Consider the following 54,303-nt stretch of genomic DNA (forward strand, 5'->3'; position numbering starts at 1 on the left):
ACTCATTATATCAATACGGCCTCTGGCCCAAATAACCCGTGGTGAAATATTTTGACGAATATCTGAAAAGTGAAAATGGCAACCGGGAAAAGGACGGGTTTTATTTTAAGTGTGCCGATGACGTCTGACAGGGGAATTAAATTTGACGGTCTTTGATTTAAAAAAAGGTAGAAGGAGGTCACCTGGACACCTCCTTCTCCGGCGCTCAGTTTGAGAATACGTTAACGCTGTAGCGTCTACCGAGCACCTCGGCAGTGGTATCCACAATTTTCTGAATATCATCGGTAATCGCGGGTTTACTGAATGCGACAGTATGCAGTTCGCCAGCTTGTTCCGCCGTCGCGCCATCATGAAAGCGGCTGGCATCGTACAGCTGGACCCGGAGCGTCCGGGTGTGATCAACATGGGGCAATGTTCTTCTCCTGTTCAGCCAGTCGCCATAAGCGTTAATAATCACTTTCTTCCGGTTGCGGCTGAGTGACAAACTGGTACTTTACTCCATTAGGGACACCAACGGCTTTTGCTACGGATTCACACAGCAGCGACAGGTCATTCAGCGTCATCGGATATTCGATGTCGACTGAATATAGGGCCCCGGCATTCTCGGCGTCTTCGATGTTTTTAAACTGGGCGCTGAAAATGGCGACGGTAGAAATTTCAATGTTGTGCATGAGTCAGTCCTTATGAAAAAAAAGCCACCGAAAGGTGGCTGAGTAAAAGTTACTGCGCCTGGCTGGCCTTGTCCGCATTTTTGGTGTAACCAACTCGGGCAATGACGACGGCAATTGCAAGGAGAGCAGCGAGACCGCCGTAGAATACAGATCGGGAAACATCGGCGAACATATCGCTCAAGTTATCAACGCCGAGGAGAAATACACAGATAATGACGATAAAGCGAACTGGTTTGCTATAAAACAATTTCATCAGTAGCTATCCTTCTGGGGTGAAATGACAACAGCATTACACCACATCAGATACCGTTTTTTTTTCGCTAACGGGCCTATTTTGACCAGAAAAAAATAGCGCCTCAGGGTTGGCAATGGCGAGGTTCTTTTCGAGGTACCTGTGGTCATCCCGTCCTGATATCAGAGAGAAAAACGGTTCCAATTGAAAAATTTAGTCGCGTTCGATGGACCTCAGGAGATCACTCCCAGTGGCGCTCAGCTTGACCTGATAATAACTTCCCGGTAAAGGCCGCTGGGACGGATTGGCCAGCTCAACCAACCCAAGCCGAAAGAGGACCGGGGTGCTACGGCATCGCACATCATCCGATGCCCCCCTATACATCCGGCATTCCCGGGCCCGACGAAATTCACCGCAGATCTCATACTGCGTTCCGCTTGCCAGACGATGCAACACATAGATTTGGGCCTGTGTAAGCGGGGAAATAGGTCGCTTTGTGTCAGCCATAATACTCCTTTTAAGGTGGGTCTGTTCGGCTGGCTGAAAGATCAGGGACAGACCATGTTAGACCGATACAGCCTGTGACTCGTTTATCCATTCACCAGCGTTATTTTTGTAGGGGATACTTTGAGACTAAAAGCCTTAAGTTTCTTTTCGATTGCGAGTTCAAACCACTCAAGCGGTACTGTAACTGTACTATCATCTCCTCCCATAATCTGATCAGACTCATAATTCCAATCTTCATCAAGCGACGGATTCATTCCACGGGCATAGATAGCTGTATCTCGGGAGACAGGACTTCCATCCAGAGAAGCATTGGTAATCAGACAGACGCCATGGCCTTTTACCAGAGTAATCTGAGGGGTCAGACGGGTCTGAACCATATGCTTTGGCGATGGCCAGAAAACTTCCCCTGCCAGGCAAGCTTCTTTTTCCGTCTTACCAGCTTCGTTAAGAGGCACCCCCCCCGGATAATTTGTTGGCTCAAAAAGCTGATCAACGGTTGCAAGGAATTGATCCGCTGACTGGATTTCTTTAAGCAGTTTTTTTACCCCTGAAATCTCGAATGTTAATCTGCTCATCTGATTATTCTCCGCAATCCGGCGCTAGCATCAAATGCTTGGTTGCCAAGAGCAGCTCTTTGACGTCAGCAGGAGAAACCTCCCCATTGCCTTCGACAGCGTCCTGTAAACGCTGACGCGTCGCCTGAATCGTATCAGACGACAGAGATGCAAGTTTGCTCAATACCGCGTTAGCTTTTTCCACTGCGGGATACAGGGCTTCTGAGGTGGTATTGTCTACATCATTATCGAAGACCAGCTCAGACTCCATATTAATATTGTCTTCAAGCCAGCTAGAAAGAATATCAAGAAAAGACATGACTTTATTAATCTGCATTTTTTTGCCCTCGGTTGGTGTAAACCCAATATAACAAACCGACTCTCCCGGCTAATAACCCAAAGAGCAAAAAAAAAAAATAGATAAATTAGATAGGACAGAATTTAGTTTAAAAAGGTGTAAAGACAGACCCGCTATAAATAAACTCAGCACTGAAGGAAAAAACCTTCCATATCGGAAGGCTTATGGTGCATCAGGTAAAAAATACTGCTGCTTCTGGAACGCGACGAACGTCGCGAAAACAGCTATCAACACTGCCATGAAGTAAACCAGGTATGAGCCGGATTGCCAGATATTTACGCCGAAAAAAGAAAGTAACTTTCCGTCCGGGATAATAGAAAAAGCCAGGTTCCATAATCCGGTCAGTACAACCTGAGCGATAATCATTTTTCCCAGCGCACCCAGTTCCTGAGTTGCATACATTGCAGCCATTACAAATGTCAGAACTACCACAAGGAGAGCAGACAAAGCCACAACCGAAATGCTCAGTCCGACGGACGTAAATATAATGGCTTCTTTAAAAGCCAGACCTGTAAACCCCCAGATCAGAATGACTAAAATGAAAAACAACAGGATAAATTTCATTAAAATTGCGTCCCTCTTTCAGTGGTAGAATCTGGCTACGATGTCAAAGGCCAGCCTACCACTCGCAGAATGTATAACATGAGGTTAAATACAAATCCGTTCACAGGCCCGTTTCAGTGTTTCTTTGGTATGACATTGTGTGGCCTGATTTAACTGTGTCCGGATATGCTGCTCATCATGGCCGTCAGCAACAAAGAGTTTGATTTTACTTTCAAGACGGCTCATTGCTTCGTACAATTTTGCTTCTTTATTGTTCTTCATGAAGCGAAGAACGTAATCCGCAATAATATGCACAGGCGGTGTTTTTATTTCACGGGAGCGATTGCTGGTCATGATTCTTTCCAATTTTTTGTATTGAAAATACCGTTATACGGTGCCACCACATTTAAGCCAACCTTTTCCGGTTGTATAAGAAATGCGACCGTCCTTAATTAGCGATTGCAAACGGCGGTCAAGAATCCGCAATGGTTGCGGATTGCTTTCCCTAGCGGCAATCCTGTGACACTCTGCTTTGATTTCTCCGGCAAATAATGTCGCGAACGGCTTAGGAACCGGGGTTAGAACTTCGATGAGTGCCTTGTCCAGCGCCAGATATTCATCCATGTTTATGTCCTTACACATAATAAACTAACTATGATTTAACTAATTATACCGAATCGGGGTACGAACCGAATAACCTACAGGTTGGAAAATCAACTTCCCCGGTATATCCATTGAGAGTCTGTCAGCCTGTGCAACGACATCAGGCTGATCGCCACTCACCCGCTAATAACAATGGCCTGCTCCGGTTGTGGCTGGCGATCCCCCCGCAGTGCCTCAGACTCCCTGAGACGGGCTGATGGCATCGTCATTGCCTTAAACCCCTCTTCCCGCGTACGCACCAGCATCCCCCACGAATAGGTTTCACAGACATCGTTCTCTAAATTGGGTTCGGTCGACAGCAGGGACTCCATCTTCGGTTCGATGTGTACCGGCGCAATGTTTTTATAGACAGGGTGAACACGATACTCTTCAGACGCCTGTGCCCGGTAGCTCCCTTGCGCCAGCAGCACGTCATGGGAAACCAGGTCATATTCCGTATCTTCGACAAAGGTCTTCAGGGTGTGCGTTATTTTGCCGTATCCTTCAATATTCCAGACGGAGACCATCGTAAACTCTTCTAACGCTCGGGGAATTTTGACCAGAAATCCATTCAATGCCTTGCGACCCTTCAGCATACCCACCAGGTATTGCTTGTTCGGATAAGGGCGCATCGCAACCAGGTCATTTCCTGTCAGGTGAAGCGACAGTTCCGTGACGCTCACGGAATCCAGCGTGCAGAGATTTCCCATCGGATGCAGGATTTTAGGTACCAGGTGTAAAAACATCGTCATTATCCTCGTTTATTATGGTTTCAATTATTTCGGTGTCGCTTGATACATTTCGAACCAGAAGACAATCGGCTTCTCCGTGACTTCAATTAATCCAAATCGCTCTGCGGTCCTGAAGTTGACGCTGTATGCCCTGGCGCGTTCTACCTGGCGGCTTATTTCTTTCCGCATTCCTTCAACACTCAATGCACCTTTAAAGAGATTGCAGGGGGCGCAAGCCGGAAAAAGATTTTCGATTGCATGCAGTTCAGGATGCATGACCTTACCGGTACTTCGAGCCTGGTGTGTCACTCGACTTCCAGCGGGGGCTCTGACCATTTCAAAATCCCGCCTCACCGGTTCAACATGATCGGCATGCCAGCCTTTTTCCGGCAGAGTACAGCCGCAATAGGCACACCGACCACCAAATTTCAAACGCAGTTCGGCTCGTTGCTCTTTGGATATTTTATTTTTGGGCTTTGAAAATCGCCCATCATCAGATTTAACCTTCGGGAGGAGTTCTGAAAAATTGGGTAATTCGATTACTGAGCCTTTGTTATTTAGAACTTTCACCGGACCTCCCAACCATATTAAGACGGTTTTTTATTAAATTTCCTGAATTAGTTTTCGGATTTTAATCAGGTGTGGTCGGCTTAATTTACATAGCTGTTCGGTCGCGGCATCCAGAGTGGGGAATACATGGGCCTCATTAATATCCACTGTCCAGTATTTCGCCTTCCCTTCCCCCAGATCAGATTCAAAATAATTTCGCTTTACTCCGACCTGCTTTGGTCTTCCATTTATCCTGATAATCTCGTGCCGCTCATCGAAGATAAAACCATCACCGACTAACGTCAGAAGAACAAAAGGACCTTCGGGTTTTTCCGTACCCAGCGAACTCACCTCATTATTCATGCGACTTCCCCAGCAATGCGCTCAAAATTGATTACCCACACCCACGGGTTGGCCTGCCAACTGTCTTCTCCATAGGTGTCTTTCCAAAGGCTGCGGAAGCCAAGAAAATGCTTATCGCCAATAACACAACATTCGGTTGGGGCTCCTTCAGCTTTCGCATCCTCTTCGCTGATGCTGTTTAACCGCTCTACTCGCAAATCGGTGATTTCCAGTACTATACGGCTGGCCCAGCGAGGCATATGGATAGAAGGTGTCCACGCACCTTCGAACTTCATATTTTCTGTACGGGGCTTCCAGTCGGCCTCATCAGGGATCGACCACAGCCCATAATCCCCCGAACGCTGTTCACAGCTCGCACGGTAAATGCGGGCTGCTTCAGATCTGTCCATCACAATGTTGTCATTCCAGTCCACCGCGCACGCATCTTCATTCCCGAGCAAGGAAAACGCTTCACGTACAGTAATACGGTCGCCAACTACACCGTACGGACAGGCGCGAAGCGCCGAATTTGGCTGAGTTCCTGTTGGAAGCCACCAGTCATGCGTATGCCCACGATGTCGCGGTGTTTGCGCAGGCCTTACCGACCATTCAGGTGAACTGTACTGAGGCTCTATAATCCGCCGCGTCTGTGTTTTCTGGTTTGCCAGAATTGCCCTGACCATTTCATCTTTAAAAAGCATTCCACGTGTCTTCACTGTGGTTTCTCCTTTCACACATGGTTCACACATTGAGAAGCCTATCCATCTTTATTCGCCCATCCCTGGAAACGACAGTCGTTACACGGTCGCGGGACTCTACATCCCTTCCTGAAAACGTGGTGTACACACCCCGAATTAATCTTCATCCGCTTCCACTACCGGCTCGGTCGTAATTTCATATTTCACGCAACCAGGTGCATCCAACGCTTTCGCGACAGACTCACACAGCAATGACAAATCATTCAGGGTCATCGGATATTCAACTTCCAGGCTGTAAAGTGCATTGGCGCTGGAGGCAGTGGCCTTGTCAGCGTGGCAGGCATTAAAAATGAAAACGGTATTTTTTTCTTGAATAGTCATAGTGCAATCCTCTGGATAATTAGCCCTGTTTTCAGGACGGTTTTCGATTAAAATTATCTATTCTTTTTTATTACTTACTGAAATCTGTTGAACAGGTTCTGACTGATCATTTTCTCCGACCGGTGTTTTGTCGACAAATGACCATTCTTGTTTGGGTTCTTTATATAAAGCACTAGCCTCAGTATTCATCCATGATTCAAAAGCAACATAAGTCATGCCTTCCTCACTAACGCGGGCCTTAAAAACCTCCCAAGCTTGCAGATCAAGCGGCTGGTACTCTTTCAGCGACTGGTCAAGCCATCCCTTCCAGATTTCCTTACGATGTTTAAAATGAGGTATAGCCAGGTATGCATAACTACCCGCAACACAAATTAAATACAGGAAGCCGCTCCATAGAGAGGAATTGAAAAAAATCTGACTAGGGAAAATACATGCCACTATGGCAATAATTAATAGCAGGTGTTCCTTACCAGTGGGCTTATTAAATTCCCAGTTGATTGAAATGCCCCTTATCTTCCTTAAGTTCCTTTTTTTATCCTCTTTATCGGTCATATATCAGTCCCTAATAGTTTTAAAATGGATGTTGTTAGTCTGATGAAAAAAGTTACTTTTCAAACCCGCACCGTAACGGACTTCACCCCTGCGAGCATTACACCACACACATTTCATCTATTTTTCCGTTAACGGGGCTATTTTCACGCTTTTTTAGGTCTGTCTGATTGTGCTAATTGCCTCACGCCAGCAGGCGGACCAGACGATTCAGCAGAGGCCTTAACAGTGCCGCAGTACTCTCCCGGCAATCATCCACATGCCGGAATCCCGTCTTTTTCGAAGACTGGGGACCGGACAGCATCCTCAGCGCCCAAATAACCTCCCGTAAGGTTTCGTCGTACTCCTGGGAAATACACCTGGCTAACGTCGTCAGAAAGCGTTTTCTGACAGCCCGGTAATACAACCGTTCCTCCGGTTGCATTGATTGAGGCTTAATCCGCAGGTTACAGAGAGTCAGTACAGCGTCGAGCAGACCGGCTTTCAGTTCGTCACCCGTCCGGGCCAGATGTTGCTGGCGTTCGTTCTCCAGTTGCGTCGTGATCCATGCCCCAAGAGGCGTTCGGTTGTGGGTGTGCAGCGCCACACAGGCCGCAACACAGCACCAGAAGCGCAGTTTCTGCCGCTGCCCCCGCAGTTTACGGGCAACGAGCAGGCGGTAATCGCAGTCGGTCAGGATCTTGAAACGGTGGCTGACGAGCAGGGACGGCAGCGGCGTCTGGTCGTTAATGCCAAGACGTGAAAAGGCCTGCCCGCGTTGAGCGAGGCGGTGGTACACCGCACCTTTCCCCCGGGAAATTCGGACGGCGCCGTATCTAAGCAGGTACTGTGCCGCCGCCACGGGGGTAAACTCACCGTCAGACACACGCTGGCGTAATCCGTCATATTCATGCCAGATAATCCAGGACGCAGTGTCTTCATCGACCGTCAGCTCATCCTCTTCTTCGAATGCAACGATGTTCAGGCTTTCCCCGCTGCTCAGCAGGCTGCGGGAAGCACGGTCATCCTCCCGACCGTCAAAATAGGCCATTTCGGCAGACGGATCAGACAGCCCGTCAAATGACGTCCCGATACGGCCTTCCGGCAACTTCATCCAGCGTGGTGCTGGCATCGGCGTGCGGGGTACGGGTTGCATAGCTGGCTCATCGTCGAGCAGATCCAGTGCCCCCCCTTCCCACACCTGGCGGTAAAGTTCGATGGCGCGAAATGGTCGCGGGTTAAAGCAATGCAGTGACCAGAGAAAGTCGATATGCAGCACGTTGGCTTCCTGCACCAGTCGAAACTGCGGCTCCGCCATGCGGCGGTTATGCGCCGTATCTTCGACCTCGCCAGAAAGTAACTTTTCCCGCACCGCTGCGGCCCGCTGGGCCTCCACGTAATCGAGGCTGCAACAGATATGGAACAGTCGTTCGGTCAGGGACGACGAGAAAACATTGGGCTGAAGACGCACATACCCGCCCTCAAACACTTTGCGGCCGATATAATCCCGAAGGCTCCAGTCGTACTGGATTTTGGTCAGGAAACGCTGAAGGCGGTTTAGACCAGCCTGGTAGCCGTACTTCTCAGGATCAGTGCGGAGTAAGGTTTCCATCGAGTGGTCAATGCCGACGGCGCAGCATAGCGAGCATCCATAGCGAGCGCCGCAGGCAGAAGACCGGGCCGTGTATTTCTCCGGCGTCCAGATACATTCCCCGGTCGCGTCTTTGTAAAGCGTGGCGAGGCTGAAGTTGTCCGGCAAAAAGCTTGGCAGCGGAAATCGCGCCAGCGAACCACAGGCCATCAGAAATGACCAGATATCCTGTGTCCGCCACTCTTTCACCGGGTACAGTTCGCCGCCGAGCTCCGTGAGCGAGACGCTGTCCGACTGCCCGCCCATTCTGAGGATGTTGCCTGCCCGACGGGCGCTCTCATCATCGCGGGAACCCAGCATCAGGCACACTTTGTTGCGGACGGAAGCTGGTGCATTTTTTAAATAACGGGCTTTGGCCTGGCGCAGTGGAGAGCGTTTGAGATCTGTAGAGCATTGACGCGTATTGGAATTTGTCCAGGTCGGAAGTCCGCGCCCGGTCAGAATGCGTCCGACCCAGCTCTGGGTCATGGACGGGTGGGCCACCAGGACGGTCACGGGCAGTTGCTGTTCGGCAATAAAGGCTCGGAGCTGGCTGAGAACCTGCGTGGACTGATGATGCATCTCAGGGTTTTCAATCAGGGTGTTGGAGATCTGAATGAAGTGGTGCTGGCTGACGTTCGACCCGTTCCGTACGGCACGGATCAGGGCCATGAGGAACAGGTGCAGTAGCGAGTGGGAGTCTTTCCCGCCGCTGTAGCCGACGCACATGGTCCAGCCTTCGGTAATCGCATGATAAATGGCACTGGTTGCCGTCGTCACGCGCGATGCGAGACTGACCGGCTCACCGGCATCGGTATAATTCAGATCCGCATCGGTCTTCAGTGTTTGCCAGACATCGCCCCATTTATCCTGCGTCAGAATGGCAGCGTTAGCCGCCTCAGAAAATTGAATTTCTGAGGGTAATTCAAGGAATGTTTCTTTTATTTCGATATACATATTATTTCCTGAATTTTGGCTTTCGCTGCATTATCGCGTTATTTATTAAACCCATCTAATATCTTCAGTGCAATATGTGAAGATAAATTTAGTTAAATTGGAATTATGCCAATTTAACTAAATAGCACTGAATAAATAGAATTACGCGGCAATAAATATATTATCTTTACCACGCTCTCACGAATACTGCTGGGTAATTAAAACCGTCGTATTTGATTCCAGCTCTGCCAACGGAATTCTGGGGGTATTGAGCATCATGTCATCACCGCAATGGCGGGGTACAGCCGTCAGTTGAAATGATTCTTTCATGACCCGGATGGAAGTTGTTTCCGTGCGAGAGGACGGCATGACGTCCCGGAGCATGGTTTCCTGCCCGTTACTGTCACTTTCAATAAATGCAGCCTTCGCCATGAGTTCCTCAATGTCCTCTTCCGATGTTTCGGACCAGAGGCAGTCATAGAAGAAAAACTCTGCAACGTACAAATCATTCTCTTTCACGTATGCCGCCAGTTCACGGATACGCTGAGCCAGCGATGTATCAATGGAAAAGAAGACGCTTTGCGGGACTTCACTCGCAAATTCATTGATGCAGCTAGCGGACGCAATCAAAAGTTTATTGAACATTTCAGCTCTCCATGCCACCGGCTGTCCCGGTGGCAATCTAGGGTTATCAGGCAGTCACGGGGCACAATACGTCCAGCGAAGGCAGCAATTTGCTCAGGCTGTCGTACACGACGGGCGTCAGTTCGGTGACGCTGTGAAGCGCCATGCTGGTGTTGTCTTCTTCGCTGAGAATGATGACTCCATCCTCATCAGGATCGTCAGAAGTACTCTCGTCCGAGGCCAGGCGGTGGCGTGCAACGTCATAAGGCGATTCAGACGCTTTGCAGCTCATCAGATAGCATTCTGTGTATGTGTTTTCGTGGTTATACTGGTTCACTTTCACCAACGCATACTGAACACCGGCATCATGGGCTTCGTTCATCAGGCGGGAAAAATTAAAGCCTTCCTCATAGTGGTGTGTATCTTTAGTCACCACGATTGTCGCACCGCCGAACTCGTTTTCGCGTGGTCGGTCGCAGACGAAAGCGGCATTGATTGTGACCATTTCAGGCAGGTTAAACACCGACAACACGGCAGTTGTTACCGCGATTGCGTGGTCGAGGTTAATGCTTTCATCATGGCTGATTGCCAGACCGCTACCGGTGATTTCCGCTTTGAGTTCCAGCTCGTAATTGTCTTCTGGTGACTCCGGCTGACCAAAAGTCGGCTCAAACGGATCGCACTCCGGGTGGTTCTGAATAATACCCAGGACCAGCAGTTCAGTGAGGGAACACTCTGAAGCAGGTTTAGACAGCAGGTGATCACCTTCCGACACATCCGTGTCCGTAACATACGCAATCGCGTCCAGAGCCATCTGAGCCTGTTCCTGTGAACAGAGAATTGTGAAGGATGCCTGAGTGTAATTATTTGCCATTGCATAACTCCTTATTTAATTAAGTGTGATTGCTGTCTGTGAATAGATAATATCAAAACAGATACCCGCACCTAATAACCCGAAATGAAATATTTTCGAAGTTTTTATAGAGAAGACAGGCGCCATATTTATTAATCCAGCCATTATTTAGAGGACGGCATTAAGTAATTATGCGGAAAAAATAAAAAACCGCCACAAGGGCGGCATTTATTAAATGGGAAAGATTCAGTTATAAGGTATGTGTCAGGGCGGAAACAATGATCCGGTCTGGTAACAGTGATTGAAGGGACGCCGACGAAATGACAAGTGCCTTTTCAATGTGTGCCTCTCTGTCGGCGATATGTCGCCGGAATGCCGCTTCTGCTTCACCGGAGGAGTCGGCTTCAACCAGCATCACTTCTTCCTCATCATCAAACATCATGCGGCCTGAGATAATATACAGTCGGCTTAAGTCCGGGAGATTTACAGCGTTGCCCTGTTTGTTAATCATCATTTTTCTCCGTCTGCAATTTTTAAATTTGTCAGTTCTGCTACGGGTAAAATACACCATCAGCCCTGTAAACCCGGACAGGTATCAACGTAGCTCATCGGTTTGCCAATCGCGGCGCTTAGGCGAAGGATTTCGCCGATGGAGACGTACCGCAGCATTTCAGAACGCCCGTGTTTCTGGTATTCATCCACCGACATGGTGCGCCAGTCCTTGTGCGGTGTGTTTTTGCACAACTGCCAGTTGTCGACAGTGGTCGGGCGACGCAGGACATACACACCCAGCGAAGGCGTGAGGCCTAAGCCAAATGACTGCTGCACCACAATACGCACTTCAGAGCCGTCGGGGCGTTTCAGTGTCTGAGTAATTTTAGTGATGAGCTGTTCGGATTCCATACTATTAACCTCGACCGTCAGTTGGGTTGCTGTAGGGATATTTTAGCAAAGTCGGTTCACTGGCTAATAAGTACAAAGCGAAATTTTTAAAAATAGAGGAATAAAACAGGAAGAGAACAAATCTGGAAACAGCAAAATCACATTATCCGATTGCAATTCATTTCACATTTGACATATTCGGAATTAAGTACGCAACGAACCTGCATCGTCTGGTATAAAAGTATATTTCAAATATTCAGGTTATTATCTGAAGTAAAATACTCTCTGCCCCGGTTGCAATACCAGACGGAACACAAGACGTTATGAAGAGCCTGTCCCGGTTCAAAAGCTGCGGCTAATTTTTTCTGACCCACTTAACGAGAATGCCAGCCAGAGTCACAGTCAGCATCAATGCCCATACTGAAGAAATAAAGTTAAGCAATGGAATACGCTCAGAATAATCACAGGTACTGGATGGGTCACTGGCAAATTTACAGATAAATTCGGGATCAAGCCCCCAGTAAACGAAAGAAAATAACACAACGAGCGATACACTGATTTTAAAGATTTTTTCGCTTGTCATCATTTATCATCTCAATCCAGGAGGTTATATAAACCTGAAACTATTTCAGCCGTGTGTCGTACTGGTAAGGAATTTTCTGGACGGTTTTCATCAGATCAAAAATCGCCGGATGAGCCGGATTTAAAAGGTAGTTAAACTCCACCGGAGATAATGCACTGGGAATACGCAGGGCAACAGAAGAGCCACTTTCAGCCCAGTTATCGCCATACAGGGCAAGTTCTGCGGGCGCATCTTCACTTGCCCAGCCCGGCGGCAGCAGGTTCAAGTCAAAGGCCTGGATCTGGTCATCCGGGACATCAATGCTCAGCAGCGTGTAAGCGTCCAGAAGCTGCGGGGCATTGATATGCACCAGCGTCTCCAGCATGGTCAGAGAGGCCGTCTCGGACAGATAGACAAGTGCTGTGCCGACACTGTTCCAGCGGCCTCCCGCTTCTTTCGCACCTAATCCCGACCATGCAGTCGTAATATAGCGGGTCTTGGTCATCCGATACAGGATCACGAATAGACTCCGTGTTCAATACGGGTGATCAGGCGCATCACTTCGAGTGCGCCGGTTTCCGAAGAGACAACATCTGCCGGAGTCTTCCAGCTCAAGCCACGGTTTGGCTCGTTCATCCATTTCTGTGCTGCCTCTTTGTCGCCTTCGAACAGCTCTACAGCCCGTTCAATGACGCGAATAATACGCACCAGACGTTCGCTCTGATCCGCAGTGAAACGGGCTTTTACGCTGCGATTGAAGGTGGTGTTCGGAATGCCGGACATTTTGCGCAGTTCCGACGGCGTGATGTTCGCCCATTCAGAAATGGAATGAGCGACTTTACCTTCCAGTCCGTGGCTAATTTTGTCCATCAGCGCAATGCCGTCATTATCCAGACCCACCACCTGCCATAAGCCGTGCGGGTTCATTTTGGATAAATCTGGAGAAAAAACTTTCATAGTCATAACCGACCCTCCCATTTGGTATGTCAATTATACCATATGGGTGACTACTGGCAATATTTTCACCTTTCTCATAACGTCAGTTCGTCACCCGGCTGACTCTGGCATGGGCATTGCCCTGAATGTTCCAGTACAGCCCAGCCGGAAGCTCTGCGGCCCAGGTTGCCCCCCGTTCCGACATTTGTTCGGGCGTTTCCAGCCATCCACGCGGAATAGTACCGGTGGTGTCACCGATAACCCGCGAGACGCAGGCGGCAACGCGGACGCCGCCGGGGACATCACAGCCGGATTCAACGATGTGCATCACTTCCATTAATGCGCCGTACGCTTCAACACGGTCGCCCTTTTGCAGTTCAATGGGGGAAACCTGTTCAGTCAAATTCTTCATGCTCACACTCCCTTCAGTGATTAAAATTGTCGCCGTCGTTTTTAAGGCATCCGGGAGAAGAATCCTGGTGGCCATTACGCCGGTATGTTGCTGAATCATTTTCTGTCAGCGCCGTCGCCGCAGGACATCCCCGCTGGCGTCACTTCCGGCTGCTGGCCAGGCTAAACCGCCCAGCTCATCCCCCTTCCCGCAGTTCATCACGGTAAAGGGCAACCAGGTCATCGAGTATCGGGCTGCTCTGGTATCCCGGCATTTCTGTAAACAGGCTGCGCGAGATCCCGAGCCATTCCATTATTTTGTCCGTTGCATACCAACGTCTGCCGAGCCGCTCAGCGGCAACCGGTACTTTGTGCAGACCGGCAAATGGCTCAACTACCAGATCACCAGGCCTGGTGAGGAACTCGATCAGGAATGCGGCGAGTCGAGTGGGTGACGTTGCACCGTGCAGCGGAAACCCCAGTTCGCGGGCGATGCGATGGCAGAGCCGCGTATCCGGGCAGGCATTGCCAAACATAAGCGTATTTTTGGAGATAGTCCCTTCTGTCTTATTGCCGAAGGCGCCATTTTTAAGCTGGTAAGCGCCATCCCCGTAAAATGTAGTGCGGTTTTCGCCGCCGGACGCCTGCAATTTCTGATGCTGCTCTGAATGAGGCTGGAGAACGCGCATGTTGTTCGAACGAACCTTTTGCGCGTCATTAGTAAACCACAGCACCGGCTCGTAAGACGAACAGAGCTGAACACGCTGTTTACACGCCCAGTGAGTCGGCGACGGGGGTTTCGCTCGGTTCACCCAGTTCAGTCTGTCCATCAGCTCAAGACCCAGCTTATCGCACAGCGCCAGTGTCAGTCTTTCCAGATACAGAGAGCGCGATGGCCTGCCTGGATTAAAGCTGTCCTGCGTCACATTGAGCGCCACGCTGCCCCCCGGCACGAGCTGCTTCACGATAGGCTCAAGAATCCGCAGCAGCCAGTCAATATACGCCTGCTCACCGCGTCCGCCGCCGTGCCCGTAATTTCGGGCATTACGCAGCAGGAACGGGGGCGACGTAAGGCAGAGATGGATTTGCTCATTGATGTTGCTGAAGAACGCGTACGCATTCCCGAAGACCGATGCCCCGAGCGAAGTTGAGAAGCCAACGACGCACAGTTTGTCCCAGGACTCATGCAGCTTCTTGTCATTTTTGAAGGCATAGCGCCAGACGCCCCGCTTTTCCGGGACACGCTCGATCACCCCGGCCTGCCGCAGCGTCTGCTGATACCAGCGAACCTGATGCTTGACGCCGCTGGTTCGCATTTTGTCCGAGCCGAACGCCTTCATTTTCTGTAGTTCTGCATCCGACATCCCCGTTTCGCGTTGTACCTCGCGATACAGCTCTTCGTTCGTTAACGGGGTGTCTGACGCGGCATAGATCCGCGCAATCAAATCGCTGTTAAGGTTGCTCATCAGCCATCCTTGAAAAACGGACCAGGGCGGCTTCACACTGCTCTTTACCCCACGAGTCCTGCCAGTCGCACAGGTGGAGATATTTGCGTTCGAGTGCTTCCATTTCATCGAGATTTGAACTCGATAATCCCGCCCAGACGTCGTGCCAGCACACATCGTAAGTAACGCCTGCCGGTGGGCAGTATTCCAGAGCATCCGCATGGATGATTTCAACACGGGGATCGTGGGCAAAGGCCTCGGCAACTAGGTTAATCACATCCTGCGACTTCTCAATGACAGTCACGTTGTTAACTTCCGGCTTCTGAAGAATGGCGTGCAGCACCATCCCCAGCCCCAGTCCGTTGATCAGGACGTGCCCTGTCGCTCGCTTTATGAACTCCTGACAGAGTTGGATTTCGTATGGCAAATTGGTCATCACCACATTTCTGCCATTTGAAAGGCGGCGATAGTTACCGGGCTGTAAAACCGCGTCGATATCCTCCGTAGCGGCACGGAGGAAAAGGCTAACCGCCTTATCTTTGGAGATTTCGAAGCTGTCCAGTGTCCAGGCACCGGATGTTCCATCTTTAACAGGTAAATTAGAAAAGCAACTCTTCATCAGTCATCCTTAAAATGGATTCAGTTCAACGTAAGTGGGCGCAGGAAGACGGTGAAGCAGGTCACTTCCCTTTCTGCATCAGGGACTCCAGTGACGATTCCAGCGCCGCGAAACGAATCAGGGCAGCTTCACACTGCTCTTTACCCCACGAGTCCTGCCAGTCGCACAGGTGGAGATATTTGCGTTCGAGCGCTTCCATTTCATCAAGATTTGATCTCGAAAAATCTGGCCAGATATCATGCCAGCACACATTGAAGGTAACGCCTGCCGGTGGGCAGTATTTCAGAGCATCCGCAAGGATAATTTCAACGCGGGGATCGTGAGCAAATGCTTTGGAAACCAGGTTCATCACATCCTGAGACTTCTCAATGACGGTCACGTGGGTCACGTCAGGCTTCTGAAGAATGGCGTGCAGCACCATTCCCAGCCCCAGTCCGTTAATCAGGATGCGTCCAGTTGCTCGCTCAATGAAAGCTTCACAGGTACGGATCTCCATCGGCGTATTGGACATCACCACTTCGTTATCACAGGACAAACGCCGGTAGACGCCTGCCGGGATATATTCATCCTGATCCTTTGTATATTCGGCGCGAAGCTTCAGGGTCTGCGCTTTTTCTGGCGTAATCACAAAGGAGTCCAGCGTCCAGTTACCGGATTTCCCGTTTTTCACCGGCAGCTCAGCAAATTTACTTTTCATACTGATAACCTTAATTTCGAATCATTCTGTTGCCGGGAAATTACCACATAACCCTCGGGCTGGGCAGGCAAGATCGCGTTACAACGGACGGCGGCTGACGCAACCGTCCACGGGTTCACAGGTAACGAAGTAGGATCTCCGCATCCTCCGGTGGCAGCTGTTGGCAGCTCTTCACTTGATAGAAGAATTCCCCGCCAAGATCATACACTCCGCCGTCTTCAAAACTCAGTGCTTCGACCTCGTCGCGACACTCATTCAGTAATGCCGTCTGGCTGGCGTTTGCCTCAGTATCGCTGGCGACAAGCTTCACGCTGGAATGCTCATACTCGCCATTCCGGCATACAATTTTGACAATGAAGTTTTTTTCAGGCATCTGCGCCTCCCGGCTGGTTAGGGGTTTATTCAGCGTTGCCCCGGCGTCCGGGGCAAGACTCAATCAACCCTTGATGAAACTCTGGCCGAAAGAAGGATTGGCTTTAAACTGGTGCTCCTTTATGATTTTTTTCATCATCTGAGAGCATTTCTTGATCGATTTGGTGCTGGCATCCGTGACTTCAGCCATCTTGCGGATAAAGCGATTCACCTGATACTGCGCCTCAGCATCTTGGCTGAGGGCTTCACTGTGGATGCGGTCTTCATGCTGCGCAATCAACAGCACATAGCAGCGGAGACCTGTGGCGGTGCTCACGCGCTGGCTGATCGTGATTTCCGCCGAGCGGGTAGACTGGACGACAGAGAGAGAGACTCTCGATAATTCGCCGTCCCGGAAAATAGCCGGAGTAAGACCATTAATATCCTCGCGGGAATAATTCAGAGAGTCCAGAATGGAAAATAAATCACAGGTGGTAAAATCGAATTCCTGAATGCTCATATCGCCTCCGACGCTTCATTATTTGTTGGCATTGCCTGTAGATATATAATACCAGGTTGGGTTCAAAACCTAATAACCCGGAAGAGAATATTTTGAAGAAAATCTCAGGCATCCATGCCGTGAATTAAGCTGGCACTATTCTGAAATAATATCACCAAGGCTGGTGGTAAATTCTCTTTTGACGGATTCAGTAAACGGCACTCGCTCAATATATTTATAATTCGTGGCATAGGTGTTGGTGTCTAAAGTCCGGGAGATCTCATCATCAATCGGGTCTTCAAACATATCAATGCGCACATCGATATGCTGCGTGCCTTCTGCGGTAGGATGTGACAGGCTGCACGACACTTCGATATAGCGATCTTTCTGCTCCGCGACAAACGTCCAGAAACCTGCATTAAAGTCGGTTGATGCACCGTGACGTTTAAATACAACATCAGATACGGAATAACCGACAGCATTAAGAAGGGAAATGAAATTAAGCTGACTGGAAATGATATCTAATTTATTCATGATGTCTCCTGTTGGTATGTGGCAATTATACCAGGACGCGCTCGACGGCTAATAACCTGCGGCAAAATTTTTCCGAATAGTTGATGATGTGATTGATAGCTTTAAAAATTAGGAGGATTGTTTATAAGAAGGAATATAACCAGAGGATTTGAAATTTAATACACCATGCCGACTGACCACGTCTAATTTTTCAAAAGTTACTTTTCCCGGCTGCCCTGATCCCACGTCGCTAAGACCCGGTATACTCAGGCATTCTGCCCGGAAGGCAATTGGCTTCGGTGATCGGGTATTAAAATAGGGCCAGTCTGTTTTTCTGCGAGTTTCGCGCTCTGTTGATGGCGTGAAATCACCTTTTCCGGATGCCCTCCCTGGCTGTCCGGTGCGCTGGCGCTACGCCCAGCGGTATGGGGTAAAATAGGTCTCGTTAACTTCAAGAAATTCGGTCAGGGAATTCATCGCTCTCGTGTCGTATGCAGTCACAATAAAACGGTAACCGTCCACCGTTTCGATGTAACTGATCCCCCGTGGCGTGCTGCTGGCATTCACCACTTCCGCCGTCATCATAAACTGGCCTTGCGGGAATTCCTGTGACAGGTAGATAAATCCGGTGGTTGCTGATGACGGGGTGGCATTCATCAGCACACCGTTAAATTGCTGGCCGTGTCGCGCCGGGATCAATGTGCTGTCCGCCGTCGCCTGATTCAGCAGCTGCCGGATCAGGGTTTCCTCTTTATATGAGCTGTAAGCGCGGACATCGTCTTCAGCCCCGGAGCGTGAGCAAACACCTACATGTGCAAGCCGCCGGTATTCGTTACGCATGTAGGCATGACAGGATGCACCCGCTCGCCCCTGAAGGGTGACACCAAAATCTTCACACAGCATCAGAACCTGGCGCAGATTGTTGTCATATACCGTCGCAGTAAGGGCCAGGTTATAACTGACGAATGTCAGCTCAAAAACCCGTGTATGCATGTCACTAACGTGTGCCTCCATCCGGATCAGCGGCTTTTCAGTCAGCGGATATGGAGTGCCGTTCACGCAGTACGGGGTAACGCCGCTAAAACACTCGCCGATCACGCTTGCAATGACTACGTCGGCGTCAATGACAGCCGGTGCCGGGACATAGATCTGAAACTGTCCTTCCGTGCCAGATTGGGTAAGGACGGGGAACAAACGCGGGGAATTAAGCTGCTCAAGGTCAGCATTGATCAGTTCTGTCCAGCTGGGTTTCCCGGTGGGTGCATCGAGGCGCAGGCCCAGGTTATCGCAGAAGTCGACGATCTGCCGGGAGTGTTCCACCATCACTGCCCCGGAGAGAGTCAGACCGTGCGTCGTCATCTTCAGCTCACTCGTCCGTGTCTGGGTATTCTGGGACCAGGGCTGTAAAGAAAGTGTCGTCCGGCTTAGTGAAGGTATAATTGTTTCATTCAGTGGGTCGATCAGTTGGCAATGCGCATTCAGCCGGGGGACAAGGGCATCAAATATGAAGCTTGCCTGTTGTTTAGTGCTGGTCTGAATATAAAACATCGCATCCGTGCCTGCATCCCTGGATAAAATACCGAAAAGTTTCATTTTTTACCTTAATGGATTAGCGATTTATAATCATGCGCCGACAGGTGAACGTTATGTACGCCATCATTCCACACAAAGAATAACCGATATTTTGAATTAACTCGAATGGAAGAGTACCGGTTTGCGGTCATCCTTAAGCGTTCGTAACGCAAACTACTTGATAACAATTCGCGTTCGTTTTTTACATTATTTAACGTTTTCAGTCTGCATGAAATCGCATTTAACAGATCAGCAGGAATACCTGCTGTGGACTTTCCATTACGGAAAAAGCTTTCCAGCCGTCTGTCTTTAAATGAATGGATCATATCTTCCTCCGTAATGGAATGAGTAAAATTAAATAAGAATTATAAAAGCCTGAAGCTGATTTATTAAATCCCGAGAATTCTGGCTGCGACCGTTAGTTGTTTATCACTTAATGGATATTTCCGTGATAACGTCGATTTCAGACTGTTCAGAAAGCTGTTCTCCCCGTCTTGCTGTGTGATGGCGTCAACCAGTTCCTGATTGCTCTTACACCACAGATTGAACGCGGAAGTCTTTGATTGTACAGCACGCTGACGCACTACTGCCTGAGCTGCTGAAATCTTGCGTGCCGCTTCCGGGTATGTGCGATATAACGCGGAAAGGGTGTAACATGTACGGGTTGTGACCAGGCTATAGCCCGTACCATTACATGCCATGCAGCGGCTCCTATAAAAGTGTTTACGCTCACCACGGCCTTTGCATTTATTGCAAGTGACCCGATAAATATATTCCCCGGTGCCTTTTACTGAATCAATACACTGAATCTTAGCGTTGTCGATTTCAATTCCGCTCTGGTCAAAGTATTTATCCATTTTTGATTCCTCAGGTTTGGTCTGAAGTAATCATGACAGATTGGTCTCGCTGGCTAATAACCTGAATGAAAGATTTTTAAAAATAATTTTGCAGCACTGCTAAAGGCAGTTTATATATGCAGGATTCAATTTTACTGAGAAATATTTTCGGAATTGTCTGTTTACAAATACCAAAAAAAAACCAATGAGGTCTTAATTACATCCTTAATGGGCATGGTTATTTTACATCCTTATGAGTAGCAATGCTTATGTGTTAATTTAAAAACACCATATGCGTCTAAGGAACTTCCTATCCGCCTTCATGAAGCTTTTTTCCGGTTACCAGTAAGGGCCATATGACTGGCAAATATTCCGCTCGCGGTATACCGAAGTTCCGAGAGGATGGCGAAACGGCAGAATGCTACAGTAAAGGAGAAATGTTAGCTATAAAACGGTGGCACAGGGTCGGGATACTCGCGGGCTGAAATGGCAGATTCAGTTTGTCTTCCGGCTGTAGCGTCCCTTCCCCACTCACAAGACCCATCTTAACCGAAGGTGTCGCAGCCTTTCTCCCAGACGCTCGACGATTCCTGGGTTTAAGGTCACGAAACAATGGTCATGCACACCGGCTTTCAACTGGCACAAATGTGATTACGAAACACTCGTTAATGCCCTCCCGATAAGCCTTTAGAAAAGTTACTTTTCTGAGATTAAAATGGACTATTTTAATTATAGTTTGGATATGAATTTTTAAAAAAATAAATGCCTTCAACTTATTTGGAAAATAAGCCGGAATGTTAGAGTGTTCTCATTCAAAAAAGAGGAGAACCAACCATGCCAAAATGTCTATTACCTGCCGAGCTTGCGGAAATTGTCTGTGGATTACTGGTGCAACCCACATTAATGAATGAATTAAAAACACCGGAGTCGCATAAAGCATTTATGCAGGATATCGCTGAGCTGGTGGCGAAACATTGCGGAGGAGAGATTGACGGTGTGATCATGCCGGTGGATCGCGATGAATCAAGCCAGGCCGATTATCTGACCTCTCCGGATGTAACCCCTTATCTCGTCGTATCTCCCGGCGCGGACATGCACTCCCTCACCGATAATGTCTGGCGTCACCATGCCCGAGATGGCTGGCTTGACCATATCAAAGGCAGCGACGAAGAAAGCCCTGATGAATTGCCGACGCATAAAGAGTGCTCAGTTCGCCGCTACGCCCTCCAGCGGATGCTCCTTCAGACACAAACCAACCATGCTAATCTTCCCTCGCAGGTGGTACGAATGCGTGATTACTGCAACCTCGACGACGAACAGCCCGGGTCTTCAGCAGAGTTTATCGTTACTATGGCGCTCGGCGGTCATGCCCAGCTGGCAGTACAGGATGTGGAATCACGCCTGGTAATGGCCCTGACGTTGTTAATTGAAAATGGTGTTCCCTCGGTCCATGTAAACGCGGGTGACACTGATCCTTCAGTTCTGCACGTCCAGGCTGCTCACGGCGGCATGGTCCTTTCAACTGACTCCCTGAATCATGAATTCGGTATTTCGCCGCCTGACAGGTATACCAACGGTCGCCCTGGCTTATTAGTTAAAGCAGCCTCCTGATTCATTAATTACAAATTTGTCCTTTTTTAATTCCATTGTTCGCTCTTTGTTTAAAGGGCGAATATATTTTTAAAAAACTTCACGCCGGGTTATTAGCCAGCAAACCGAAACTGTTAGAATTAACACATCAGATGAAAGGATGACTATCATGGCTAAATTAATTTCAACTCGTGAACTGGCAACAATTATTACTGCATTACTGGTAAAACCGGAATTATTGGGCGAGCTGGATTCTCCAGAAAAACATCGCGCACTGATGGAGGATCTGGGGCGTGTTGTGGCAGAGCATTGCGGCGGCAATGTCACGGAAATCGCATTGCCGGAAACCGATGGTACGGCAGTTGATGAAGCTTTGCTGGATGGCCAGCCTGTCCGCTATCTGGAAACAAAAGAAAGCTCCCCATATCTCATCGTACACCCTGACGACTCACTACCGTCTCTGACGCATAACGTTTGGATGCACGCTGATCCTGATGGCTGGGAAGAACATTTCGATGGCGAGGACAATCCCCTGATGGAGGAGTTGAGCCAGCAGTTCCGCCAGCAGGTGTATGCGCTTCTGACGCCGGAATCGCAGGCAACGCCTTCAGAGATTATCCGGACGTTACAGGACTGGCAACTGGGTGAAACCCAGCTGCCAGAAGAAGACTGTCAGTCCTATCAGGTGAAGGTGTTGTTAGAAGAGAAAAACATTCAGTGTGAAGTGGTGAATGAATCCGGCACGACTTGTTTCGGCCTCATTTTTGAGATCGATCGGGGTGTACCGACGCTGCACATCGACACGGGCAGTGATTCACTGCTGCATATTCACGCGGCACATGACGGCCTTGTTCTGACACCAGATGCGCCGAACCACGGATTTGAAGATGCTCCAGTAGACCGCTTTTCTTATAACAGCCCGTCCCTGTTGGTGCCAGGGGTGTAACCTGGCAAACAACACAGCGGTATTTTGGCCCCGAGTGAAATAATTCAGGACAGGAGTCAGGCAGATGGGCGATGTTGCCACACTACCACCGAAAATTAACGATGGCGTACTTCGACGCTGGAATGCTCAGCGCGGGCAACGAAATGGCCGAGGCGGAAGGTATAAGCGCCTTCCGTCACAAAGCAACCTAAGTAACTGGGTTGTAAGACGTCTGATTGAAGAAATCATAATGGAGGACCGACGAAGAGCAGCATCAGGTTGAGCAGTATGTTGATCAAGTTACCACTACTGGCGCAGGAGAAGTGGAAGGTATGACCCGCGTCCCGGTAGTTCCCACGATGGAACAGCTAATTGCAGGCCGGAAGCAGATAACTTCGGCCACTGGAAAAATGTCTCGATTAATGAGCCAGCGTCTTGCAGATGTTTACCGTGCAATGGTCGCAACTGCAAAGGGGGAGTGAGATGCGTGAATTACTTGGAAAGACAGGGGCAGAACATCAAGCCTCCGTAATGTATCAAACGTTTGGACACCTCGATGCGAAGCCAGGCGAAAAGCATAAAGGTCACTTCGTTTTTATCAACGGTCAGCACGGCGATCTGTGTGTTGTGCATAGTGAATTTTCATCCTTTGACGAAGGTCCTGGCTATTTCAGTGACCGTGCCGATTTCATCTGGGAATTGGTTAAAGACGGAGGACCCTGCTCTAAGGTCGGCATCTACCGGTTTGACGGCGAATACTCGCTTCCTAAACGCCGGAACGGGAAAAGGTTTTCGGGAAGCGTGACGTGCCTTCAATCATTCTAATTTCGTAGTGCATGAGCACCGACAGGTTATCAGTAAAACGGGGAGCGCCACAGTTCGCGTGCAACCTTCCCTATCCATCAACTCGAATGAGTACATAATAATGACGAACGCTGACGCATCTAACGTTAAGACCAGTCCAGAATTACCAACTCTCGAACGTGTCTATGCTCTGCTCAAGGACAACTATAAACCCGCAAGATTTGCTGATCGGGATGGGGAAATCTGGGGGCATGAGTATTCATGGAATCTGGCAAAATCAAGCCTGCAAGACCTGGAGAAGTACGGGAAATCGTATGTATCGAAGCATTCCGACCGGATGGGCGATGGATTCAGTTTTGGTCCTGACCTGGTCATTATTCGCTGACATGCGCACGGAAGTGAGTAAGATGGCTGGCTGCACCGGAGGACAAGAGTGATGAAGGGTAAAAATATCGTGGCTCGTGTCGTGCGGGAAGCGACCTATAAGTGGGAAACCCGCCACAAGTTAACGCCAGAACAATGCTCTGAAATTAATCAACTGATGCGTCGGCTTTCAGAACACCTTGCCTGCCCCGTTTGCAAAGCAATGTCCTTAAAGCAACTCAGGCACGCAGAATACATTTTGAAATGCGGAACGTGCGGTGAAGAGTTTCTTATCAATAAACGTAAAGAATCGGCTCACGCGAGTTAAGCGCGGTGAATGAGCACAACAGTAAGGTGACAACCATGAAAGAACTGATTTCGGTAGCTCAGGCGGCTCTGGACTATATCGATGCCTTACCCAGCGACATGGTGGCATCACTCCATACGATGCCTGGCTTTGATCGCGATTGGGCAACAGAAGTCATTGCCGATGCTATCGTCGAAAGTAACGAGTCCCGGGAACAGATACAGCAGCAGTCGCAGGCAATTCAGTTGCCCGAGACCTGTTTCTTTGATGGCCCGGGCAACACAACAGAAACGTATTTCCTGGCAGACGATGTCAGAGAGTTACTCCGGTCAGCGGGCGTCCAATTTAGCGAGTGATACGGGTAAAGTTCCCAGGCAGTCCGGTCTCACATCGGTATTACGCCAGACGCTGTCAACATTAATTCGATTCAGGGCATGACAATGGAAAACACAGTAATACCGACGGTAACAGAAAACGAGATGGAAGAGGTGATCACCCGTCACACGGCATACGGGCAGGTATCGGTAAGCCGCACGACAACGACGGGGCAGCGCTTGTATGCCTCCGACCTCATTCATAAAGAGGTGATTACGCTGACCTTCAGTGAATCAGAGCAGGTTGAGCGCGATGGAGTGATCCGTCATCGGCTGGCGGAAGGCAGACGCCGTTCCCCACTTCTGAAAGTCAGTCTGTCTCCGGCTCAGTGGGCCTCAATGATCACATCGTTCGGAATGAGTGACGGCGTGCCGTGTACCATTAACAGTTTGATTCGCGGCGACTATGAGCGCCAGCCGGAGATTGGCTATATTGAGTCGACACGCGAACGTTATGAGCGTCAGATCCGGGAAGCCTCTGAGCGCGAGATGGCGAAAGTGAATGAAAAGCTGAAAGCACTGGCTTTGCTGGTGGCAAAAGGCAAGGCAGGAAAGCGCGAGCTTGAAGAAGTATATCAGTCTCTGTCCGGCGCAATCGCCAACCTGCCGGTTAATCTGGCCTTCAGCACCCAGTTGATGCAGGAATCCATGGACAAAATCGTCTCACACGGCAAGGCCGAACTCGAAGCCTCCGCCATGGGCGTGGCCGCTCGTCTCGGTATGAAAGAAATTAGCCGCTTGGCCTCGTTGGAAGACAAGAAGTAACCGGTACGATCACCCATAAGCATACCTGCTGCACACATAAGCGGCACAAAGCTCAGTGGCCAATTCATAGCGTGTTGACATAAACCGTACACACAAATGTGCTTCGTCGTGGCGGGTGCCTGATATGCGGTTCCCGACGCGGCCCCCTTCTCTCTTTAGCGGTCCACAGGACTCCAGGTAATGCCGGTGGGCTGTATCCAGGACGTTTTCCAGTAGCCGACAGTGGTCGGCGTCATACCCCTTAAGAAGGTGTTCCAGTTCTGCCATGGCGAGTGCGGGTGGTAACCAGGTGACGCCAAGACGCAAAAATTGGAGCTGCATTTGAATTTGATGGCGATCGGGCGTGAGACCCTGCACCCGGGGAGCGCGATAGCAAATTCTCTCCAGTGGAGCGAAATGCGTGATAAACGTTTTCTCAGCAATCTCTGACATTCGACTAAATCAGCCTGTTCCGTTTCTTTCTGGCTACGTTAAGACACCATGAAAAGGCCCCGTATGACGGGGCCGGTTCTGTGGTGTTTATTGGATTTGCGGCAGCTCGATCATGAAGCGGGATTCGCCAACTTTGCCGCTGGTGGCCGGGAAGATCGGGATCAGGATGCCATCCCCTTGACCGAAGTCTATTGTGATGTCTTTCGAATCTCCGGGAATGACAGTCGCCCCATTCATACTGACCGCAAAGGCCGCATCTTTACGGACCGTCAGCGTGCCGGTCTGCACTCCTGTGATCAGCGAACCATCTTTCTTCCGGATGCTGTTGGTCCGCAGATACGCCAGTGGCTGGTTATCTGATGTCTTCAGCCCCATGCCCACAGCCAGCGTCTTGATGGTATTAAATTCAATCAGGTTGTTCGGTACGTAGCGGAACCGGCTGCTCTTTGTGGTGCTGTTTCCGGCTTCATCCATTGCTATGGCAGTCAGCACGTAGGAATCTGCATCATCTGTTGCGGGGAAGATACGCGGGTATCAATGCTGAAGGAGTAGCTGGTTGTGGCCACGACATTCGACTTATTGTCGAGGGTTTCGGATTTAAGGGCAAAAGTCCCCTCGCCCAGTACCGGCAGTGCCATGGATTTGCCGTAGTACTCACTACCATCAGCGGCAGTGATCCTGTCGGCCACTGTCACCAGGCCGGTGACACTCTGGAACATCTGCACATTATCTGATGATCGTGTCACGGTAACGCGCTCGTAGCGGTCGAGACCAGATATCAAGTTCAGCGTAATTGCGCTACCTGGGTTGAGATACGCTCTGGAGGGTTCAGCATTCACTTTCGTACCACGTGTGTCGGTGTACGAATAGTTGTACAGCTGAGCCTGGCCGCAAAGTGGGAACAGCAGTGCCGCATAGACGGCGGCGATCAACGGACCTCTGTAAAATTTCATTTATGTTCTCCTGGTTGGCCAGGAAATTTTACCCGAAACGTTTTCATCACCCGGGTGATAAGAGGTGTAATTATTCAGTAAAACAACGCCCGTTTGTGCGCCTTTTGCCAGGCCAGCGAAAGTGACAATATCCGCTGATTAACGGCCCAGAAATACTCTGCTTAACGAAAAAGTGCCGGAGGTGAATCGTTTAAAATAACGACAAAACAATAGGGGAATACTGAATGAAATATCAGACTATAACTTTGGCTATGGTTTTGCTCGGCGTCTCAGTTCCGGTAACAGCTCAGATTTATGAATCCAGCTTTACAGATACCAATGGCATTGAAGTACACGCGCCTTCAACCCGGATGCTACTCAATCCGGCTTCTACCGTAACGCTGACGCTTATTTCTGGATTGGATCGCTTTGTAAACGTTAAAGTGACCCGGGAAACCGGGGCGCAGTTGTACAATACCACCACTACCCGTACCGGTGTGGCTGATCGGCTAAAAGCAGCCGACGGCAGTGAATTTTACGGGAAGAAAGTAACTTTACCCGCTCTCGGGGAAGGAAAACTGATCGTCCAGGTCAACATTTTGGATCTGAATCAGTCAGTGGTAGCTACGTATAACTACAACTGGACAATAGACACCACACCTCCGGCTGCAAATGCCCTTACAGCAACCACATCACTGGGCACTGGAACTGGAGCGGTATTTAAATTAGGTCTTGAAGCTGTGGCGCAATACAGCTTTTTATCAACGGGCATCGCTGATGCGGTTGGAATAGATAAAGGCATATTTGAAATCTATCGCGCTAATGGAACCCTTTTCAGCTCAACGCCAATGAAATACAACGTCGGTGACAAGACGATGTACCTGCCCTACACCTTCGCAAGTGTGAAGCAACCGGGCATCCCTGATAGCAACCTTGACGAAGAATTTCAGGCAAAAGCCAAAATTTACGACACCGCCGGGAATATCCGCACGTTACCGACCCAAAAATTTCGGTTTGATAATACAATTGGTGAGATATCCCTTTTCGCTGTTCATGATCCAAATGATGCAACCAGCGTCGTTCCCGGCGTGAAAAACTACCCGGCCTATAAAGCCGGTATGGTGGTTAACGAAAACCCTATCAGGCTGGTGTATAAAATCCCGAGATCTAACTACCGGGCATATGCAGAGGGTGGACTGGAATTTATTAACCTTTATTCGGCTGCAAAAGAAATCGCTTCTGATGCCACCTACAGCTATGTCGAAATGACGCTGCCATTTGGTGCCTTCAATGGGGATATGGCTCGTATGGCCAACTTTGGACAGTGGGCAGGATACTTCCCGACCTACACGATGACGCTCAACCCGAACGCAAACAAGACGCCTGCTTTTACTGGCACCTGGGAGGATTTTCAGGATAGCAATGGCACCTGGTATAAGTCGAAGGACTTCGAGACAGTTCTGTCTTCCAGATTGCCGATTAAAATCGTCCGGGCAAGATTTAATGTAGAAGCCAGACCGTTTGAGCAGGAAGTTGGGGGACGCCTAACCTGCCGCATTCCGGTTGGCCAGACAAGTTGCGAAGCTCCTGAGAATTTTGATATGGCGGTAGGGACTCAGGGTTATAACCGTACACTTTATTATGTACGCAGTGTCGCGAACCCTATTCTTCGTTCCGAGCAGTGGGTTATGACACGCTGGAACAATCAAATCGTCCCAGAAATTGGTGAGATCACCTACAGCCCGACATCTAAGATACTGACTGTTGAAGCTCATCTCAACAGAGATAATGATTGGTTCGACGGATTCAGACTCCTCGGATTCTATCTTACCGATAAGAACTCCAAACAGCGCATGACGCCTGTGGGAGTCGAAAAGTCCAGAAACGCGGGTAACTACACGATTGAGTATGACCTTTCCCGGCAGTCTGAAGGGCAATACAACGTTGAAGTGAATATTCAGGATCGTTTCGGTAACCAGACAAACAAAACCTATGGCGTGATAGCTCTCGATGCCACACCCCCAACGGTTGCTATTACCTTCGAAGGGAAGCCGGTAAAGGATGACACCGTCGTCTATGGTCTGGAAAATCTGCGCATTGCACTGAGCGATAACCTGACCACACCTCGCATTACTCGTCTCCAGCTAACTGGCGGACCGACATCAGACAATGTTGAACTCAGTTGGTCACCTGCTGGTAAAGACATATACTCGCCGGAATATCCGCGCATATTCCCGAATTTCGAGCCCTCTGAAAACTATGCTCTCAGTGTGACAGTGTCGGACAGCCAGTCCAACACAAAAACTTACACACAGAAGTTCAGTTATCTCCCGAATAACTTGGTACAGCTGCATAACCTTCGAACCCTTGCAGTAAAGTCGGCGCTCAAAACCTCTGATAACGTGCCACTTGCCTATCTGTCTACAAACATGCTCCGCAAGACTAACGGTGAAATAGCCAAAGGCTTACAGAACGCGACCCTCTCAGTACGTAAGGATGCCAACTTCGGGATAGTGTTTAATGGAGCGGAGGCAGCTCCTGGGGAGTCTGTAAATGTTAATATCGACATGGGTATGGGTGATAATCTTCTCATGCCGGTTTATCCATCAGAGAACGGCAAGACCGGAGCCGCTGAGTTTATGATCCAAATTGATGAGCTGAAGTAACCATAAAAAGCCGTCAGTCACTCTGGCGGCTTTTTTTCGTGACGCCATTTCCTGCATTTTCTCCGCTCTCTCTCCTCATAACTCTGTAGCCGCTTGCGTCAAAAAAGTAACTTTTTCTACAAGGGAAGAAGTGTGCTAGTGCGGTTCTTAGAACGGATCGGAATTTACTCACATTTCGATCGTAATGCTTCATGACGTCTCTGTGCATAGTTATCAACAGGATAGAATAATAATAAAGATCAATATAGGATCAATAGCAGATCAAAAAGGAATAACGATCCTCGCAGGCCAGTAATATCGGGGCTCTCAGCGGATCGCCATCCACTGTACAGGGGGCGAAATACACTATGTCGGGTAATCCATCCACTATACAGGGTGCATAATCCACTATACCGGGTGGATTCGATACACTATACCGGGTAGGATGTAGATCTTATGCACAAAACGGATCTTTCTATATGTCTAGTAATAACAACAAGTTATCTCTTGTCATTGAAGAGTCCCTAAAAGATTCCGGGGAAGTTATCCAACTGCTTCCCACGCTAAGACAGACCATTCAGCCGAAAGTTTTACTCCGTCTGGGTGTGTTTGTGCCAACACTGAAATCCACGGATAAGGGTGGCCGGAAGAGTCACCGCATCGATGCCACCGAACCCCTTTCGAGACTATCCATTGTCGAGGGTGAAGGCTACAGCCAGATCCAAATTTATGGCCCGCGCCTCGACATGGACTCTGACTTCAAATCATGGTGTGGGATCGTTTATGCATTGTCTAACCGTCCGCTCGACTCGGAAGGTCAGCTGGAGCTGAATTTCCCGGAGTTTGCTAAGTTCTGCGGTTTTGACACTAAGCGCATTGATAGGCAATTGAAAGAGCGTTTTGATGCTTCATTGACGCGTATTGCCCGAACCAGTATCTCGTTCATTAAGAAAATACCCGGTACAGACGATCAGATAACGATAAACATGCACCTCGTGGAATCCACGTACTACGACAGTTCCACCGGGAAAATCGTCATCAAGCCAAATTCGAAGCTCAATACGCTGTATCGCGTCGACGGTAAAACCCGACTCTACCTGAAGACGTTGCAGAAACTGGCCCGTAAGGAGTCCGCACAGGCCCTGTATCTGTATCTGGCTGAGTTACCGAGCACCTTTTACCGTATCGGATTTGACCGGCTGCGTGAACGCCTGCAACTGTCCTCACATCTTGGCAACCAGAATGCCACAGTTAAAAAGGCGCTGGGCCAGCTTAAAGAGATCGGTTTTCTGGAATACTCCATAGACAAAGAAAACGGCGATTATGTACTGAATATTCTGAAAAGAAACATGAAGCCATGATAGATGCCGGATAATGCAGCTGCCTGCCGCGTGGGTGGCTGCATTACCCGGAATAGTGGATATTCTTCTCCTTTCCGCTCTGTTTTTACCCGGTACAGTGGATCTCCACTACACCGGGTAATGTCAGCCCTAAAACTCCGATGCAGCCCTTTCTCTTCAGCCTTACCCTGACGATTCTGTGTGTTTTTCAACCAAAATGTGAACTATACCCGGTACAGTGGAGCCACGAAAATGTGATCCATACCCGGTATAGTGGATAAGGCCCCTTGCGAACCAGGCACCGGAAATGTGGCGGCACTGGTTGGCAAGTTTTACCCGGTATAGTGGAGCCCGTTACTGCCTCCGCCCCGGATGGCGTGATGTCACGGGAAGGAAGATATACCCGATAAAGTGGTTCGTGAAGGGTGAACGGCCCTGATAGCACGATGAGGCTGAAGTGGAAACTGTACCCGGTATAGTGGAGCCACTAAGATTGCGTACCCGGTGGCTGAGAGGGGAATCTTTTCCCGCCACAGTGGAGTAGCTGATATCGTCGAAAATGTCTTAACCACAATACGGCCATTCTGTTGCTGCACTAAAGAAATGCATCATCGAGTCTCAGGTGTTTTAAGTTGGTAAACCCCCTTCCACCAGGTGTCGAAAGAGACGCTATCATCGCAGCGCATAAACATGCCGTTATGCCTTGCGACAACGCTGAGAGAACCTTTATTTTTACCGCAGGTCTTCTCAAAAGACTCTGTAGCTTTAATAAAAGTTTCACCATCCGTGATGGTCGGGGAATCCAGTTCCTTCGCCAGCCATGACGGATAGCTGTCAGCATTAACCCATACAAGGCGTTCCACAACTGAAAAGAGTACGCCGACAAGGCCAACCGCCCAGAGCGTAATAACCAGTAAACGTAAAATTCGCAGGACTATGAATTTTGAATGCTGTAAAGGCGAGACAAGAAATGGCAACGATATCATGACTGTGAGCATGACTGATGACGCCAGCAACGTGTATAACAATGCCCATGATTTCACATAGGCCGAAAACGCGATCATCAAGCCAATAAGAACAAAGAGCGGTGCAGCGCTTTTCAGACTACCCATGTTTATTTTCATTATTTTGATGCTCCATTTTGTACGAGTTTAGAGATACTACGTTTAAAATCATCTACGGCCTCAAAAAAGGTTCGTGGATGACGTTATTGGTTTTTTATATTGTACCATTGGTGAGCGTTTACCTTTTTACCCTTTAATTAAGGCACCAGGATTCGCCCCTGAAAAAGCGAATTCCATGAGGTTAATGTATGTCACACAATATTTTTATAGCTGAGTTTGATGATGGACTTCGGATGTACGGTATCAATGACGGTACAGCCTGCCATATGCATGCTTTTTTGTTTCAGACCCAGGCGCAAGTAGAACACTGGCTGGGAAGCGGTGATCGTGATACCCGCAAGTTACCTGTAATGCCAGAAAACGCCTCATTGACGGAGGAAAACGTCACTATCGGCCCTGACGAAACATGGGCTTTTCGCTCCCGAGCTTCACGCACCGCACAATGGATCACCGGCCCCCTTGAACATGACAGTGAGTCATGGGAAGACCAGTCTGTATATGGCCACAGCACGTGAACTTCACGCCTCCAGTCCTGCTGACCGACATAGGCAGGACAGGGGTTTACAGTACCCGGTACAGTGTATCGCCTTGCTGAACCCGTGTTTGCTGCTGCTGGCCCAGCGGACGGATGCTGGGAAAGTCAAAGATGATCAGTTTTAGATCCGCGTTCGCGGGGATAATTATTCCTACTGGAATGTTAGCTACAGCGTTAGAATCCATTTTGTTGCCTCACCTTACAAGGGCGATTAACCGTCTTAATGGCAGCATTCGCCCGATCAGGCCGCAGGGGTAACAACTTGTGGTCTTTTTCGTACACAAGGAGTGTTTATGCCTTACATCCCCGAAACACTGGAAGGAACGTTTTTCCGCAAGACTATTGAAACATCACCGGAAGGTGAAAGCCTGTACTGGTTTCGCCGTGCAGATGGCATAGAATTCGCCGTCATTGAGTCGGCTCGCTACCCAGGCAATGATGCCGTGGTAATTTGCGGGGACGGGCGCCCAACAGGCAACACGATTTCAGAATCGCTTTTTGTCATTACTGATGACATGCGGGCGCTTCCCCGTGGCGTGTATGAACAGGAGGCGCATGATGCCTAACCAGATCCCGAACAACCCTACACTTCCGAAGAATTTCGACATTACGCCTAACGAGAAGCGCAGCAAGGCCCAGCTCGATGCCTGGTGGGATCATCCTTACTGCGTCACCCATAACGAGAAATTTCACGTGTACTGTCTGAACGGCGGGGCGTGGGATAGGCCGACATGGCTGGCTCAGGCTGACACGTATGATGAGGCCTGTGAACTGGCAGAACGGAAACAAGCTGAGTGGGTGGCACGCCGGGAACAGCCTATTTACTATATGACCTTTGAGCCGCCTTTTCAGATGGTGCGACAGCCGCAACGCCCTGATCATGATGCTGTAGTAGTTGTGTCGTTCGAAACGAAGGAAGAACTGGACGCCTGGAGCGCAGCGCAGCAATAAAAAATGTCCGCAGTCAAGCGATTGTTGAAATCAGCCTGATGGCCGGAAGTCTATATGGGGTGCGGGTTTGGCTCTACTTCGGGCCGCCTTGCGGGGCTGTGGCGTTGTGGGCTGGGAGCCACATAGGAGCTTCGCGGTAGAAAGCCCGAGCGTGCTGCATCGGGGGCGGTTGCCTGCAGGCGGTAGCCGCGTTTGGTCTTCATAGCCCAATCGGTCGCCGTCCTCCAGAATGAAGAACGCGCAGCCTTGGGCTGCGCGTTTGAGGGATGGCCGCCAGCGGAAACCGGCATCATCAGCTTGGCTTCGGCGGCGCGGCCTTGCCCGCGCCTCCCTTCCTGAATCCCCGATCTCCGACCATGAAGGCTTCTAGCATGTGCGGAATTAGCACCGTGGCATCGACCGCCTCGCCGTAGGTCTGCGCGTGCAGCGTAGCGTAGCGGTCGAGGTCGGCTTTCAGGCTGGCCGGGCAAGCAAAAGTCAGCTTCGTGGATTCCGTTTTCGGCAGCGGCCCGAGCCGTAGCTTGCGCGTCGTCATCGCGAAGTCCCCCTGTTGAAGAAAAGTGGCTGGTACGGCCGCAGCACCAGATCGCGGTTGACGATGATGCGAACCGGCAAGCCGGGGCGCTCCGTCAAGGTGGGCTGGATGTTGAGGTTGCGCCGGGTCATCTCCTGACCGACCTGATTGATGCTGTCCTGGGCGCTATCGCGGCCGGCGATGATGACGCGATCACCGTCCTGCCGGTTCTCCGGCGCAGCCAGTTCGGCACCGATGCCCAGTAGCGTCGTCAGTGCCGCACCGGCAAAGACGCGATCCCAATGCCAATCCACATCATCTTCCAAGCCGGCGTAGCCGGCCGGATCGGTGCCGGCCAAGTTGTCGAGCTTGAGCGAAGACGTGTCGGGCAGGATGATCCGGTTCCACACCACTTGCACGCGGCTCTGCCCGTAGCTGACCTGGCTGTTGTATTTGCCCAGGATGCGTGACCCCTGCGGGATCAGCAGGAACTTGCCGGTAGCCGTGTCATAGACCGGCTCCGTCACTGTGGCGATCACATCGCCCGGCAAGTCCGACTTGATGCCCGTCACCAGCGCCCCGGCGACCACCGTTCCGGCCATGACCTGATACGGCGACGCCGGCAGCGTCAGGTTGCCGGAATCACGGGCTTCCGTGGTTCCGGCTTTCTGGAATGCCTCTTTCTGGTCTTGCCGGTTCTGCACGGCGGTCGGGTCGGCGGGCTGGGCCGCCGTCGACGCAGGCCCGGCCGCCAGCGGGTCGAAGGCCGCATTGGCGGTGAAGCCCGGCGCAGCGGCTACCTGTGTCTGCGCCACCGGCGCGGCCTTCTGCGAACCAGAGCGGAAGAACACCGCCGATGCCGCTGCTGCTTCGGCTTCCTTGCGCAACGCGTCGTTGGGGTCGTTGCCGGGGGCCGCGTAGGCGGCCGTCACCGGCTGCTGCGACTTCACAATGGCCGGGCCAAGATCGCCTGGCAGCGGCGGCCCCAACTCCGGCACGGATGCCGCCAAGGGGGGCGGCAGCTTCGAGTAGTCCGCCGGCAGCGCGTCCAACCCTTCGGACTTCGAGACGCGATCGACGTTGTAAAGCTCGGTCTGCTCGCCTGCACCGCGCCGCTGCGGTTGCAGCGACCACATCAGCGCGCCGAGCACAGCGACCGAGAGACCGCCGACGAGGATGGCCAGCGTGCGCCGGTTCAGGCGCGTGACCGGGCGCGGTTGGGCGCGCAGCGCAACTGCCTCGGGTGCCACCTTGCCCGCATGCGGCGTGGCGAGGTCGGGAGTGTCGTCCTGGCTCATGGTCAGTTCCTCCGCGCCAAGCCATCCGTGCGTTCGATACGCACCACGTCACCCTTGTCGCCGCCCAGGCGCAGTTCGGCCGCGCCGAACAGCCGATCCACGATGTAGTAAGGCGAGCGAAAACGGTAATTCACCAGTTGTCCGTCGCCCTGCGCGCCGATGACGAACAGCGGTGGCAGCTCGCCTTGGGCGATTCCCGGCGGGAACTGGATATAGACCTTCTCGCCATCGTCGAAGGCGCGCAGCGGCTTCCACGGCGGATTGCTGCCTGAGACGGAATATCGGAAGCGGATCTTCTCCAGCGACAGTCCGGTATCGACCGGTGCGGCGGCGCTAGCCGCCTGCGACTGGCGCTGCAAGGCCAACATCCGGTCTTTTGGGTAGTCCCAGGACACCGACGCCATCCATGCCTTTTCCGTCGAGGTCAGTTCCAGCAGGTATGTTCTGCGACTGGTGGTGATGACCAAATTCGTCTTGAGGCCTGAGCGGATGGGCTTGACCAGCACATTGATACGCATCGCGTCGCCGCTGCCGCTGGACGTGTCACCGACGATCCAGCGCACGGTATCGCCGGCTGCGACCGTCACTAGTTCCTCGCCCGGCTGCAAGGAAACCACGGTCACGCGTCCCGGCGCGGCATAGACTTGGTAGAGCGCACCATCGGTGAAGGGCCACACCTGAATCGCATTGACGTAGCCCTCGCGCGTGGGCGCGATGCGCGCCTCGGCATTGGCACGGGAAACGCGCACCTTCTCATCGGCCGGCTCCGGCTTAGCCGGGGCCGCGTCCAACTCGTGCAGCGGCTTCAACTGCGCTGGCAGCGCCAGCGGCTCGGGCATGGCGACGACTTCCACTGGAGCAGGCGGCTCCGGCAGCGGCTGTGCCTGCACCGGCTCATCGAGCGAAATGGACGGAGGCGGCTTGCCCTGCGAAGCGCAGCCCGACAGGGCCACCACGGTCAGCGCGAAAGCGTATAAGCGGAAAGACAGGTTCATGGCTTGGCTCCTTCAGAAGAATCCAGTTCGCGGCTCCACGACAGGCCGTTGACGTAGATACCCAGCGGGTTCTTGCGCAGGCGCTGTTCGGTGCGCGGGGTTTGCAGGACGGTGGAAAGCACCGCGTTCCATCGCTCGGTCCCGGCGGGGGCACCGTTGATGAACCGTTGCTCCGTCCAACGGACGTTGAACGAGGCATCGCTGGCGCGTACCACGCTGGTGATCTGCACCGTCACCGACTCGCGGCCAACACGGGCGAAAGGATCGTTCTTGCTGGCGTAGTCGTTGAGCACCGCCGCGCCTTTGTCGGTGGTGTAGTCGTAGGCGTCCAGCCAGTTTTGCCGCACCACGATGGGATCGATAGACAGCGAGCGCACCAGCGTCACGAAGCGCGCCAGGTGGTGCGCGATCTGCGCATCGGCGGGCCGGTACGGCGTGGCGGCTTCGCCGACGGCGCGCACCTGCCCCGACTGATCGACCTCGATGACGTAAGGGGTGACGATGGACTGCGCCGAGCGCCACACCAGGCCACCGGCCATCAGCAGCGCAAGCGTGAGGCAGCCGAAGGCCATAAAACGCCAGTTCTTGGCCTGGACGCGGGCCGAGCCGATGCGCTCGTCCCACACCTGCGCGGCGGATTGGTACGGGGTGGCAGGCTGCGGCGTGTCGGCATAGCGCACCTGCGGGCGTTTGAATCGCATAGGGTTCTCCTTGGTGGTCAGGTATCGGGTCACGCATCGGGGCGCAGGCTTGGGCCTTGCCCTGAGCCGCCGCCGTCGCCACTGCGCAGCGTGTGGGCTGCGGTGGTTGCGGCATGGGTGATCTGCTGGCGGCGGTGCATCCGCTTTGCCCAGGCGGGTTGCTCTTGCTTCGGCGCGCTGGCTGCGCCTTCGCCTGCGGCGGCCTGGCCGGAACCGGCAGCGCCGACATCCGCACCGTTCCATCCTGCCCGGAAGGAGTCGGCCACCTTCTGACCGGCAGCGGAAGCGCCCGATGCAGCTCGGCGGCCTGCCGCTTGCGCGCCGGTCTTGGCGACATTGCCGAGGCCCGCAGCCGCGCCTTTAGCCCCGCCGCCCGCAGCGGCGGAACCGGCCTGGAATGCGGACTTGGCGCTGCTGGCCGCCGACGTGGCGGCGCGTGCGCCGCTCCCGGCCAGCTTTGCGGCGGCCGGGGCCATGCGTGCGCCCGCCATGACGGCACCGCCCACGCCGGTCGCGGCGGCACCGATGGCAACACCCGTGCCTACCGCGCCGACGGCAGCGCCCGCCATCGCACCCGCGCCGAGCTGCGGCGCACCGGACACAAGGCCCGTGGCGATGCCGGGGCCGAAGATGCCCAGCGCCAGCAAGGCAAGCGAAGCCAGCATCACGACAAGCGCATGGTCGATGGAAGGCTCGTCGGGATGAACCTGGAACTCCGCGAACAGGCCCGAGCCGATGCCGACGATTACCGCCAGCACCAAGACCTTGATGCCTGACGAAACCACATTGCCGAGCACCTTTTCCGCGAGGAACGAGGTTTTGTTCCAGAGCGCAAACGGGATCAAGACGAAGCCGGCAAGCGTGGTCAGCTTGAACTCGATCAACGTGATGAAAAGCTGAACCGCGAGCACGAAGAAACAGAGGATCACCACCAGCCAAGCGATGAACAGCACCACGATGGGGTCGAGGTTCACGAACACTTCGGGGAAGCCGGCCATGTCACCGATCTGGTCGAGGATCGGCGCAGCGGCGTCGATGCCGGTCTTGGCAAGCCGACCCGGCTGCAAGAAGTTCTCCATCGTTATGGCCGAGCCAGTGGCGGTGATGCCTAGCCCGGCGAACGAGCGGAACACGATGCTCGACAGCCAATTGAAGTTACCGATGATGTAGGCGAAGGCACCGACGTAAAGCACCTTGCGCAGCAGCTTGGCGATCACGTCCTCGCCCTGGCCGGTCGCATGGCTCATGGCCCAATACAGACCGGCAATGGTCATGTCGATGACAATGAGAGTGGCCGTCAGGAACGCGACTTCGCCTTGCAGCAGACCGAAACCGGAGTCGATGTAGCGCGAGAAGGTATCGAGGAATCTGTCGATGATCGTTACGTCGTTCATGGCGTGTCCTCCGCAGCGGCGAGCGACGCATCACCTTCCGGCGCGTCGTCGGTTGGCGTGTCGAAACTCGCCGGAATCGGCGGCAGTTCTGCCAGCGTCCGGTATTCGTCCGGCCCAGTCTGGCCGGTGAAGAAGCGCCGCCGGAAGGCTTCGGCAGCGGCGCGACAGGTGTCTTCGCCTGCGGTTTGCCGGTCGGCTGCGCATTGGGCGCGCAGCGCCTTGAGCCGCACGGGATCGGCGGCCAAGGTGGCGGTCAGGTCTTCAGCCGGCTGCTGGCCGCATGCGGTCAGCAGCACGGCCAGCAGGACAGGAACGCATCGCATGGCCGCCTCCCGTCAGTTGTTGTAGAAGTTGACGGACTGCGGTGTGTACGGCGTGCCGGTGCCCAGGAAGCGCCGCCGCACTTCGCGGGCGCGCTCGGTGGCCGCTGCCTGCCGCGCCAGCTCCAGCGAGGCCGCCCTGTCTTGTGTGATCTGGAGCTGCTGGGCCTGGATGGACTGCTTGGCCTGCAAGGCGAGAAGCTGGTTCGTTGCCTGCATCGCTTGCAGCGCACCCGTGGCCGATTGGCTTTGGCTCACGAGGTCGGCCAGCGCGCTTTCGTCTTGCGTCAGGTTCTGCGACACCTGCGCCTGCATCCGCATCGCGGTGTGCAGGCCGTCGAGCGTGTTCTTCCAGCGTTCGCGTGCGTCCTGTGCCATGCGGTCGCCGCTGATGGTGGCGGCGTACTGCTCCGGGTACAGGCGCGAGAACGTGGCATCCATGCTCTGCACGTCGTAGGCCAGCCCTTGCGCCTCGGCAATCAGGCGTTCAGTCGTGGCGAGCGTCGAGCGCAGCCGGTTGACGATGTTGAAGTCGAGATTCGCCAGGTTGCGCGCCTGGTTCATCAACATCTGCGCTTCGTTCTGGAGCTGGTTGATCTGGTTGTTGATCTGCTCCAGCGTGCGGATGGCAGTCAGCGTGTTCTGCACCAAGTTGACGGGATCAACGAAAGTGAGCGCCGCCGCTGGCTGAGCGAGCATCAGCGAGCCGGCCAGCGCGGCGGCGAGCGAAACGGAAAGTACACGGGTCTTCATGGCGAAATCTCCAGGGGTTGAGTAGCGAGGAAAGAAGCCGCCGACGGCGAGGACGGCAGCAGGTCGGCGGCCCAATCGAGGCCGCGATGGCGTAGCCACGCACCGGCGAAGCCGGGAGCGCCGGCCTGCGTCAGCACTCGGTCAATGTCGCGTTGGTCTTGCGGTGTGGATGCGCCCGAGAAGGCGAGCGCGGCTGGCCCCAGGTCGAGGTCGAACAGACGATTGCCCAGGCGCGATTGGTAGTAGTAGTCGCGCTTGGGCTGCGCGGTGGCGACGATTTCGATTTGCCGACTGTTGAGGCCAAAGCCCTCGTAGACCGTGCGAATCTGCGGCTCGGTCGCCTGCGGGTTGGGCAAGAAAATCCGGCTCGCGCAGCTTTCGATGATCGCGGGCGCGATGGTCGAATCCTTGATGTCGGCAAGCGACTGCGTGGCGAAGATCACCGACACGTTTTTCTTGCGCAGAGTTTTCAACCATTGCCGGATGCGTGCCGCGAAGGACGGTTCATCAAGGAATAGCCAGGCTTCATCGAGAATCAGCAGCGTGGGAGCACCGTCGAAACGTGCATCGAAGCGGGCGAACAAGTAGCGCAGCACCGCTTGCACGGCGGCGGGGCTGTGCATTAGCTCTTCCATCTCAAAGCCCTGCACGTCGCCGCTGCCGAGCCGGTCGCGGTCGGCATCCAGTAGCTTGCCGTGCGCGCCGCCCAGCACATACGGCGACAATGCCTGCCGCAGCGCGTTCGATTGCAGCAGCACCGAAAGCCCGGTCATCGTGCGCTGCTCCACCGGCGCACCAGCGAGGCTGCCGAGCGCCGACCAAATGGCGGCTTTCTCGTCGGGGCCGACGGTCACGCCTTCATGCAGCAGGCGGCCTTCGATCCACTCGGCGGCCCAGGTGCGATAGCCTTCGCTGTCGATACGGGCCAAGGGCTGAAAGGCAATGGCGCCGTCCGCGCCGAGGTCGTAGTGTTCGCCGCCCAGGCCCAGCACCGTCGCCCGCATGGATCGCCCCATGTCGAAGGCGAAGATGCGCGAGCCGCCATAGCGGCGGAACTGCAAGGCGAGCATCGCCAGCAGGACAGATTTTCCCATGCCCGTCGGCCCCGCGACCAGCGTATGCCCCACGTCGCCGATGTGCGTCACCAGCCGGAACGGCGTCGCGCCATCCGTGCGCGTGACGATCAGCGGCGGGCCGTCGAGATGGGCGTTTTTCTCCGGCCCAGCCCACACGGCGGACACCGGCATCATGTGCGCCAGATTCAGCGTCGAGACGATGGGCTGGCGCACGTTGGCATAGGCATTGCCTGGTATGGACGACAGCCACGCATCGACTGCATTTAAGGTTTCGGGGATGGTGACGAAGCCACGTCCTTGGATGACACGTTCCACCATGCGCAGCTTTTCGTCGGCTACGGCAGGGTCGTCATCGAACACCGTCACCGTGGCGGTGAGGTAGCCGAAGGCGACTTGATCGCTGCCAAGCTCTTGCAAGGCGGCATCCGCGTCGGCCGCCTTGTTGCTGGCATCCGTGTCCACCAGCGGCGATTCCTGCTGGAAGATGGTTTCGCGCAGTAGCGCAATGACATTCTTCCGTTTCGCAAACCACTGGCGACGCAGGCGGCCCAGCTCCTTTTCCGCCTCGGCTTTATCGAGGCAGAGAAACCGGGTACTCCAGCGATAGGCAAAGCCCAGGCGATTGAGGTCGTCCAGCAGGCCCGGCCAGGTCGAGGTCGGAAAGCCCCGCACCGACACCACGCGCAGATGCTGGTCACCCAGCATGGGCGCAAGGCCGCCGACTAGGGCGGAATCGGCCAGCAGTGCGTCGAGGTGGAAAGGCACCTCGGGCACGGCCAGCCGGTAGCGCCGCGTGGACACCGTGGCGTGAAGATAAGTCAGCGTCGCGGCATCGTCCAACCAGACGATTTCTGGCATCACGCCATCGAGCAGGTCGAAAACCCGATCCGTTTCTGCCAGGAAGGCGTCAAGCCGACCGCGCCAGTCCACACCATCGCCCGGCGCGTGCTCGTAGAGCAGCTTGGCTGCACGAGCGCGGGATTCCTCCGGCGGCAGATAGGCTAGCGTCAGGTGATAGCTGCTTTCGTAGTGGTTCCCCGATTCCTCAAAGGCAGCGCGGCGTTCTTCGTCCACCAGCCAGGACAGCGGTTCGGGAAAGTCGGAATGCGGATAGTCCGCGGCCGACTGGCGCTCGGCTTCCACGAACAGCGCCCAGCCCGAACCCAGCCGGCGCAACGCGTTGTTTAGCCGTGCCGTCGTGGCGATCAATTCGCCCTGCGTGGCGCTGTCCAGATCAGGCCCGCGAAAGCGCGCCGTGCGCTGAAACGAGCCATCCTTGTTCAGCACCACGCCCGGCGCGATCAGCCCAGCCCAGGGAAGCCAGTCGGCCAGCAAGGCGGGCCGCTGGCGGTATTCGGCAAGGTTAAGCATGGCGGCGTCTCCTACACGTCCAGCAGCGGCTTGTGCTTGATGTGCCGGGCGAAGACCTGCATGAACTGCGGATCGACCCTCGCGCCCCACACGGCCAGCGAGTGACCGACGATCCAGAGCACTACGCCAGGAATCCAGAGTTGCAGGCCCAGCCCGACGGCAGCGGCTAGCGTGCCGTTGGCAATCGCCACCGTGCGCGGTGCGCCGCCCATCAAGAGCGGCTCGGTCAGCGAGCGATGTAGCGGCACCTCGAAGCCGGCCGCGAAGCTATCCGGGCCACTCATACGACAGCCCCGCCGGAGAAGCTGAAGAACGACAGGAAGAACGAGGACGCGGCGAACGCGATGCTCAAACCGAACACGATCTGGATCAGCTTGCGAAAGCCGCCCGACGTGTCGCCGAAGGCGAGCGCGAGGCCCGTGGCGATGATGATGATGACCGCGACGATGCGTGCCACCGGCCCCTGAATCGACTCCAGAATGGATTGCAGCGGGCCTTCCCACGGCATCGAGGAGCCGGATGCCTTCGCCGTGCCCGCCGTCATCAGCATGACTGCGGCCAGCAGCAGGCCGTGGTGCGCGGGGCCGGCCAGCCGCCGCAGGCGTGCGATGGTTGAAACCGGATTTACGGAATTACGGAAAGCGTGAACGTGCATCTGCGTCATGGCAGTTCTCCAGGTAGGTCAAGGGACGAGGAAGGCGCAGCGGCATCGGCTGCGAGAGGAACCGGCATCAGCTCGGGAAACGGTGTTTCCAGCGCGTCCGCCAGGCGATAGCCGGTGCCGTCGAAACCGACGACACGGGCGATGCTTTCGACGCGGCGCTTGCGGCCACGCCCGGCGATGTGGATCACGACGTTGACCGCCTCGGCGATCAGCGCACGCGGTGGGTTCACCGCCACTTCAAGAATCAACTGTTCGAGGCGCAGCAGCGCGCCCAGCGCGGAACCGGCGTGGATGGTGGCGATGCCGCCGGGGTGGCCGGTGCCCCACACCTTAACCAAGTCCAGGGCTTCGCCGCCGCGTACCTCGCCGACGATCACGCGGTCGGGGCGCAGGCGCATCGTGGCCCGCACCAGCTCGGTCATAGACACGACGCCAGCGCGGGTGCGCAGCGGCACATGGTCGCGGGCTGCGCATTGCAGCTCGATGGTGTCTTCGAGCACAAGCACGCGGTCGCCCGTGGCGGCGATCTCCGCAAGCAAGGCATTGGCGAGTGTGGTTTTGCCGCTGCTCGTCGCCCCGGCGATCAGGATGTTCTGGCGCTCACGCACGGCGCGGCGCAGGAACTCGGCCTGGCCTGTGGTCAAGATGCCGTCGGCCACATAGCGATCCAGCCCGATGATGCTCACGGCGCGCTTGCGCAGCGCGAAGGCTGGGCCGGGCGCTGCGGGCGGCAAGATGCCCTCGAACCGCTCGCCGGTTTCGGGCAGCTCGGCGGTCAGCAGCGGCCGCCCGCGATGCACCTCTGCGCCGACGTGCGCAGCCACCAGCCGGATGATGCGTTCGCCATCGTCTTGGGACAGCTCCACGCCCAGCGGCATGCGGCCCGATGACAACCGATCCACCCATAGGGTGCGGTCGGGGTTGAGCATGATTTCCACCACGTCGGGGTCGGCCAGCGCAGCGGCGATGACTGGCCCCATTGCCGTGCGCAGCATCTGGATACGGCGATCCAGAGAGGTTGCGGCGGATGAGAGTTCGGGCGGGGTTTGCGGAATGGCGCTCATGAGGCACGCTCCTGCGCTTCAGCCAGTGCCTCCGCGTCATCCATTCGCGCCGGGTCTGGGTGCAGTTCTTCCACAACGTCGCGCACCAGGCTGCGGCCACGCAGCAGGTGGCGGCCGAGCCGCTCCACGAATTGCTCGAAACGCGCTTTGCCTTGGGCGCGAGCTGCGTCCTGATGGGCTTCGGGAATCGGGGTGCTGACGGTCAGGAAGTAGCGGATGAACAGCGCCAGTGTTTCGATCTGGATGTTCTGGTCGCGCTCCATGCGCTCGGCCTGCCGCGACAGGCGATCGAGCCGCTTGGCGATGGCCGCCTCGCGCTGGTCGCCAGCATCGGGCGATAGCCACGACGCGAGCGCCGCCGCGACAATGGACGACTTGGACACGCCTTTCTTGGCGGCCAGTTCTTCGAGACGCTTGGCGTGCTCGGGCTGAATGAACAGATTGAGGCGGTATTGGCTCATAAGTCGATTCCGTCGTTGGGGTCGAGGGAAGCCAGCCGGGCCGTGCGCTGCATGGCCGGGTCGAGCTGGCCGGGAAGCGGCAGCGGCAGGTCGTCGTCGTCATCGAGCAGAGTCAGGTCATGGCCGGCGAGCAGCGGTTCGGGGCTGTATTCGCTGACTTCGGATAGCTCCGGCTGTCGGCGTGGGCCGCCGTCATCGGCGGTGCCTGTGCCATCGCCGGACAGGCCCGCAGCCCGGACCGTTGACACGGCTGGGATCGATAGGCCGCTCCAGTCGTCGGGCCGGGCCGGTGGCGCGTCCGCGTATTGCCCGGCCGCGAGCACAGGCGGCGGTAAAACGCGGTTCTTGAAATTCGCGTCGGCGTAGTAGCGCAGCTTCTTGGCCTTGATCGGTGCCACGCTGGACACCATCACCACAGCTTCCTCAGTCGGAAGCTGCATCACTTCACCGGGCGTCAGTAGCGGGCGGGCCGTCTCCTGCCGCGACACCATGAGGTGCCCCAGCCACGGTGCCAATCTGTGCCCGGCATAGTTGCGCTGCGCGCGCAGTTCGGTAGCGGTGCCAAGCGTTTCGGAGATCCGTTTCGCAGTGCGTTCATCGTTGGTGGCGAACGTCACGCGGACATGGCAGTTATCCAGAATCGAATGGTTCTGGCCGTAGGCTTTGTCGATCTGGTTGAGCGATTGGGCGATAAGAAAACTGCGGATTCCGTAGCCCGCCATGAAGGCAAGCGCCGTCTCGAAGAAGTCCAGGCGGCCCAGCGCCGGGAACTCATCGAGCATCAGCAGCAGCTTGTGGCGGCGTTCGATGCCGTCGCTGCCGTCGAGCGATTCGGTGAGCCGTCGGCCGATCTGGTTGAGGATCAGGCGAATGAGCGGTTTCGTCCGCGAAATATCCGAAGGTGGCACTACCAGATAAAGCGACACCGGATGCTCGGACGCGATCAGGTCGGCGATACGCCAGTCGCAGCGCGAGGTGACTTCGGCCACCGTGGGGTCGCGGTAGAGGCCCAGGAACGACATGGCGGTGCTCAACACGCCGGAACGCTCGTTGTCCGACTTGTTGAGCACTTCGCGCGCCGCCGAAGCGACGACTGGATGCGGGCCACCACCTTCCACGTTCACGAGGTGCTGTGTGGTCATCATCCGGTGCAAGGTCAGCTCGAAGGGGCTGGCCGGATCGGAGAGGAAATTGGCGACGCCGCGCAGCGTCTTGTCCTCGCCCGCGTAGAGCACATGCAGGATGGCCCCGACCAGCAGCGCGTGCGAAGTCTTCTCCCAATGGTTGCGCTTCTCAAGCGCGCCTTCTGGATCGACCAGAATGTCGGCTATGTTCTGTACGTCACGCACTTCATGTGCGCCGCGCCGAACTTCTAGCAGCGGGTTGTAGGCCGCCGACTTCGCATCGGTCGGATTGAACAGCAGGCAGTGTGAGTAGCGTGAGCGCCAACCTGCGGTGATCTGCCAATTCTCGCCCTTGATGTCGTGGACTACGGCGGATGCAGGCCAAGAAAGCAGCGTCGGCACCACAAGGCCGACGCCTTTGCCTGAGCGCGTGGGCGCGAAAGTGAGGATGTGTTCCGGGCCTTCATGCCGAAGGTACTTGCCATCGTGCTGACCGAGGAACACGCCGATCGGCTGCGTAAGGCCGGCTTTGCGAATGTCCTCCGTACTTGCCCAGCGTGCCGAGCCATAGGTCGTGACTAGGCGTGATTGACGAGAGCGCCAGATCGACATGCAGACTGCGACCACCACCGCCAGCAAGCCACTGCCACCCGCTATGGCACCGCCCGTGTCGAAAACGCGTGGCGCGTAGGCATCGAAGAAGAACCACCACTCAAACAGCTTCCACGGGAGGTAGATCGGTGTGCCGAGGAAATCAAACCAGGGGGAGCCAAGGCGTACCTGATAGCCAAGGGCTGCTGCCGTCCATTGTGTGGCGCCCCACACACCCGCGATCACGATGCCGAATACCACGGCTATCTGACCGAACAGCACATTCGTACCTTGCATAGCCCCGCCTCCAATCTCTCCTACGCTGATTCCCTTGGGAAACGCGGCTTAGAAATGTGCCGCAGGCGTCAGGATCGGTGCTGGCTTAGTGCCGGTCAAAGACCGTTTGGGGCAGAAAGGTCGATAAGAAAGAATGAATTCGCGCTGTGTCTAGCCAGGGAGTGACTCCGTAAGCGCCGGCGAATATCAGCGTGCCGAACAGAAGATTCAGGCAGACTAGCGAATTGCTGAATTGCTGAATTGCTGAATTGCTGAATTGCTGAATTGCTGAATTGCTGAATTTCAGAATTTGGGGGATTCTTTGGGCGGTGTGTATGGCGTTTTTCCGTCACCGTAGAACCGCTTACGTGTTGCCTCCGCTACCCGGTTGCAAAGCAGTTCGCCCAAAGTAGGCCGATCCGTCTTGCATTGCTGGCGCAACTTCTTGAGCTGTTCCGGGTCTGCCACCAGCTCTTCTACTGTCGGGGTTTTCTTTTCTGCACTAGTGGCTTTGTGCGGTTTATCAGATTGACCGCATGCGACTAGCATTGCAGCGACGAGCGTGATGGCGAGTCTCATGGCATCAATTCCTCCGGAAGATCGGGATTTCGGCTTTTTGTTGACCTGAGAAACTCTGGCAATTCGATGGCCTGTACTCGCTGAATGAAGCGCGCAAGCTCGTCAAACGGATCGCCTTCAAGTCTGAGTAGATAGGTCGTCAAAGGTGGTACGCGTGTCGAAAGCGGCCTCGCCACGACTCCTGGCTCTCGGGAGGCTGCAATGTGTGCAGCCCCTGTAAGTCCGAGTGCAAAACCGGCAGATACCAACGCCATCATCAGGTCGAAAGTGGTAACCCGCTCGGCAACTAGAGGCTGCATTTCAGCCCGGCTAAGTACTCGCTCAATGTGCTTGGCGTGGCCCTCGCACACTTGAGGATCAGATAGCACTAGCGGGTAGCGCAGCAGTTCATCCAATGGAATTCGCTTAAGAGCCAGCAACGGATGCCGAGCTGGCAGCGCCACCATAAGCGTGTCAGTCCACGCGGGAAGTGCGACGATTCCATCACCTACGTCGTCGGACTGTGCAAAGCCGACGTCATACAGGTCGTCGTGCAATCCTTTGATTTGTTGGGATAGTGGCACCTCAAAAAAGCGAATCTCAACCTCGGGCTCCTCCTCGCGACACAACGCCAATAGGGCTGGTAAGCACAGTAGTGTTGCGCCGTCTGACAAGGCGACGCGGAGTTGTCCATGAAAGCCATTTTTTGCTGCCTTCACGCAGTCCCGCGCCTGTTGCAAGGATGCGAACACCCGAGGTGCGTGCTCCATGAGCATCAACCCAGCTCGTGTCAAACGCGTGCTTCTCGTGTTCCGAATAAAGAGCTGTGCTCCTAACTCCTCTTCGAGTTCTTTGATCGTGCGAGACAGTGGGGACTGCTCAATATGCAGTTTCGCAGCGGCGCGAGCGAAGTGAAGTTCCTCGGCGAGCGCCATAAAACAACGTAGATGTCGAATTTCCATGCGTCCCCTACTAATCGTCGATCTATTCAGTATTTAAAACTCGCTGCCATGCTGCGTTCTTCCAACTCAAGGACTCAGGGTGAAGATTGCAGATTCACATGCTCTGGCGAACCAGAAAGCGCTTTAGCGAGAACACCCCATTGCACGGCTGCGTCGGCGCGAGCACGGACCAGAGCCGCTCGCTGGGACAAGGTGCCACGCTCCGCTTCTGCAACAACGGTCGCATCCACCTGTCCCGCCTCAAAGAGGCGTCGACTGCGGTCAAGGAGTCGATCAGCGACGACAAGACCATCGACCTGATGCTGCAGAGAAGTCCGCTGGGTCTGCCAGCCCAGATAAGCGTTCTCCACATCCTGAAGCGCAAGCAAAACCGTGCGTTCCAGGTCAGCCTGTGCGCCGCGACTGCGTGCTGAGCCCTCGTCGATTCCCGCTTGTATTGCTCCACCGTCAAAGATCGGAAGCGTCACACCCAAGCCCAGAGAGAAAATGTTCCCTGCCACACGTGTTCCGTTGTTCTCGAAGCGTTGGCGCCCACCACTCAAATCGAGCACAAGTTTGGGGAGCCGCTCGCCTTCTGCTGCGTTCCATCGCGCCGTCGCCGCTGCAAGACGCGCCTGCGCGGCTCTGACGTCGGGGCGCTGCTGCAGCAATTCGCCTGGCACGCTTCTGGGAGTCCAATCGGGCATGGTGAGAGAGGCAAGCGCAGGACCGCTGCCAAGCGCCCCCGGAATCCGGCCAACGAGCACATCCAAGGCATGCGTTGCTTCGCCGCGTACGCGTCGCAACTGCTCTTGCTCCACCCGGAGGGCGATGACCTCGGAACGCGTGCGTTCAATGTCAAAGCCCGTAGCTTGACCTGCCTTGAACTTCTGCTCTGTCAGACGCTCAAGGCGCTCGGCGACTTGAAGTCGCTCTTTTGCCAGATCTTCCAGCTCTGCCGCCTGCCGCTGCTGCAGTGCAGCGGACACTGTCTCAAAGGCGATCTGCCAACGTGTCGCGAACCAGTTCTGTTCGACAGCAACTGCGTCCATCCGTGCGCCATCAGCGGCATGCGAGAGGCGGCCCGCTAGATCAACTTCCCATGAAGCCGACAGCGGAAGCCTGGCATCGCTGCTGATGGTCGGTGCCAAAGAAAAGTCGCGCGCGCGCGTTGCTTGGGGCGTGAGCGCCAAGCTAGGGAACATTGAAGCGCGTGTACGTCGGGTGATCGCCACAGCTTCATCAATCCGCGCTCTTGCAATAGCGAGATCGGTGTTGTGCTCCAGCGCGTTGCGCACCAGCGCGTCAATCAGCGGATCACCGTACGCCGTCCACCACTCGGCCGGGAGTGCTTGTGCTGGCACCTGCTTGCACAGCCAGACCCGCTTCGTTCATGAATTTGGCCGGAACCTCAACGCGTGATGTCTCCACCCTGTGAGGCGAGTGGCTGCACGCGGCGAGAAGCGTGATCGATAGGAATGCAACAGCAGTAAGGCCGCGGCGGGCGTAGGGATCGGACATGTTGAGCCACTAGGTTGTGAATTGAGGAGGCCGTCTTGACGGGCATAGTTCATGGCGTGTACTATACCGTCCAGACGATTCAAAAATCAAGCATCTTTGGAGTTTCACCATGGCAACTCGTATGAAATCAAGCCCAGAGGAGTCGCATTCGGCGGACAACGGCGCTGAAGCCCCCTCCATCTCTAAGAAAGCGCAACAAACACGGGAGCGCATCCTTCAAGCTGCGCGTGACGTAGTCATGGAGGGAGGTGCCGGGCACCTAACGCTTGACGCGGTCGTTGCACGGGCAGGAATGAGCAAAGGTGCGTTCCTGTACCACTTCAAGACCAAGCGCGATCTGCTCCTCACGATGATTGATGACCAGGTCTCGGCGTTTGATGGCGGGCAGGAAGAGCGAGAGCTGCCATTCGTCGGCGATCCAGACCCTTGGCTATCCAGCCAGGTCTCGGCTATGCCTGACGGCGGGATGCAAAAGATGAGCGCTGCATTGCTGGCGGCCGTGGCTGAAGACCCCACGCTGCTTGAGCCTGTGCGCGGCTGGTACCGCAGGCAGTACGAGAACGCGAGCAAATCTCCACGCGGCACCGATATCGCCGGAATCGTTCTATTTGCCTTGGACGGAGTCTTCCTCGCCGAAATGATGGGTTTTCCGACGTTTGCTGCCGAAGACCTTTCTCGACTCATGCACACCCTCCAGGCGCTCGCCCGCGGCGAACTGGAACTCACCCCTATTGATAAACGCTGATGAAAGGCCTTCCCGTGTCTTGCACTCCCTTTAAATCCCAGTCCTGGCAAATGCAGAAAGTCGGCCTCGCGTTTGTTCTGCTCGCATCGCTTGCCGGCTGTGATAGTCAGAAGGAGCCTGCTTCCGATCCACCGCGAGCGGTCAAGCTGCTCACGGTGGGGGATGTAGGTTCTGTGGCCAATCGCATTGAATTGAGTGGTCTAGCTCGCTCCAGTGAGCGGAGTACCTTGGGGTTCGAGACTGGCGGGCGTATCAGCAAGCTTCATGTGGACGTGGGAGATCGCTTCTCTCGCGGACAGCTTCTGGCTGAGTTGGATGTTCAGCCCGAGCAACTCCGCCTAGAACAGGCTCGGGCGACACTCGCTGCTGCGGAAGCCGCATTGGCAGACAGAATCGTGCAGACAACGCAGCAAAGGGGGCTGCTTGAGGGCAACGTAATCTCCCCGGCTGCATTCGAGAGTGTGAAAGCACAGTTGGTTGCAGCTGAAGGCCAGGTGCGCAATGCAAAGGCCGCATTCGGCCTTGCCGAGCGTGCGCGAAGGGGGGCCGCCATTCATGCGCCATTCGACGGCGTCGTCGCGGAGAAACTCGCTCTGCCGTTCACAGATATTGCAGCCGGAGCGCCGGTGCTTCAAGTGGATGGACTACGCAGCGGCGTAGAAGTCCTTGCGACTGCATCGACGACCCAGGCGGCAAATATCAAAATTGGGCAGGTCGCCGAACTGCGCCTGAGCGAGTCAGCAAGTCCCGTTCGTGCTTCGGTACAACGCATCGGCTTGCGTGCTGAAAATGGCTCACTTTTACCTGTCGTGCTCGTTCCTCAAGATGCTACTCTTGCGCGCAGTCTTCGACCCGGGTCTGCCGTTCAAGTATTGCTGAAGGCACCGGAAGCGAAGGATGCCTCACCAGATCGTCTGATGCTTCCCTATTCGGCACTGGTGCTCAGTGAGAAAGCAGGACAAGCCGCAGTGTTTGTATATGACGTGACCGGAAAGAAGGTGCACCGCCGGGAAGTGCAATTCCAGAGCGAGCCAGGCGGCGACAACGTTCGCGTTGTGGGCGGCCTGAAGCGCGGCGAGATGGTAGTCGCGGCTGGCGCGAGTTGGCTGACGAACGAGCAACAAGTCACCCCACTCAAGGCCACGACCCAATTGGCCGGACGCTGACCCGCTACAGGAAGACTTCGCTATGAAGATCACAGAAATGGCGCTGCGCGCCAGCAGACTCACCTACCTTGCCGCGGTCATCATTCTTGTTGCCGGCATTGCCACGTTTCTCAATTTCCCTTCGCAGGAAGAGCCATCGGTCACGATTCGAGATGCGGTTGTTGCCGTTCTGAACCCTGGCATGCCAGCCGAACGTGTTGAGCAGTTGATCGCGCGTCCGATCGAGGAGCGTTTGCGGGAGCTGGCCGAGGTCAAGCGTGTAACCACAACCGTTCGCGCGGGCGGGGCCGTCATACAGGTCACGATCTGGGAGCGGTACACCGACCTAGCCCCCATATGGCAGCGCGTTCGCGCGAAGGTTGCCGATGCTCAGCCTCTGCTTCCACAGGGTACGTTGGGGCCATTTGTCAACGACGACTTCGGCCGTGTTGCCGTGGCCTCCATTGCGGTGACCGCGCCGGGCTACTCCATGGGCGAAATGCGTGTGTCGTTGAAAGAGATGCGCGATCGCCTATACGCGCTTCCCGGCGTTGATCGCATCAGCTTCTACGGCTTGCAGGAAGAGCGCGTCTATCTCGAATTTGATCGACCAAAACTAGCCCAGCTTGGATTGACCCCACAAGGGGTGATCGATCAACTCGTTAAACAAAACGTCGTGCTTTCAGGCGGGCAAATCGCCATCGGTGGCATCAACGCTTCGCTGGCTGTTAGTGGAGAGGTTCGCGACGCCGCTTCGCTGCGCGCGTTGCCGATCATGATGGCGCAAGCTCAGGGTGCGCGCGGTGCTTCGCCTGCTCCTTCAATCTCACTGGGAGAGCTTGCGCGCGTGCAGGTACAACCTGCAGATCCTCCCGAGTCTGCTGCAGTCTATAAGGGCCAGCCTGCCGTAGTGATGGCAGTGTCCATGACCTCGGGCCAGAACGTGGAGCAATTCGGCGTAGCCCTCAAATCCCGTGTGGCCGAGCTTGAGAAACTTCTGCCCGCAGGTTTCGAGCTCTCCTATGTGACATTCCAGGCAGACGTCGTCAAACGTGAAATGGGCAAGATGAACCAGGTGATGATCGAAACGATTGTCATCGTGCTCGGCGTCGTCGTCCTTTTCCTGGGATGGCGCACAGGATTCATCGTCGGGATGATCGTGCCGCTTACCATTCTGGGGGCACTGATCGTGATGCGCGCGCTGAACATCGAGCTGCAAAGTGTTTCGATGGCAGCCATCATCATCGCTTTGGGGCTCTTGGTAGACAACGGCATCGTGATTGCCGAAGACATTGAACGGCGCTTGGCAGCCGGTGAAGACCGCAAACAGGCTTGTCTCGAAGCGGGTCGTACCCTCGCACTGCCGCTGCTGACGTCCTCATTGGTTATCGTCATCGCCTTCTCCCCGTTCTTCTTCGGCCAGAGTGCGACGAGTGAGTATCTGCGCTCTCTCGTCATTGTCCTCGCGCTCACGTTACTCGGATCTTGGCTGTTGTGTCTGACCGTCACTCCACTGCTGTGCTACCACTTCACCAAAGTGCATCATCAACCGGCGAATGACGCGCAAACCTACAACACACGCTTCTATCGCGGCTATCGCAAGTTGCTTGAGTGGGTGCTTGACCACAAGGCGATCTACGTTGGTGTGATGACGGGTGCATTGGCCGTAGCTCTGTACGGATTCACGACACTGCCATACGACTTCTTGCCGAAGTCCGACCGAGTTCAATTCCAAATACCGGTGCAGCTCGCCCCTGGAACGGATTCACGGCTCACTCTTGCCAAAGTGAAGGAAGTGAGCGGCTGGCTCGGTGATCAAGAAATCAACCCCGAAATCACGGATCACATTGGCTACGTCGCTGACGGTGGGCCGCGCTTCATCCTTGGGCTCAATCCCCCATTGCCAGCATCGAACATCGCGTACTTTGTCGTGACGGTCAAGGCAGGCACCAACATTGACGTCGTGATTGCCCGAACTCGGGCTTACTTCGCGCAGCATCATGGAGATGTACGCGCAGAGCCTCAGCGGTTCTCGCTAGGCACTACCGAAGCCGGCACAGCCGTCTACCGGGTCAGTGGGCCGGATCATGAGGTGCTGATGAATGCGGCGGCGAAAATTGAGTCCGCGCTACGGGAGCTGCCAGGTACGGCCAACATCAAGAACAACTGGGATACCCGTGTCGGCCGTCTCGATGTTCGGGTCGATCAAGATCGTGCGCGACGTGCTGGCGTCACCACCGACGACATAGCTGCCTGGCTTGGCACCCGCTACATCGGCCAGTCGATCTCTGTGATCCGAGATGGCGATACCAGCGTGCCAATCGTGATGCGCGGGACGTCCAATGATCGGCGCAGCACTGCGGACGTTGGTTCGACGACCATCTATCCAGCGTCGGGTGGCCAGCCGGTTTCCCTGGCGCAAGTGGCCGATGTCACGCTCGCTAGCGAGCCGTCTGTGATCCAGCGCCGCAATCTCATTCGTACAGTCACAGTTCAGGGGCAGAACACCGCATACACCGCGCAAGAGATCGTGGATCACCTCGCACCTCGGATCGCCGCAATTGAACTACCTGCAGGCTATGCCATAGAGCTTGGTGGAGAAATTGAGGAATCGGCTGAATCGAATGCATCGCTCACGCACTACATGCCGTTCGCTCTTCTGGCGATGTTGCTGCTATTCATCTGGCAGTTCAACTCCTTCCGCAAGCTGATCGTGATTCTCGCAACGATTCCCTTCACGTTGATTGGGGTCGTGATTGCACTGAAGGCAACAGGCACTCCTTTCAGCTTCATGGCGACATTCGGGGTGCTTGCGCTGTTCGGAATCATCGTCAACAACGCCGTTCTTCTGCTCGAACAAATTGAACACGGCCTCTCGGAAGGTCTCGCCCGACATGAAGCCCTGGTGGGAGCTGCGATGCAGCGGCTGCGTCCAATCGTGATGACCAAGGTGACCTGTATCGCGGGTCTCGTGCCCCTGATGTTGTTTGCGGGGCCGCTGTGGAAGGGCATGGCCATCGGCATGATCGGTGGTCTCGCACTTGGCACGCTCGTGACGCTTGGCCTGATTCCGTTGCTCTACGAGGTGCTGTTCGGAATGAAGTGGCCGGGCAGCAAACGGAGTCACGAGGCGGTACAACAACCAGTGCAACCGGTCTGATCCCTCAGCGTAACTGTCCACACGCTTCCCCCGATCTCTCTCGTGGCCGGAGAGATCGGGGAGACAGATTCTCGCCATCAGAGAGTTTAAGAAGAAATCAGAAGCAGAGCGAATTGACCGCCTACTGCCTATTCTTTGATGCTTTGATGCTTTGATAATCAATTTTCACTGAATAGATTTGGAGAAATATATGAACCCGTTGTCATGGAATCCATGGTTGGTTCTACTGATTGCCGGCCTGTTCGAAATCGGTTGGCCACTAGGCCTCAAGATGGGTGCGGCCAATGCAGCGATGCGCTACGTGGGGCCGGCGATTGCAGTTGCCTGTATGGCAGCCAGCGGCTTTTTCCTATGGTTATCTCTTAAACAGATCCCCATAGGAACAGCTTATGCGGTCTGGACCGGCATCGGTTCGCTGGGCGCGTTTTTCGTGGGCGTGTATGTGTTCGGCGATACCGCCTCC

68 protein-coding genes (1 of these 68 only partly in view) are annotated in these 54,303 nt (G+C 54.4%); 16 read left to right on the plus strand and 52 right to left on the minus strand.

Translation table 11 applies throughout. The features are described from left to right. Nucleotides 1-205: 205 nt before the first annotated feature. The 32 genes from SK35_RS25530 to SK35_RS25685 all read right to left on the minus strand — a co-directional run bounded on the left by SK35_RS25530 (nucleotide 206) and on the right by SK35_RS25685 (nucleotide 20,102). Nucleotides 206-412, minus strand: coding sequence for a hypothetical protein (locus tag SK35_RS25530; protein ID WP_032610492.1), 207 nt, complete (start codon nucleotides 410-412; stop codon nucleotides 206-208). 34 nt (nucleotides 413-446) lie between these two features. Next, a complete protein-coding gene (locus SK35_RS25535) occupies nucleotides 447-671 on the minus strand; it encodes a hypothetical protein (RefSeq protein ID WP_022652349.1) in 225 nt (74 codons plus the stop codon). Nucleotides 672-720: 49 nt separating this feature from the next. Beyond that, a complete protein-coding gene (locus SK35_RS25540) occupies nucleotides 721-924 on the minus strand; it encodes a hypothetical protein (protein ID WP_022652350.1) in 204 nt (67 codons plus the stop codon). Between the two features lie 569 nt (nucleotides 925-1,493). After that, entirely contained in the window at nucleotides 1,494-1,985 is a 492-nt protein-coding gene (locus tag SK35_RS25545; RefSeq protein ID WP_015063020.1) for a DUF3085 domain-containing protein, read from the minus strand. A 4-nt stretch (nucleotides 1,986-1,989) separates the two neighbouring features. Next, entirely contained in the window at nucleotides 1,990-2,301 is a 312-nt protein-coding gene (locus SK35_RS25550) for a DUF957 domain-containing protein (RefSeq protein WP_022652352.1), read from the minus strand. A gap of 183 nt (nucleotides 2,302-2,484) precedes the next feature. Further along, complete coding sequence (locus SK35_RS25555; protein ID WP_022652353.1) at nucleotides 2,485-2,886, minus strand: hypothetical protein; 402 nt, start codon at nucleotides 2,884-2,886, stop codon at nucleotides 2,485-2,487. Nucleotides 2,887-2,970: 84 nt separating this feature from the next. Further along, nucleotides 2,971-3,219 (minus strand): hypothetical protein, encoded by a 249-nt coding sequence (locus tag SK35_RS25560; protein WP_022652354.1) that lies wholly within the window; start codon nucleotides 3,217-3,219, stop codon nucleotides 2,971-2,973. Nucleotides 3,220-3,252: 33 nt separating this feature from the next. Further along, the gene (locus tag SK35_RS25565; protein ID WP_022652355.1) at nucleotides 3,253-3,489 is read right to left on the minus strand and encodes a hypothetical protein; all 237 of its coding nucleotides are present in this window, start codon (nucleotides 3,487-3,489) and stop codon (nucleotides 3,253-3,255) included. A gap of 155 nt (nucleotides 3,490-3,644) precedes the next feature. Next, a complete protein-coding gene (locus tag SK35_RS25570; RefSeq protein WP_022652356.1) occupies nucleotides 3,645-4,253 on the minus strand; it encodes a DUF6012 family protein in 609 nt (202 codons plus the stop codon). Nucleotides 4,254-4,283: 30 nt separating this feature from the next. After that, complete coding sequence (locus tag SK35_RS25575) at nucleotides 4,284-4,808, minus strand: HNH endonuclease (RefSeq protein WP_022652357.1); 525 nt, start codon at nucleotides 4,806-4,808, stop codon at nucleotides 4,284-4,286. Nucleotides 4,809-4,841: 33 nt separating this feature from the next. Next, nucleotides 4,842-5,150, minus strand: coding sequence for a hypothetical protein (locus SK35_RS25580; protein ID WP_022652358.1), 309 nt, complete (start codon nucleotides 5,148-5,150; stop codon nucleotides 4,842-4,844). Beyond that, nucleotides 5,147-5,845, minus strand: coding sequence for a hypothetical protein (locus tag SK35_RS25585; RefSeq protein ID WP_022652359.1), 699 nt, complete (start codon nucleotides 5,843-5,845; stop codon nucleotides 5,147-5,149). The genes SK35_RS25580 and SK35_RS25585 overlap by 4 nt, the downstream gene beginning before the upstream one ends. Nucleotides 5,846-5,983: 138 nt before the next feature. Then, nucleotides 5,984-6,208: a hypothetical protein gene (locus tag SK35_RS25590; protein WP_022652360.1), complete on the minus strand. Its 225-nt coding sequence runs from the start codon at nucleotides 6,206-6,208 to the stop codon at nucleotides 5,984-5,986. A 57-nt stretch (nucleotides 6,209-6,265) separates the two neighbouring features. Beyond that, nucleotides 6,266-6,760, minus strand: a complete 495-nt coding sequence (locus SK35_RS25595; RefSeq protein ID WP_015063025.1) for a hypothetical protein — start codon at nucleotides 6,758-6,760, stop codon at nucleotides 6,266-6,268. 181 nt (nucleotides 6,761-6,941) lie between these two features. Continuing rightward, nucleotides 6,942-9,323, minus strand: coding sequence for a phosphoadenosine phosphosulfate reductase domain-containing protein (locus tag SK35_RS25600; RefSeq protein ID WP_044713534.1), 2,382 nt, complete (start codon nucleotides 9,321-9,323; stop codon nucleotides 6,942-6,944). 177 nt (nucleotides 9,324-9,500) lie between these two features. After that, entirely contained in the window at nucleotides 9,501-9,947 is a 447-nt protein-coding gene (locus SK35_RS25605; protein WP_015063027.1) for a hypothetical protein, read from the minus strand. A gap of 46 nt (nucleotides 9,948-9,993) precedes the next feature. Beyond that, nucleotides 9,994-10,800: a hypothetical protein gene (locus SK35_RS25610; protein ID WP_015063028.1), complete on the minus strand. Its 807-nt coding sequence runs from the start codon at nucleotides 10,798-10,800 to the stop codon at nucleotides 9,994-9,996. Between the two features lie 229 nt (nucleotides 10,801-11,029). Further along, a complete protein-coding gene (locus tag SK35_RS25615; protein ID WP_032610382.1) occupies nucleotides 11,030-11,293 on the minus strand; it encodes a hypothetical protein in 264 nt (87 codons plus the stop codon). Between the two features lie 56 nt (nucleotides 11,294-11,349). Then, nucleotides 11,350-11,682, minus strand: coding sequence for a hypothetical protein (locus tag SK35_RS25620; protein WP_022652118.1), 333 nt, complete (start codon nucleotides 11,680-11,682; stop codon nucleotides 11,350-11,352). A 334-nt stretch (nucleotides 11,683-12,016) separates the two neighbouring features. Next, a complete protein-coding gene (locus SK35_RS25625; protein ID WP_022652119.1) occupies nucleotides 12,017-12,247 on the minus strand; it encodes a hypothetical protein in 231 nt (76 codons plus the stop codon). 37 nt (nucleotides 12,248-12,284) lie between these two features. After that, complete coding sequence (locus tag SK35_RS25630) at nucleotides 12,285-12,743, minus strand: RES family NAD+ phosphorylase (protein WP_022652120.1); 459 nt, start codon at nucleotides 12,741-12,743, stop codon at nucleotides 12,285-12,287. After that, nucleotides 12,740-13,180 (minus strand): type II RES/Xre toxin-antitoxin system antitoxin, encoded by a 441-nt coding sequence (parS, locus tag SK35_RS25635; RefSeq protein WP_032610495.1) that lies wholly within the window; start codon nucleotides 13,178-13,180, stop codon nucleotides 12,740-12,742. The genes SK35_RS25630 and parS overlap by 4 nt, the downstream gene beginning before the upstream one ends. An 82-nt stretch (nucleotides 13,181-13,262) precedes the next feature. Then, nucleotides 13,263-13,571: a hypothetical protein gene (locus SK35_RS25640; protein WP_022652122.1), complete on the minus strand. Its 309-nt coding sequence runs from the start codon at nucleotides 13,569-13,571 to the stop codon at nucleotides 13,263-13,265. A 175-nt stretch (nucleotides 13,572-13,746) separates the two neighbouring features. After that, nucleotides 13,747-15,015, minus strand: coding sequence for a DNA methyltransferase (locus SK35_RS25645; protein WP_022652123.1), 1,269 nt, complete (start codon nucleotides 15,013-15,015; stop codon nucleotides 13,747-13,749). Then, on the minus strand, nucleotides 15,002-15,613 hold the full coding sequence (locus SK35_RS25650; RefSeq protein WP_022652124.1) for a hypothetical protein: 612 nt from the start codon (nucleotides 15,611-15,613) through the stop codon (nucleotides 15,002-15,004). Before SK35_RS25650 ends, SK35_RS25645 begins: the two co-directional genes overlap by 14 nt. Nucleotides 15,614-15,674: 61 nt before the next feature. Continuing rightward, nucleotides 15,675-16,310, minus strand: a complete 636-nt coding sequence (locus SK35_RS25655; protein ID WP_022652125.1) for a hypothetical protein — start codon at nucleotides 16,308-16,310, stop codon at nucleotides 15,675-15,677. Between the two features lie 115 nt (nucleotides 16,311-16,425). Then, the gene (locus tag SK35_RS25660; RefSeq protein ID WP_022652126.1) at nucleotides 16,426-16,683 is read right to left on the minus strand and encodes a hypothetical protein; all 258 of its coding nucleotides are present in this window, start codon (nucleotides 16,681-16,683) and stop codon (nucleotides 16,426-16,428) included. 63 nt (nucleotides 16,684-16,746) lie between these two features. Beyond that, nucleotides 16,747-17,181: a hypothetical protein gene (locus SK35_RS25665; RefSeq protein ID WP_015063073.1), complete on the minus strand. Its 435-nt coding sequence runs from the start codon at nucleotides 17,179-17,181 to the stop codon at nucleotides 16,747-16,749. A 135-nt stretch (nucleotides 17,182-17,316) separates the two neighbouring features. Then, on the minus strand, nucleotides 17,317-17,694 hold the full coding sequence (locus tag SK35_RS25670) for a hypothetical protein (protein WP_015063074.1): 378 nt from the start codon (nucleotides 17,692-17,694) through the stop codon (nucleotides 17,317-17,319). 390 nt (nucleotides 17,695-18,084) lie between these two features. Continuing rightward, the gene (locus SK35_RS25675) at nucleotides 18,085-19,032 is read right to left on the minus strand and encodes a flavin reductase (protein WP_224085232.1); all 948 of its coding nucleotides are present in this window, start codon (nucleotides 19,030-19,032) and stop codon (nucleotides 18,085-18,087) included. 242 nt (nucleotides 19,033-19,274) lie between these two features. Further along, a complete protein-coding gene (locus SK35_RS25680; RefSeq protein ID WP_015063076.1) occupies nucleotides 19,275-19,571 on the minus strand; it encodes a type II toxin-antitoxin system RelE/ParE family toxin in 297 nt (98 codons plus the stop codon). 63 nt (nucleotides 19,572-19,634) lie between these two features. Then, nucleotides 19,635-20,102: a hypothetical protein gene (locus SK35_RS25685; protein ID WP_022652128.1), complete on the minus strand. Its 468-nt coding sequence runs from the start codon at nucleotides 20,100-20,102 to the stop codon at nucleotides 19,635-19,637. Nucleotides 20,103-20,915: 813 nt separating this feature from the next. On the opposite strand from SK35_RS25685, the gene SK35_RS25690 reads away from it, so the two are divergent. The 7 genes from SK35_RS25690 to SK35_RS25720 all read left to right on the plus strand — a co-directional run bounded on the left by SK35_RS25690 (nucleotide 20,916) and on the right by SK35_RS25720 (nucleotide 25,209). Then, nucleotides 20,916-21,692, plus strand: coding sequence for a hypothetical protein (locus tag SK35_RS25690; RefSeq protein WP_022652129.1), 777 nt, complete (start codon nucleotides 20,916-20,918; stop codon nucleotides 21,690-21,692). 148 nt (nucleotides 21,693-21,840) lie between these two features. Beyond that, on the plus strand, nucleotides 21,841-22,617 hold the full coding sequence (locus tag SK35_RS25695; protein WP_022652130.1) for a hypothetical protein: 777 nt from the start codon (nucleotides 21,841-21,843) through the stop codon (nucleotides 22,615-22,617). A 462-nt stretch (nucleotides 22,618-23,079) separates the two neighbouring features. Then, the gene (locus tag SK35_RS25700) at nucleotides 23,080-23,421 is read left to right on the plus strand and encodes a hypothetical protein (protein ID WP_032610383.1); all 342 of its coding nucleotides are present in this window, start codon (nucleotides 23,080-23,082) and stop codon (nucleotides 23,419-23,421) included. A 100-nt stretch (nucleotides 23,422-23,521) separates the two neighbouring features. Continuing rightward, nucleotides 23,522-23,785 carry a hypothetical protein gene (locus tag SK35_RS25705; protein WP_022652132.1) on the plus strand — a complete coding sequence of 88 codons (264 nt, stop codon included), beginning with the start codon at nucleotides 23,522-23,524 and terminating at the stop codon, nucleotides 23,783-23,785. A 51-nt stretch (nucleotides 23,786-23,836) separates the two neighbouring features. Further along, nucleotides 23,837-24,091 (plus strand): hypothetical protein, encoded by a 255-nt coding sequence (locus SK35_RS25710; protein ID WP_022652133.1) that lies wholly within the window; start codon nucleotides 23,837-23,839, stop codon nucleotides 24,089-24,091. A gap of 35 nt (nucleotides 24,092-24,126) precedes the next feature. Further along, the gene (locus SK35_RS25715) at nucleotides 24,127-24,426 is read left to right on the plus strand and encodes a hypothetical protein (protein ID WP_032610385.1); all 300 of its coding nucleotides are present in this window, start codon (nucleotides 24,127-24,129) and stop codon (nucleotides 24,424-24,426) included. Between the two features lie 84 nt (nucleotides 24,427-24,510). Next, nucleotides 24,511-25,209: a hypothetical protein gene (locus tag SK35_RS25720; RefSeq protein WP_022652135.1), complete on the plus strand. Its 699-nt coding sequence runs from the start codon at nucleotides 24,511-24,513 to the stop codon at nucleotides 25,207-25,209. Between the two features lie 519 nt (nucleotides 25,210-25,728). On the opposite strand, the gene SK35_RS27000 is transcribed toward SK35_RS25720, so the two are convergent. Continuing rightward, on the minus strand, nucleotides 25,729-26,133 hold the full coding sequence (locus SK35_RS27000; protein WP_071787996.1) for an Ig-like domain-containing protein: 405 nt from the start codon (nucleotides 26,131-26,133) through the stop codon (nucleotides 25,729-25,731). Next, on the minus strand, nucleotides 26,127-26,594 hold the full coding sequence (locus SK35_RS27005) for a DUF4165 domain-containing protein (RefSeq protein ID WP_015063083.1): 468 nt from the start codon (nucleotides 26,592-26,594) through the stop codon (nucleotides 26,127-26,129). Before SK35_RS27005 ends, SK35_RS27000 begins: the two co-directional genes overlap by 7 nt. A gap of 224 nt (nucleotides 26,595-26,818) precedes the next feature. Between SK35_RS27005 and SK35_RS25730 the strand changes: the two genes are divergently transcribed. Next, the gene (locus SK35_RS25730) at nucleotides 26,819-29,239 is read left to right on the plus strand and encodes an Ig-like domain-containing protein (RefSeq protein ID WP_015063084.1); all 2,421 of its coding nucleotides are present in this window, start codon (nucleotides 26,819-26,821) and stop codon (nucleotides 29,237-29,239) included. Nucleotides 29,240-29,697: 458 nt separating this feature from the next. Next, entirely contained in the window at nucleotides 29,698-30,579 is an 882-nt protein-coding gene (locus SK35_RS25735; RefSeq protein WP_015063085.1) for a RepB family plasmid replication initiator protein, read from the plus strand. Nucleotides 30,580-31,166: 587 nt separating this feature from the next. On the opposite strand, the gene SK35_RS25740 is transcribed toward SK35_RS25735, so the two are convergent. Continuing rightward, complete coding sequence (locus SK35_RS25740) at nucleotides 31,167-31,682, minus strand: hypothetical protein (RefSeq protein WP_015063086.1); 516 nt, start codon at nucleotides 31,680-31,682, stop codon at nucleotides 31,167-31,169. Nucleotides 31,683-31,870: 188 nt separating this feature from the next. Between SK35_RS25740 and SK35_RS25745 the strand changes: the two genes are divergently transcribed. Beyond that, a complete protein-coding gene (locus tag SK35_RS25745) occupies nucleotides 31,871-32,197 on the plus strand; it encodes a hypothetical protein (RefSeq protein WP_015063087.1) in 327 nt (108 codons plus the stop codon). A 46-nt stretch (nucleotides 32,198-32,243) separates the two neighbouring features. Here the strand turns inward: SK35_RS25745 and SK35_RS25750 are convergent, their stop codons facing one another. Further along, complete coding sequence (locus SK35_RS25750; protein ID WP_022652137.1) at nucleotides 32,244-32,402, minus strand: hypothetical protein; 159 nt, start codon at nucleotides 32,400-32,402, stop codon at nucleotides 32,244-32,246. Nucleotides 32,403-32,510: 108 nt separating this feature from the next. Between SK35_RS25750 and SK35_RS25755 the strand changes: the two genes are divergently transcribed. Both SK35_RS25755 and SK35_RS25760 read left to right on the plus strand, forming a co-directional pair. Then, nucleotides 32,511-32,783: a hypothetical protein gene (locus SK35_RS25755; RefSeq protein WP_022652138.1), complete on the plus strand. Its 273-nt coding sequence runs from the start codon at nucleotides 32,511-32,513 to the stop codon at nucleotides 32,781-32,783. Continuing rightward, entirely contained in the window at nucleotides 32,773-33,168 is a 396-nt protein-coding gene (locus tag SK35_RS25760; RefSeq protein WP_223203170.1) for a DNA-binding protein, read from the plus strand. Before SK35_RS25755 ends, SK35_RS25760 begins: the two co-directional genes overlap by 11 nt. A 292-nt stretch (nucleotides 33,169-33,460) precedes the next feature. Here the strand turns inward: SK35_RS25760 and SK35_RS25765 are convergent, their stop codons facing one another. From SK35_RS25765 to SK35_RS25840, 16 genes are all read right to left on the minus strand, one after another. Beyond that, on the minus strand, nucleotides 33,461-33,703 hold the full coding sequence (locus SK35_RS25765; RefSeq protein WP_004883121.1) for a DUF2274 domain-containing protein: 243 nt from the start codon (nucleotides 33,701-33,703) through the stop codon (nucleotides 33,461-33,463). Further along, nucleotides 33,700-34,980 (minus strand): TrbI/VirB10 family protein, encoded by a 1,281-nt coding sequence (locus tag SK35_RS25770; protein WP_004883119.1) that lies wholly within the window; start codon nucleotides 34,978-34,980, stop codon nucleotides 33,700-33,702. Before SK35_RS25770 ends, SK35_RS25765 begins: the two co-directional genes overlap by 4 nt. Nucleotides 34,981-34,982: 2 nt before the next feature. Continuing rightward, the gene (gene trbG / locus SK35_RS25775) at nucleotides 34,983-35,975 is read right to left on the minus strand and encodes a P-type conjugative transfer protein TrbG (protein ID WP_004883112.1); all 993 of its coding nucleotides are present in this window, start codon (nucleotides 35,973-35,975) and stop codon (nucleotides 34,983-34,985) included. Further along, the gene (gene trbF / locus SK35_RS25780; RefSeq protein ID WP_004883108.1) at nucleotides 35,972-36,676 is read right to left on the minus strand and encodes a conjugal transfer protein TrbF; all 705 of its coding nucleotides are present in this window, start codon (nucleotides 36,674-36,676) and stop codon (nucleotides 35,972-35,974) included. Before trbF ends, trbG begins: the two co-directional genes overlap by 4 nt. A 29-nt stretch (nucleotides 36,677-36,705) precedes the next feature. Beyond that, nucleotides 36,706-38,070 carry a P-type conjugative transfer protein TrbL gene (trbL, locus tag SK35_RS25785; protein WP_004883106.1) on the minus strand — a complete coding sequence of 455 codons (1,365 nt, stop codon included), beginning with the start codon at nucleotides 38,068-38,070 and terminating at the stop codon, nucleotides 36,706-36,708. Next, nucleotides 38,067-38,393, minus strand: a complete 327-nt coding sequence (locus SK35_RS25790; RefSeq protein ID WP_004883103.1) for a hypothetical protein — start codon at nucleotides 38,391-38,393, stop codon at nucleotides 38,067-38,069. Before SK35_RS25790 ends, trbL begins: the two co-directional genes overlap by 4 nt. A 12-nt stretch (nucleotides 38,394-38,405) precedes the next feature. Next, nucleotides 38,406-39,143: a P-type conjugative transfer protein TrbJ gene (gene trbJ, locus SK35_RS25795; RefSeq protein WP_004883101.1), complete on the minus strand. Its 738-nt coding sequence runs from the start codon at nucleotides 39,141-39,143 to the stop codon at nucleotides 38,406-38,408. Further along, nucleotides 39,140-41,590 carry a conjugal transfer protein TrbE gene (gene trbE, locus SK35_RS25800; RefSeq protein ID WP_004883099.1) on the minus strand — a complete coding sequence of 817 codons (2,451 nt, stop codon included), beginning with the start codon at nucleotides 41,588-41,590 and terminating at the stop codon, nucleotides 39,140-39,142. Before trbE ends, trbJ begins: the two co-directional genes overlap by 4 nt. 11 nt (nucleotides 41,591-41,601) lie before the next feature. Further along, nucleotides 41,602-41,874: a VirB3 family type IV secretion system protein gene (locus SK35_RS25805; RefSeq protein ID WP_004883097.1), complete on the minus strand. Its 273-nt coding sequence runs from the start codon at nucleotides 41,872-41,874 to the stop codon at nucleotides 41,602-41,604. Beyond that, nucleotides 41,871-42,254, minus strand: coding sequence for a TrbC/VirB2 family protein (locus tag SK35_RS25810; RefSeq protein WP_004883090.1), 384 nt, complete (start codon nucleotides 42,252-42,254; stop codon nucleotides 41,871-41,873). Before SK35_RS25810 ends, SK35_RS25805 begins: the two co-directional genes overlap by 4 nt. Then, nucleotides 42,251-43,318 (minus strand): P-type conjugative transfer ATPase TrbB, encoded by a 1,068-nt coding sequence (trbB, locus tag SK35_RS25815; protein ID WP_004883088.1) that lies wholly within the window; start codon nucleotides 43,316-43,318, stop codon nucleotides 42,251-42,253. Before trbB ends, SK35_RS25810 begins: the two co-directional genes overlap by 4 nt. Then, entirely contained in the window at nucleotides 43,315-43,779 is a 465-nt protein-coding gene (locus tag SK35_RS25820; protein WP_004883086.1) for a ribbon-helix-helix protein, CopG family, read from the minus strand. Before SK35_RS25820 ends, trbB begins: the two co-directional genes overlap by 4 nt. Continuing rightward, a complete protein-coding gene (locus SK35_RS25825; protein WP_004883083.1) occupies nucleotides 43,776-45,791 on the minus strand; it encodes a conjugal transfer protein TraG in 2,016 nt (671 codons plus the stop codon). The genes SK35_RS25820 and SK35_RS25825 overlap by 4 nt, the downstream gene beginning before the upstream one ends. A 282-nt stretch (nucleotides 45,792-46,073) precedes the next feature. Continuing rightward, a complete protein-coding gene (locus tag SK35_RS25830) occupies nucleotides 46,074-46,349 on the minus strand; it encodes an EexN family lipoprotein (RefSeq protein WP_004883082.1) in 276 nt (91 codons plus the stop codon). Beyond that, complete coding sequence (locus SK35_RS25835; RefSeq protein ID WP_004883081.1) at nucleotides 46,346-47,290, minus strand: LysR family transcriptional regulator; 945 nt, start codon at nucleotides 47,288-47,290, stop codon at nucleotides 46,346-46,348. The genes SK35_RS25830 and SK35_RS25835 overlap by 4 nt, the downstream gene beginning before the upstream one ends. Before the next feature lie 74 nt (nucleotides 47,291-47,364). Then, nucleotides 47,365-48,633 carry an efflux transporter outer membrane subunit gene (locus SK35_RS25840; protein ID WP_228745491.1) on the minus strand — a complete coding sequence of 423 codons (1,269 nt, stop codon included), beginning with the start codon at nucleotides 48,631-48,633 and terminating at the stop codon, nucleotides 47,365-47,367. A 266-nt stretch (nucleotides 48,634-48,899) separates the two neighbouring features. On the opposite strand from SK35_RS25840, the gene SK35_RS25845 reads away from it, so the two are divergent. The 4 genes from SK35_RS25845 to SK35_RS25860 form a co-directional block, all read left to right on the plus strand. Continuing rightward, nucleotides 48,900-49,535 (plus strand): TetR/AcrR family transcriptional regulator, encoded by a 636-nt coding sequence (locus tag SK35_RS25845; RefSeq protein WP_022652140.1) that lies wholly within the window; start codon nucleotides 48,900-48,902, stop codon nucleotides 49,533-49,535. 50 nt (nucleotides 49,536-49,585) lie between these two features. After that, nucleotides 49,586-50,701 carry an efflux RND transporter periplasmic adaptor subunit gene (locus tag SK35_RS25850; RefSeq protein WP_044256783.1) on the plus strand — a complete coding sequence of 372 codons (1,116 nt, stop codon included), beginning with the start codon at nucleotides 49,586-49,588 and terminating at the stop codon, nucleotides 50,699-50,701. A 22-nt stretch (nucleotides 50,702-50,723) separates the two neighbouring features. Next, nucleotides 50,724-53,840 carry an efflux RND transporter permease subunit gene (locus SK35_RS25855; protein ID WP_004883075.1) on the plus strand — a complete coding sequence of 1,039 codons (3,117 nt, stop codon included), beginning with the start codon at nucleotides 50,724-50,726 and terminating at the stop codon, nucleotides 53,838-53,840. A 190-nt stretch (nucleotides 53,841-54,030) separates the two neighbouring features. Then, on the plus strand, nucleotides 54,031-54,303 hold the 5' portion of the coding sequence (locus tag SK35_RS25860) for a DMT family transporter (protein ID WP_004883073.1). It continues 63 nt past the right edge of the window; the window shows 273 of its 336 coding nt (coding positions 1-273); the start codon lies at nucleotides 54,031-54,033; the stop codon falls past the right edge of the window.

This window comes from Citrobacter sp. MGH105 (assembly GCF_001037485.2).
Taxonomy (GTDB): Bacteria; Pseudomonadota; Gammaproteobacteria; order Enterobacterales; family Enterobacteriaceae; genus Citrobacter; species Citrobacter portucalensis.

Bases quoted from the DNA above. Each gene is read 5' to 3' on its own strand.
- SK35_RS25600 (WP_044713534.1), bottom strand. From the start codon at position 9,323: ATGTATATCGAAATAAAAGAAACATTCCTTGAATTACCCTCAGAAATT.
- SK35_RS25710 (WP_022652133.1), top strand. From the start codon at position 23,837: ATGAAGGGTAAAAATATCGTGGCTCGTGTCGTGCGGGAAGCGACCTAT.
- SK35_RS25620 (WP_022652118.1), bottom strand. From the start codon at position 11,682: ATGGAATCCGAACAGCTCATCACTAAAATTACTCAGACACTGAAACGC.
- SK35_RS25570 (WP_022652356.1), bottom strand. From the start codon at position 4,253: ATGTTTTTACACCTGGTACCTAAAATCCTGCATCCGATGGGAAATCTC.
- SK35_RS25605 (WP_015063027.1), bottom strand. From the start codon at position 9,947: ATGTTCAATAAACTTTTGATTGCGTCCGCTAGCTGCATCAATGAATTT.
- SK35_RS25845 (WP_022652140.1), top strand. From the start codon at position 48,900: ATGGCAACTCGTATGAAATCAAGCCCAGAGGAGTCGCATTCGGCGGAC.
- SK35_RS25690 (WP_022652129.1), top strand. From the start codon at position 20,916: ATGCCAAAATGTCTATTACCTGCCGAGCTTGCGGAAATTGTCTGTGGA.
- SK35_RS25765 (WP_004883121.1), bottom strand. From the start codon at position 33,703: ATGACGACGCGCAAGCTACGGCTCGGGCCGCTGCCGAAAACGGAATCC.
- trbJ (WP_004883101.1), bottom strand. From the start codon at position 39,143: ATGAAGACCCGTGTACTTTCCGTTTCGCTCGCCGCCGCGCTGGCCGGC.
- SK35_RS25735 (WP_015063085.1), top strand. From the start codon at position 29,698: ATGTCTAGTAATAACAACAAGTTATCTCTTGTCATTGAAGAGTCCCTA.
- SK35_RS25540 (WP_022652350.1), bottom strand. From the start codon at position 924: ATGAAATTGTTTTATAGCAAACCAGTTCGCTTTATCGTCATTATCTGT.
- trbG (WP_004883112.1), bottom strand. From the start codon at position 35,975: ATGAACCTGTCTTTCCGCTTATACGCTTTCGCGCTGACCGTGGTGGCC.
- trbL (WP_004883106.1), bottom strand. From the start codon at position 38,070: ATGAACGACGTAACGATCATCGACAGATTCCTCGATACCTTCTCGCGC.
- SK35_RS25755 (WP_022652138.1), top strand. From the start codon at position 32,511: ATGCCTTACATCCCCGAAACACTGGAAGGAACGTTTTTCCGCAAGACT.
- trbB (WP_004883088.1), bottom strand. From the start codon at position 43,318: ATGAGCGCCATTCCGCAAACCCCGCCCGAACTCTCATCCGCCGCAACC.
- SK35_RS25645 (WP_022652123.1), bottom strand. From the start codon at position 15,015: ATGAGCAACCTTAACAGCGATTTGATTGCGCGGATCTATGCCGCGTCA.
- SK35_RS25850 (WP_044256783.1), top strand. From the start codon at position 49,586: ATGCAGAAAGTCGGCCTCGCGTTTGTTCTGCTCGCATCGCTTGCCGGC.
- SK35_RS25595 (WP_015063025.1), bottom strand. From the start codon at position 6,760: ATGACCGATAAAGAGGATAAAAAAAGGAACTTAAGGAAGATAAGGGGC.
- SK35_RS25770 (WP_004883119.1), bottom strand. From the start codon at position 34,980: ATGAGCCAGGACGACACTCCCGACCTCGCCACGCCGCATGCGGGCAAG.
- trbE (WP_004883099.1), bottom strand. From the start codon at position 41,590: ATGCTTAACCTTGCCGAATACCGCCAGCGGCCCGCCTTGCTGGCCGAC.
- SK35_RS25655 (WP_022652125.1), bottom strand. From the start codon at position 16,310: ATGAAAAGTAAATTTGCTGAGCTGCCGGTGAAAAACGGGAAATCCGGT.
- SK35_RS25855 (WP_004883075.1), top strand. From the start codon at position 50,724: ATGAAGATCACAGAAATGGCGCTGCGCGCCAGCAGACTCACCTACCTT.
- SK35_RS25700 (WP_032610383.1), top strand. From the start codon at position 23,080: ATGCGTGAATTACTTGGAAAGACAGGGGCAGAACATCAAGCCTCCGTA.
- SK35_RS25790 (WP_004883103.1), bottom strand. From the start codon at position 38,393: ATGCGATGCGTTCCTGTCCTGCTGGCCGTGCTGCTGACCGCATGCGGC.
- SK35_RS25835 (WP_004883081.1), bottom strand. From the start codon at position 47,290: ATGGAAATTCGACATCTACGTTGTTTTATGGCGCTCGCCGAGGAACTT.
- SK35_RS25650 (WP_022652124.1), bottom strand. From the start codon at position 15,613: ATGAAGAGTTGCTTTTCTAATTTACCTGTTAAAGATGGAACATCCGGT.
- SK35_RS25750 (WP_022652137.1), bottom strand. From the start codon at position 32,402: ATGGATTCTAACGCTGTAGCTAACATTCCAGTAGGAATAATTATCCCC.
- SK35_RS25675 (WP_224085232.1), bottom strand. From the start codon at position 19,032: ATGACGACGCACGGTCTGACTCTCTCCGGGGCAGTGATGGTGGAACAC.
- SK35_RS25535 (WP_022652349.1), bottom strand. From the start codon at position 671: ATGCACAACATTGAAATTTCTACCGTCGCCATTTTCAGCGCCCAGTTT.
- SK35_RS25760 (WP_223203170.1), top strand. From the start codon at position 32,773: ATGATGCCTAACCAGATCCCGAACAACCCTACACTTCCGAAGAATTTC.
- SK35_RS25810 (WP_004883090.1), bottom strand. From the start codon at position 42,254: ATGACGCAGATGCACGTTCACGCTTTCCGTAATTCCGTAAATCCGGTT.
- SK35_RS25545 (WP_015063020.1), bottom strand. From the start codon at position 1,985: ATGAGCAGATTAACATTCGAGATTTCAGGGGTAAAAAAACTGCTTAAA.
- SK35_RS25680 (WP_015063076.1), bottom strand. From the start codon at position 19,571: ATGATCCATTCATTTAAAGACAGACGGCTGGAAAGCTTTTTCCGTAAT.
- SK35_RS25565 (WP_022652355.1), bottom strand. From the start codon at position 3,489: ATGGATGAATATCTGGCGCTGGACAAGGCACTCATCGAAGTTCTAACC.
- SK35_RS25740 (WP_015063086.1), bottom strand. From the start codon at position 31,682: ATGAAAATAAACATGGGTAGTCTGAAAAGCGCTGCACCGCTCTTTGTT.
- SK35_RS25665 (WP_015063073.1), bottom strand. From the start codon at position 17,181: ATGAGCATTCAGGAATTCGATTTTACCACCTGTGATTTATTTTCCATT.
- SK35_RS25720 (WP_022652135.1), top strand. From the start codon at position 24,511: ATGGAAAACACAGTAATACCGACGGTAACAGAAAACGAGATGGAAGAG.
- SK35_RS25685 (WP_022652128.1), bottom strand. From the start codon at position 20,102: ATGGATAAATACTTTGACCAGAGCGGAATTGAAATCGACAACGCTAAG.
- SK35_RS25590 (WP_022652360.1), bottom strand. From the start codon at position 6,208: ATGACTATTCAAGAAAAAAATACCGTTTTCATTTTTAATGCCTGCCAC.
- SK35_RS25660 (WP_022652126.1), bottom strand. From the start codon at position 16,683: ATGCCTGAAAAAAACTTCATTGTCAAAATTGTATGCCGGAATGGCGAG.
- parS (WP_032610495.1), bottom strand. From the start codon at position 13,180: ATGAAAGTTTTTTCTCCAGATTTATCCAAAATGAACCCGCACGGCTTA.
- SK35_RS25615 (WP_032610382.1), bottom strand. From the start codon at position 11,293: ATGATGATTAACAAACAGGGCAACGCTGTAAATCTCCCGGACTTAAGC.
- SK35_RS25715 (WP_032610385.1), top strand. From the start codon at position 24,127: ATGAAAGAACTGATTTCGGTAGCTCAGGCGGCTCTGGACTATATCGAT.
- SK35_RS25705 (WP_022652132.1), top strand. From the start codon at position 23,522: ATGACGAACGCTGACGCATCTAACGTTAAGACCAGTCCAGAATTACCA.
- SK35_RS25625 (WP_022652119.1), bottom strand. From the start codon at position 12,247: ATGATGACAAGCGAAAAAATCTTTAAAATCAGTGTATCGCTCGTTGTG.
- SK35_RS25555 (WP_022652353.1), bottom strand. From the start codon at position 2,886: ATGAAATTTATCCTGTTGTTTTTCATTTTAGTCATTCTGATCTGGGGG.
- SK35_RS25580 (WP_022652358.1), bottom strand. From the start codon at position 5,150: ATGAATAATGAGGTGAGTTCGCTGGGTACGGAAAAACCCGAAGGTCCT.
- SK35_RS25640 (WP_022652122.1), bottom strand. From the start codon at position 13,571: ATGAAGAATTTGACTGAACAGGTTTCCCCCATTGAACTGCAAAAGGGC.
- SK35_RS25820 (WP_004883086.1), bottom strand. From the start codon at position 43,779: ATGAGCCAATACCGCCTCAATCTGTTCATTCAGCCCGAGCACGCCAAG.
- SK35_RS25695 (WP_022652130.1), top strand. From the start codon at position 21,841: ATGGCTAAATTAATTTCAACTCGTGAACTGGCAACAATTATTACTGCA.
- SK35_RS25560 (WP_022652354.1), bottom strand. From the start codon at position 3,219: ATGACCAGCAATCGCTCCCGTGAAATAAAAACACCGCCTGTGCATATT.
- trbF (WP_004883108.1), bottom strand. From the start codon at position 36,676: ATGCGATTCAAACGCCCGCAGGTGCGCTATGCCGACACGCCGCAGCCT.
- SK35_RS25830 (WP_004883082.1), bottom strand. From the start codon at position 46,349: ATGAGACTCGCCATCACGCTCGTCGCTGCAATGCTAGTCGCATGCGGT.
- SK35_RS27005 (WP_015063083.1), bottom strand. From the start codon at position 26,594: ATGAAATTTTACAGAGGTCCGTTGATCGCCGCCGTCTATGCGGCACTG.
- SK35_RS25805 (WP_004883097.1), bottom strand. From the start codon at position 41,874: ATGAGTGGCCCGGATAGCTTCGCGGCCGGCTTCGAGGTGCCGCTACAT.
- SK35_RS25745 (WP_015063087.1), top strand. From the start codon at position 31,871: ATGTCACACAATATTTTTATAGCTGAGTTTGATGATGGACTTCGGATG.
- SK35_RS25670 (WP_015063074.1), bottom strand. From the start codon at position 17,694: ATGAATAAATTAGATATCATTTCCAGTCAGCTTAATTTCATTTCCCTT.
- SK35_RS25825 (WP_004883083.1), bottom strand. From the start codon at position 45,791: ATGCAAGGTACGAATGTGCTGTTCGGTCAGATAGCCGTGGTATTCGGC.
- SK35_RS25550 (WP_022652352.1), bottom strand. From the start codon at position 2,301: ATGCAGATTAATAAAGTCATGTCTTTTCTTGATATTCTTTCTAGCTGG.
- SK35_RS25610 (WP_015063028.1), bottom strand. From the start codon at position 10,800: ATGGCAAATAATTACACTCAGGCATCCTTCACAATTCTCTGTTCACAG.
- SK35_RS25730 (WP_015063084.1), top strand. From the start codon at position 26,819: ATGAAATATCAGACTATAACTTTGGCTATGGTTTTGCTCGGCGTCTCA.